At 68.4% G+C, this 56,266-nt stretch carries 54 protein-coding genes, 1 tRNA gene and 1 pseudogene; 23 read left to right on the forward strand and 33 right to left on the reverse strand.

Features of this window, described 5'->3' with window-relative positions; translation table 11 throughout:
• Window position 1 precedes the first annotated feature (1 nt).
• The 7 genes from D8M35_RS02095 to D8M35_RS02125 form a co-directional block, all read right to left on the reverse strand.
• A complete protein-coding gene (locus D8M35_RS02095) occupies window positions 2–1,243 on the reverse strand; it encodes a DUF58 domain-containing protein (RefSeq protein WP_126890327.1) in 1,242 nt (413 codons plus the stop codon).
• A gap of 89 nt (window positions 1,244–1,332) precedes the next feature.
• The gene (locus D8M35_RS02100) at window positions 1,333–2,325 is read right to left on the reverse strand and encodes a MoxR family ATPase (RefSeq protein WP_126890328.1); all 993 of its coding nucleotides are present in this window, start codon (window positions 2,323–2,325) and stop codon (window positions 1,333–1,335) included.
• Between the two features lie 259 nt (window positions 2,326–2,584).
• Window positions 2,585–3,916: a hypothetical protein gene (locus tag D8M35_RS02105; protein WP_126890329.1), complete on the reverse strand. Its 1,332-nt coding sequence runs from the start codon at window positions 3,914–3,916 to the stop codon at window positions 2,585–2,587.
• A gap of 86 nt (window positions 3,917–4,002) precedes the next feature.
• Window positions 4,003–5,010 carry a glycosyl hydrolase family 18 protein gene (locus tag D8M35_RS02110; protein ID WP_126890330.1) on the reverse strand — a complete coding sequence of 336 codons (1,008 nt, stop codon included), beginning with the start codon at window positions 5,008–5,010 and terminating at the stop codon, window positions 4,003–4,005.
• A 116-nt stretch (window positions 5,011–5,126) separates the two neighbouring features.
• Window positions 5,127–5,216: transfer RNA gene (locus tag D8M35_RS02115), tRNA-Ser, on the reverse strand.
• A gap of 344 nt (window positions 5,217–5,560) precedes the next feature.
• Complete coding sequence (locus D8M35_RS02120; RefSeq protein ID WP_126890331.1) at window positions 5,561–6,235, reverse strand: GntR family transcriptional regulator; 675 nt, start codon at window positions 6,233–6,235, stop codon at window positions 5,561–5,563.
• Window positions 6,236–6,384: 149 nt separating this feature from the next.
• Window positions 6,385–7,785, reverse strand: a complete 1,401-nt coding sequence (locus D8M35_RS02125; RefSeq protein WP_174234676.1) for an MFS transporter — start codon at window positions 7,783–7,785, stop codon at window positions 6,385–6,387.
• A 249-nt stretch (window positions 7,786–8,034) separates the two neighbouring features.
• On the opposite strand from D8M35_RS02125, the gene D8M35_RS02130 reads away from it, so the two are divergent.
• From D8M35_RS02130 to D8M35_RS02140, 3 genes are all read left to right on the forward strand, one after another.
• Entirely contained in the window at window positions 8,035–9,234 is a 1,200-nt protein-coding gene (locus D8M35_RS02130) for a cobalamin-independent methionine synthase II family protein (protein ID WP_238638058.1), read from the forward strand.
• 199 nt (window positions 9,235–9,433) lie between these two features.
• A complete protein-coding gene (locus D8M35_RS02135; protein ID WP_126890332.1) occupies window positions 9,434–10,849 on the forward strand; it encodes an AAA family ATPase in 1,416 nt (471 codons plus the stop codon).
• Window positions 10,842–12,878 carry a VWA domain-containing protein gene (locus D8M35_RS02140; RefSeq protein WP_126890333.1) on the forward strand — a complete coding sequence of 679 codons (2,037 nt, stop codon included), beginning with the start codon at window positions 10,842–10,844 and terminating at the stop codon, window positions 12,876–12,878. The genes D8M35_RS02135 and D8M35_RS02140 overlap by 8 nt, the downstream gene beginning before the upstream one ends.
• Before the next feature lie 58 nt (window positions 12,879–12,936).
• Here D8M35_RS02140 and D8M35_RS02145 read toward each other — a convergent pair whose 3' ends face one another.
• From D8M35_RS02145 to D8M35_RS02155, 3 genes are read right to left on the reverse strand one after another with little or no spacing between them, the layout of a single operon-like run.
• Window positions 12,937–13,713 carry an SCO1664 family protein gene (locus D8M35_RS02145; protein WP_126890334.1) on the reverse strand — a complete coding sequence of 259 codons (777 nt, stop codon included), beginning with the start codon at window positions 13,711–13,713 and terminating at the stop codon, window positions 12,937–12,939.
• Window positions 13,714–13,737: 24 nt separating this feature from the next.
• Window positions 13,738–14,265: a DUF3090 domain-containing protein gene (locus tag D8M35_RS02150; protein ID WP_058749661.1), complete on the reverse strand. Its 528-nt coding sequence runs from the start codon at window positions 14,263–14,265 to the stop codon at window positions 13,738–13,740.
• Window positions 14,266–14,298: 33 nt separating this feature from the next.
• Window positions 14,299–15,042 carry an MSMEG_4193 family putative phosphomutase gene (locus D8M35_RS02155; protein ID WP_126890335.1) on the reverse strand — a complete coding sequence of 248 codons (744 nt, stop codon included), beginning with the start codon at window positions 15,040–15,042 and terminating at the stop codon, window positions 14,299–14,301.
• Window positions 15,043–15,133: 91 nt separating this feature from the next.
• Between D8M35_RS02155 and D8M35_RS02160 the strand changes: the two genes are divergently transcribed.
• A complete protein-coding gene (locus D8M35_RS02160; RefSeq protein ID WP_161972564.1) occupies window positions 15,134–15,562 on the forward strand; it encodes a BLUF domain-containing protein in 429 nt (142 codons plus the stop codon).
• 70 nt (window positions 15,563–15,632) lie between these two features.
• Here the strand turns inward: D8M35_RS02160 and D8M35_RS02165 are convergent, their stop codons facing one another.
• From D8M35_RS02165 to D8M35_RS02185, 5 genes are all read right to left on the reverse strand, one after another.
• Window positions 15,633–16,244: a ScbR family autoregulator-binding transcription factor gene (locus D8M35_RS02165; protein WP_161972565.1), complete on the reverse strand. Its 612-nt coding sequence runs from the start codon at window positions 16,242–16,244 to the stop codon at window positions 15,633–15,635.
• A 90-nt stretch (window positions 16,245–16,334) separates the two neighbouring features.
• Complete coding sequence (locus D8M35_RS02170; protein WP_126890338.1) at window positions 16,335–16,805, reverse strand: BLUF domain-containing protein; 471 nt, start codon at window positions 16,803–16,805, stop codon at window positions 16,335–16,337.
• Between the two features lie 136 nt (window positions 16,806–16,941).
• Entirely contained in the window at window positions 16,942–18,315 is a 1,374-nt protein-coding gene (locus tag D8M35_RS02175) for a sugar ABC transporter substrate-binding protein (protein ID WP_126890339.1), read from the reverse strand.
• 13 nt (window positions 18,316–18,328) lie between these two features.
• Window positions 18,329–19,282, reverse strand: coding sequence for a carbohydrate ABC transporter permease (locus D8M35_RS02180; protein WP_126890340.1), 954 nt, complete (start codon window positions 19,280–19,282; stop codon window positions 18,329–18,331).
• Window positions 19,283–19,314: 32 nt separating this feature from the next.
• On the reverse strand, window positions 19,315–20,286 hold the full coding sequence (locus tag D8M35_RS02185; RefSeq protein WP_126890341.1) for a carbohydrate ABC transporter permease: 972 nt from the start codon (window positions 20,284–20,286) through the stop codon (window positions 19,315–19,317).
• Between the two features lie 196 nt (window positions 20,287–20,482).
• Between D8M35_RS02185 and D8M35_RS02190 the strand changes: the two genes are divergently transcribed.
• The 4 genes from D8M35_RS02190 to D8M35_RS02205 all read left to right on the forward strand — a co-directional run bounded on the left by D8M35_RS02190 (window position 20,483) and on the right by D8M35_RS02205 (window position 24,744).
• Window positions 20,483–21,718, forward strand: coding sequence for a Gfo/Idh/MocA family protein (locus tag D8M35_RS02190; protein ID WP_126890383.1), 1,236 nt, complete (start codon window positions 20,483–20,485; stop codon window positions 21,716–21,718).
• A gap of 99 nt (window positions 21,719–21,817) precedes the next feature.
• Entirely contained in the window at window positions 21,818–22,831 is a 1,014-nt protein-coding gene (locus tag D8M35_RS02195; RefSeq protein WP_126890342.1) for a LacI family DNA-binding transcriptional regulator, read from the forward strand.
• 98 nt (window positions 22,832–22,929) lie between these two features.
• Entirely contained in the window at window positions 22,930–24,339 is a 1,410-nt protein-coding gene (locus tag D8M35_RS02200; protein WP_126890343.1) for a PepSY domain-containing protein, read from the forward strand.
• Window positions 24,340–24,348: 9 nt separating this feature from the next.
• Window positions 24,349–24,744: a hypothetical protein gene (locus D8M35_RS02205; RefSeq protein ID WP_126890344.1), complete on the forward strand. Its 396-nt coding sequence runs from the start codon at window positions 24,349–24,351 to the stop codon at window positions 24,742–24,744.
• Window positions 24,745–24,826: 82 nt separating this feature from the next.
• Here D8M35_RS02205 and hxlA read toward each other — a convergent pair whose 3' ends face one another.
• Together hxlA and hxlB are read right to left on the reverse strand one after the other, a co-directional pair.
• Window positions 24,827–25,465: a 3-hexulose-6-phosphate synthase gene (gene hxlA / locus D8M35_RS02210; protein WP_126890384.1), complete on the reverse strand. Its 639-nt coding sequence runs from the start codon at window positions 25,463–25,465 to the stop codon at window positions 24,827–24,829.
• A gap of 67 nt (window positions 25,466–25,532) precedes the next feature.
• Entirely contained in the window at window positions 25,533–26,105 is a 573-nt protein-coding gene (gene hxlB, locus D8M35_RS02215; RefSeq protein ID WP_126890345.1) for a 6-phospho-3-hexuloisomerase, read from the reverse strand.
• 111 nt (window positions 26,106–26,216) lie between these two features.
• Here hxlB and D8M35_RS02220 point away from each other — a divergent pair, with 111 nt between their 5' ends.
• Both D8M35_RS02220 and D8M35_RS02225 read left to right on the forward strand, forming a co-directional pair.
• The gene (locus D8M35_RS02220; RefSeq protein WP_126890346.1) at window positions 26,217–27,044 is read left to right on the forward strand and encodes a LuxR C-terminal-related transcriptional regulator; all 828 of its coding nucleotides are present in this window, start codon (window positions 26,217–26,219) and stop codon (window positions 27,042–27,044) included.
• Window positions 27,045–27,123: 79 nt separating this feature from the next.
• Window positions 27,124–28,323 (forward strand): ATP-binding protein, encoded by a 1,200-nt coding sequence (locus tag D8M35_RS02225; protein WP_126890347.1) that lies wholly within the window; start codon window positions 27,124–27,126, stop codon window positions 28,321–28,323.
• Between the two features lie 22 nt (window positions 28,324–28,345).
• Here the strand turns inward: D8M35_RS02225 and D8M35_RS02230 are convergent, their stop codons facing one another.
• Window positions 28,346–28,876 carry a GNAT family N-acetyltransferase gene (locus D8M35_RS02230; protein ID WP_126890348.1) on the reverse strand — a complete coding sequence of 177 codons (531 nt, stop codon included), beginning with the start codon at window positions 28,874–28,876 and terminating at the stop codon, window positions 28,346–28,348.
• A 700-nt stretch (window positions 28,877–29,576) separates the two neighbouring features.
• Here D8M35_RS02230 and D8M35_RS02235 point away from each other — a divergent pair.
• Window positions 29,577–29,960, forward strand: a complete 384-nt coding sequence (locus D8M35_RS02235) for a hypothetical protein (protein ID WP_126890349.1) — start codon at window positions 29,577–29,579, stop codon at window positions 29,958–29,960.
• 758 nt (window positions 29,961–30,718) lie between these two features.
• On the opposite strand, the gene D8M35_RS02240 is transcribed toward D8M35_RS02235, so the two are convergent.
• Window positions 30,719–31,219 (reverse strand): hypothetical protein, encoded by a 501-nt coding sequence (locus D8M35_RS02240; protein WP_126890350.1) that lies wholly within the window; start codon window positions 31,217–31,219, stop codon window positions 30,719–30,721.
• A 505-nt stretch (window positions 31,220–31,724) separates the two neighbouring features.
• On the opposite strand from D8M35_RS02240, the gene D8M35_RS02245 reads away from it, so the two are divergent.
• From D8M35_RS02245 to D8M35_RS02250, 3 genes are all read left to right on the forward strand, one after another.
• Window positions 31,725–32,831: an acyl-CoA desaturase gene (locus tag D8M35_RS02245; protein WP_126890351.1), complete on the forward strand. Its 1,107-nt coding sequence runs from the start codon at window positions 31,725–31,727 to the stop codon at window positions 32,829–32,831.
• Between the two features lie 27 nt (window positions 32,832–32,858).
• Entirely contained in the window at window positions 32,859–33,026 is a 168-nt protein-coding gene (locus tag D8M35_RS16820) for a hypothetical protein (protein WP_174234674.1), read from the forward strand.
• Between the two features lie 272 nt (window positions 33,027–33,298).
• Window positions 33,299–33,844 (forward strand): hypothetical protein, encoded by a 546-nt coding sequence (locus D8M35_RS02250; RefSeq protein WP_126890352.1) that lies wholly within the window; start codon window positions 33,299–33,301, stop codon window positions 33,842–33,844.
• Between the two features lie 575 nt (window positions 33,845–34,419).
• On the opposite strand, the gene D8M35_RS02255 is transcribed toward D8M35_RS02250, so the two are convergent.
• From D8M35_RS02255 to D8M35_RS17235, 3 genes are all read right to left on the reverse strand, one after another.
• Window positions 34,420–35,094 (reverse strand): GAF and ANTAR domain-containing protein, encoded by a 675-nt coding sequence (locus D8M35_RS02255; protein WP_238638059.1) that lies wholly within the window; start codon window positions 35,092–35,094, stop codon window positions 34,420–34,422.
• Between the two features lie 196 nt (window positions 35,095–35,290).
• The gene (locus D8M35_RS02260; protein ID WP_342342907.1) at window positions 35,291–35,998 is read right to left on the reverse strand and encodes a PDDEXK nuclease domain-containing protein; all 708 of its coding nucleotides are present in this window, start codon (window positions 35,996–35,998) and stop codon (window positions 35,291–35,293) included.
• 6 nt (window positions 35,999–36,004) lie between these two features.
• On the reverse strand, window positions 36,005–36,220 hold the full coding sequence (locus D8M35_RS17235; RefSeq protein WP_342342905.1) for a DUF1016 N-terminal domain-containing protein: 216 nt from the start codon (window positions 36,218–36,220) through the stop codon (window positions 36,005–36,007).
• Between the two features lie 227 nt (window positions 36,221–36,447).
• On the opposite strand from D8M35_RS17235, the gene D8M35_RS02265 reads away from it, so the two are divergent.
• Window positions 36,448–36,792 (forward strand): Lsr2 family protein, encoded by a 345-nt coding sequence (locus D8M35_RS02265; RefSeq protein ID WP_126890354.1) that lies wholly within the window; start codon window positions 36,448–36,450, stop codon window positions 36,790–36,792.
• 123 nt (window positions 36,793–36,915) lie between these two features.
• Here the strand turns inward: D8M35_RS02265 and D8M35_RS02270 are convergent, their stop codons facing one another.
• Entirely contained in the window at window positions 36,916–37,245 is a 330-nt protein-coding gene (locus tag D8M35_RS02270) for a hypothetical protein (RefSeq protein WP_126890355.1), read from the reverse strand.
• Between the two features lie 584 nt (window positions 37,246–37,829).
• Window positions 37,830–38,105 carry a ribbon-helix-helix protein, CopG family gene (locus D8M35_RS02275; protein WP_126890356.1) on the reverse strand — a complete coding sequence of 92 codons (276 nt, stop codon included), beginning with the start codon at window positions 38,103–38,105 and terminating at the stop codon, window positions 37,830–37,832.
• Between the two features lie 458 nt (window positions 38,106–38,563).
• On the opposite strand from D8M35_RS02275, the gene D8M35_RS02280 reads away from it, so the two are divergent.
• Both D8M35_RS02280 and D8M35_RS02285 read left to right on the forward strand, forming a co-directional pair.
• The gene (locus D8M35_RS02280) at window positions 38,564–40,993 is read left to right on the forward strand and encodes a DUF2599 domain-containing protein (RefSeq protein WP_126890357.1); all 2,430 of its coding nucleotides are present in this window, start codon (window positions 38,564–38,566) and stop codon (window positions 40,991–40,993) included.
• A gap of 13 nt (window positions 40,994–41,006) precedes the next feature.
• Complete coding sequence (locus D8M35_RS02285) at window positions 41,007–41,228, forward strand: hypothetical protein (RefSeq protein ID WP_126890358.1); 222 nt, start codon at window positions 41,007–41,009, stop codon at window positions 41,226–41,228.
• 365 nt (window positions 41,229–41,593) lie between these two features.
• Here the strand turns inward: D8M35_RS02285 and D8M35_RS17165 are convergent, their stop codons facing one another.
• Entirely contained in the window at window positions 41,594–41,728 is a 135-nt protein-coding gene (locus D8M35_RS17165; RefSeq protein ID WP_274542760.1) for a hypothetical protein, read from the reverse strand.
• A 553-nt stretch (window positions 41,729–42,281) separates the two neighbouring features.
• On the opposite strand from D8M35_RS17165, the gene D8M35_RS02295 reads away from it, so the two are divergent.
• A complete protein-coding gene (locus D8M35_RS02295) occupies window positions 42,282–43,034 on the forward strand; it encodes a hypothetical protein (protein ID WP_126890359.1) in 753 nt (250 codons plus the stop codon).
• Between the two features lie 91 nt (window positions 43,035–43,125).
• Here D8M35_RS02295 and D8M35_RS02300 read toward each other — a convergent pair whose 3' ends face one another.
• The 4 genes from D8M35_RS02300 to D8M35_RS02315 all read right to left on the reverse strand — a co-directional run bounded on the left by D8M35_RS02300 (window position 43,126) and on the right by D8M35_RS02315 (window position 48,112).
• Window positions 43,126–45,102, reverse strand: coding sequence for a putative Ig domain-containing protein (locus D8M35_RS02300; RefSeq protein ID WP_161972566.1), 1,977 nt, complete (start codon window positions 45,100–45,102; stop codon window positions 43,126–43,128).
• Between the two features lie 546 nt (window positions 45,103–45,648).
• Entirely contained in the window at window positions 45,649–46,881 is a 1,233-nt protein-coding gene (locus tag D8M35_RS02305) for a helix-turn-helix domain-containing protein (protein WP_126890361.1), read from the reverse strand.
• 59 nt (window positions 46,882–46,940) lie between these two features.
• On the reverse strand, window positions 46,941–47,432 hold the full coding sequence (locus D8M35_RS02310) for a hypothetical protein (protein ID WP_126890362.1): 492 nt from the start codon (window positions 47,430–47,432) through the stop codon (window positions 46,941–46,943).
• Window positions 47,432–48,112, reverse strand: a complete 681-nt coding sequence (locus D8M35_RS02315) for a TetR/AcrR family transcriptional regulator (protein WP_202976512.1) — start codon at window positions 48,110–48,112, stop codon at window positions 47,432–47,434. Before D8M35_RS02315 ends, D8M35_RS02310 begins: the two co-directional genes overlap by 1 nt.
• A 75-nt stretch (window positions 48,113–48,187) precedes the next feature.
• Here D8M35_RS02315 and D8M35_RS02320 point away from each other — a divergent pair, with 75 nt between their 5' ends.
• Together D8M35_RS02320 and D8M35_RS02325 are read left to right on the forward strand one after the other, a co-directional pair.
• Window positions 48,188–48,511 (forward strand): putative quinol monooxygenase, encoded by a 324-nt coding sequence (locus D8M35_RS02320; RefSeq protein WP_162604346.1) that lies wholly within the window; start codon window positions 48,188–48,190, stop codon window positions 48,509–48,511.
• A gap of 37 nt (window positions 48,512–48,548) precedes the next feature.
• Window positions 48,549–48,866, forward strand: a complete 318-nt coding sequence (locus D8M35_RS02325) for a putative quinol monooxygenase (protein ID WP_126890364.1) — start codon at window positions 48,549–48,551, stop codon at window positions 48,864–48,866.
• A 104-nt stretch (window positions 48,867–48,970) separates the two neighbouring features.
• Here D8M35_RS02325 and D8M35_RS02330 read toward each other — a convergent pair whose 3' ends face one another.
• The 3 genes and pseudogenes from D8M35_RS02330 to D8M35_RS02340 form a co-directional block, all read right to left on the reverse strand.
• Window positions 48,971–49,543: a GntR family transcriptional regulator gene (locus tag D8M35_RS02330; protein WP_126890365.1), complete on the reverse strand. Its 573-nt coding sequence runs from the start codon at window positions 49,541–49,543 to the stop codon at window positions 48,971–48,973.
• Between the two features lie 194 nt (window positions 49,544–49,737).
• Window positions 49,738–50,899: pseudogene (locus D8M35_RS02335) on the reverse strand (IS3 family transposase).
• A 107-nt stretch (window positions 50,900–51,006) separates the two neighbouring features.
• Window positions 51,007–51,285: a hypothetical protein gene (locus D8M35_RS02340; protein ID WP_126890366.1), complete on the reverse strand. Its 279-nt coding sequence runs from the start codon at window positions 51,283–51,285 to the stop codon at window positions 51,007–51,009.
• A gap of 589 nt (window positions 51,286–51,874) precedes the next feature.
• Here D8M35_RS02340 and D8M35_RS02345 point away from each other — a divergent pair.
• The 3 genes from D8M35_RS02345 to D8M35_RS02355 all read left to right on the forward strand — a co-directional run bounded on the left by D8M35_RS02345 (window position 51,875) and on the right by D8M35_RS02355 (window position 53,915).
• Entirely contained in the window at window positions 51,875–52,120 is a 246-nt protein-coding gene (locus D8M35_RS02345; RefSeq protein WP_126890367.1) for a hypothetical protein, read from the forward strand.
• Between the two features lie 92 nt (window positions 52,121–52,212).
• Entirely contained in the window at window positions 52,213–53,016 is an 804-nt protein-coding gene (locus tag D8M35_RS02350; RefSeq protein WP_161972567.1) for a metallophosphoesterase, read from the forward strand.
• 119 nt (window positions 53,017–53,135) lie between these two features.
• Window positions 53,136–53,915, forward strand: coding sequence for a hypothetical protein (locus D8M35_RS02355; RefSeq protein ID WP_126890369.1), 780 nt, complete (start codon window positions 53,136–53,138; stop codon window positions 53,913–53,915).
• Between the two features lie 270 nt (window positions 53,916–54,185).
• On the opposite strand, the gene D8M35_RS02360 is transcribed toward D8M35_RS02355, so the two are convergent.
• The gene (locus tag D8M35_RS02360) at window positions 54,186–56,012 is read right to left on the reverse strand and encodes a hypothetical protein (RefSeq protein ID WP_126890370.1); all 1,827 of its coding nucleotides are present in this window, start codon (window positions 56,010–56,012) and stop codon (window positions 54,186–54,188) included.
• Between the last annotated feature and the right edge of the window lie 254 nt (window positions 56,013–56,266).

Genomic DNA, 56,266 nt, shown 5'->3' on the forward strand with positions numbered 1-56,266 from the left:
CTCACCGGGCGCTCCCCTGCGACCGGGTACCGGCGACCGGCACGACGAGGGTCCGCCAGCCGGCGCGGTCGAGGATGCCGCGCACCACGGGGTCCGGCGGCACGATCGTGGCGAGGATGCCGCGGCTCGATCCGCTCGTCGCGGCGACGAGCTCGGCGGCCTGCTCGGCGGTGCACCGGCCGGTGACGACGGCGGTCATGCCGTGGACGTCGCGGCCGTGGACCTCGGGCAGGACCTCGGTGACGGGACGGGCGTCCGAGCGGACCCGGACGTCGGCGAGCCCGACCAGCACGTCGGTCAGGCTGCCCACGTCGCCGGTGTGCCGATCGGCCCGCGGGGTGTCGTCGCTCACGAGCACCACGCGCGAGGTCCGCGCACTGAGTGCCCGGGCGACGCTCGCGGCGACGACGACCGCGTGTTCGAACGCGGCGTCGCCACCGAGGTCGCTGAGCTCGGCGAGGTCGTCGCGGCCGAGCGCCTGGTAGGACTCGCGTCGGACGTCGATCGCGATGACGGCCTCCGGCGGTTGCGCCTGGGTGGTCTGGCGGACGTGGAGCTCACCGCGTCGGGCGCTCTGGGCCCAGTGCACGCGACGGATCGGGTCGCCCTGCCGGTAGGGCCGGAGCTCACTGTCGTCGGCGGAGCCGCCCTGGCCGACACGCCCCTCGTCCGCCGACACGGCACCCGCGAGCGCCCCGGTGTCGATCGCGCCGAGCGTGGTGGAGGCGGGCACGACCACGAGCTCCTCGGCGGGGACGACCGGGCGGTCGATGCGCAGCAGCCCGAACGGGTCCTCGACGCGGATGGTCACCGGGCCGACCAGGGTGCGCCCGCGGTGCATCGCCAGGGCCTCGACGTCGAGCACCGCCGGCGGCTCGTTCGGACCGACCAACGCGTACGTCTCGGCGTCGGACACGCTGGCGAGGGCGTCCTCGAGCTGCTCGCGCACGAGCAGCGTCGTCCGCGGGCCGATCGGCAACGAGGTCCCCCGCAGCGTGATCCGTTCACGGTGGACCTCACCGACCTGCACGACCGCACGGGCCGTCGACCGGGTGGCCCGCAGCGGCGCGGCGACGACGAGCGCCATCACGATCCCGAGCACGAGCAGCACGAGCAGCAGGAGCCCGGCGGAGACGGCGATGCTCGTGGTGGCGACGAGACCGCCGCCGACCAGGGCGACGCCCGACCCGAGCACCGTCCACCCCCGGGCGGTCGGCCGCGGGAACGGCGTGCGCCGGAGCATCGCTGCACCGCGTCGGCCGGTCCGGAGCACCCACGACCGAACCGCTCCGGCGCGCAGCGCGGTCGTCGAGGGCCCTCCGCCGTCGGGCATCAGGAGCGGACGGCGGCCGAGGCGAAGGGCACGGCGGTGTCGGACACGATCCGCACGACCACGTCGCGCGCGGTGTCCTCGGCGCCCCCACCGAGTCCGCGGGCGACCGGGACGAGCCGGTGGGACAGGATCAGCGGGGCGAGGTGGGCGACGTCGTCGGGCGTGACGAACGGGCGGCCGAGCAGCGCGGCGTGGGCACGGGCGGCCTGGGCCAGGTGGAGGGTCGCGCGGGGGCTCGCGCCGAGCACGAGGTCCGGGTGCGACCGGGTCGCACGGACGATCGCGACGATGTAGGCCTCGACGTCGGGGGCCAGGTGCACCCCGCGCACCGCGTGCACGATCGCCCGCAGCGTCTGGACGTCGACGATCGGTCGGAGCGACGACAGCGGGTCACGGGTCCCGCGCGCGGCGAGCATCCGGCGCTCGGCGTCGGCGCTCGGGTACCCCATCGCGATGCGGGCCATGAAGCGGTCGCGCTGGGCCTCGGGCAGCGGGTAGGTGCCCTCCATGTCGATCGGGTTCTGCGTGGCCACGATCATGAACGGCGACTCGAGCGGCCGCGTCACGCCGTCGACGGTGACCTGCGCCTCGGCCATCGCCTCGAGCAGGGCCGACTGGGTCTTCGGGCTCGTGCGGTTGATCTCGTCGCCGATGACGACGTTGGCGAACACCGGTCCGGGCGAGAACCGGAAGGTGCCCGACGACTGGTCGTAGATGTTCACGCCGGTGACGTCGGAGGGCAGCATGTCCGACGTGAACTGGATGCGGTTCACCGTCCCGCCGACCGTGGCACCGAGCGCCTTCGCGAGCACGGTCTTGCCCACGCCCGGGACGTCCTCGACGAGCAGGTGCCCCTCGGCGAGCATCACCGTGAAGGCCGTGCGGATCGCGTCGACCTTGCCGTCCACCACGGTGGAGACGGCCGCGACGACATCGTCGCCCACCGCCCGCACGTGCTCGATCGGGAAGGCTCGGTCGGTCTGGTCCGGCACGCAGGCCTCCTCGTCTCGGGACAGGTGTCGTGCATGCTACAACGGCGCGGTGACAGGCACCGGAGGATGCGTCACCGATCATCCGGAAGGCACACACGGGCGCTGTCTCGCGGCGGACGGGAGGCGCGTAGGGGCTCCGTCGGGGATCCCGCTCTCGTCACGCACTGCGCAGGACCCTGACCACCGGCTCCGATCCGGTGCGTTGCGTCGCCACCCGTTGCCCAGGCGCACTCCGCTCCCGCCGCGGCCGCGTTCCCGGTCAGGCGCGCTCGAGAACAAGCGGAAGGATGAGCACGACGCAGTAGACGGCGAGACACGTCCAGGACAGAGCCGCAACGATCCTGAGCCGCATCGGGTGCTCGTCCCCGTCACCACCCGCCTTCGCCACCCTGAGCAGCAGCTGCGGCACGACCGGCAGCCAGAAGAACCAGGCTGCCACCAGCGACGGGGATGCGGTTCTCCGTGGACTGACCTCTCCGAGCGCTTCATCTGCCCGCTCGACTGCGCGATCGAGACGACGAGCAGCGAACACGATGACCACTCCGACCACTCCGTCCCCCTGCCCGCGCACGGAGACGAGCGCGATCAGGGCCGGCGGGCCGAGGAACACGACGATGCATCCGACCAACTGTCCGTACGCATCGCCGAGGTCAGCGGCGTCTCTCGACGTCGCGAGTGCCAACCAGGTCGTCCCGCCGTACACCACGAGGATCAGCACCGGCATGACGATCACCATCACGCCGTCGAGCACCTGTCTGCGGGCCACGGCCACGACCGCGGAGATCGTGGTGAAGAAGCAGCCGATCGTCACGGAGAGTGCGACCAGTGCGAACCCGATGATGAGTCGCGGGCGCTCCTGTCCGGCGACCAGCCACCAGACGAGCCAACACGCCACACTGACCAAGCCGATGAGCAGGACCGCCCGAAGGTATGCCGCACGTTCCCCACCGGAGGGAAGCCGTCCCCGTGCTTCGACCGCCGCTGTCAGGTTCCGCTGCTGGACAGCACGCCGGAGAATCGGGTCGTCTGGGAGCTCGGCAGCGACGAAGGTCTCTGCTGACACGACCGCGAGCACGATGCTCGCGCCTACCGGCCCGAGGATCCGGAGCAGATCGATCTCGTCGCCGGGGCGAGCGAACCACCACAAGCAGAGGTAGCACAGCCAGAACGCGGACATGCCCGCAACGACCGCCAGGAATGCGACGGTCCGCCGACGACCAGCTTCAGCCGCGTCGATCTGCTCGGTGAGATCGCTCTCCTTGTTGAGCGACCGAACACTGACCTGCAACGCGAAGAGCAAACCGCTCAACAGAGCGTATGCGGCCATGACGTTCGCACCCGAGGTCGGTTCGGTCCGCACCGCACCTCCGATCGGACCCTGCGCTGCCCCGGCGCTGAACTCGTTGAAAGCGAGCAGCAGTCCGATGAACAACGCCACGCCGAGCGAGATCACGGCTTGCTTGACCACGACCGATCTGACGCGAGCCGCATGATCGTCCGCACCCCTGACGAGATCGGCTGCGGCGCCGTCTCGGTCAGGGCGTGACCTCTCCGAGCCGAGCAGTCGACGTGCAGTCCCCAGCATGCGCACGGGTCGATGCTAACCGGCTGCCACCGAAGGGGGATGAGACCACGAAGGACCGGCCGCGGGCTCGGCCGTCCGCATCTCCTCCCGACTCACCGAGGGAGTGGCCCCGTCGTCAGCGACCAGAGCGCCACGCCGTGCAGTCCGAGTCGCTGTGCCAGCGTGACGCGCGCCCGGTAGGAGCGCGCGTCCGACCAGTGCAGCTCGCGGCCGTCACCGAGGGTCGCCGACCACTCCCCTGCCTGCTCCGACCACCGCGCGGCACGGCCGGCCAGGGCTCGGGCGTGCGCCGGCGACACCTGCCCGGCGTCCGGTCCGCCCCACAGGTACCCGTACCCGGCGGCGCCGAGGTCGATGCGGTCGGCGTCCAGCCCCTCGTGCTCGGCCGCCTCGACGACCCGCTGTGCCCACGGCAGGGCCCCGATCGTGCCGGGCGCGCTCCAGGGACCGTGCTGGTCGTAGGTCATCAGCACGAACCGGTCGACGTGCTCCGCGAGCCGACCGAGGTCGTACCCGGTGTCCCGGAAGCCCGCCGCCGAGGTGGACGCCATCACCGCCATCGACACCGGGGCTCCGGCGCCGAGCTCGTCGTGCACCGCGTCGTCGAGTGCAGCCGCGAAGGCGACGAGTCCCGCGCGGTCACGGTCGCGCAGCGATTCGAGGTCGATCTGCACGCCGGCGCAGTCGTGGTCGTGCGCCAGCGCCGCCAGCTCCCGGGCGACCCGTTCGCGGGCGACCGGGTCGGCCAGCAGCGCCGAGGCGGTCTCCGGCGAGAAGTCCGCGAGCGTCTCGGAGTAGTTGCTGACGAGGAGCTCCGGTCGAGCACCCCCGCGGGCCGCAGCACGGGCGAGTCGGTCGACGCCGTCGGGCAGTGGTGCGAGACCCTGCCCGTCCGCGGTGAGCGTGACACCGTCGATGCCGATCGTGCCCGCCCGCTCGGCGGCGGCGCGCACCCGCGTGGCGGCCGTCGGCGATCCCGGCTCGACGTACGCCTCGACCGCGGGACCGTGGGCAGCGGACGTGTCGGCGCAGCCGGTGAGCGCGGTGGCGGTCACGACCAGGGCGACGACGACGACGGAGCGGGCGGACGAGCGGAGCACGGGCCAACGGTAACGGGCAGACCGAGACGCCGCCGAGGCACCGCGCTCGCCGGGAGCTCGGGCGCACCGTGCCGGAACGACAGAACCCCCGCCGGTGGCGGGGGTTCTGTGTGGTGCGGAGACGGAGGGATTTGAACCCTCGGTCCCCTCAAAGGGGACTCCACCTTAGCAGGGTGGTGCACTCGGCCGGACTATGCGACGTCTCCGTGCGCTCTCTCGAGCGCGTGTCCCACCATACAGGAGGACGAGCGTCCTCTCGACCTCACGCGACGACACGGTCACGTCGGCTCGATCGCCGGGTCCCCTGAAGTGGGGACAGGTGGGGGTTGTCGGGTCGTACCCCGACGCCTAGCATCGACGGGACGCGGACATCACGTTCCGGGGGCATCACCTCCCCTGTCGCCGCGACACAGCACCAGACACCATCCCCCCTTCTGCCGAGCCCGACGCACTCGATCGCGGCGGCCCGGACGGGGACGGTCGAGGGGCGCGGACCCGGTCCGCGCCCCCGCTCTGGGTGCTCGTCACCGTGTGCTGCCCTCGCCACACCTCAGGCAGCCGAGCGGAACCGGTCCGGCAACGCGATGAGGTCCTCGGCCAACCCCAGGAGCTCGGACGCGCACAGGTCGAGCTGTCCTCGCTCCGCCGCAGCGGCAGCCCGCTCGACCTGCTGCACCCGAGCGCGCCGCCCGACGACGGCGTCGATCCCGTTCGCCACGGCGACGTCGTCGGTGAAGAACGTGTCGAGTACGGCCCGCTGCGCCGCGAGCCAGTCGGCACTGACGATCGCACCACGCCGTCGCAGGTACCAGGCGCCGAGCTCGACGAGCGCCCCGGCCTCGGTCAGGCAGGACCGGAGCACGTGCGCATCGAAGGGCTCGTCGACACCCTGGCACCCGGGCGCGGGATCGGCGATCATCGCCCGAGCGACCCGGAGCCGCTCGACCATCTGACCGACGGACCAAGGCGCGACGACGACCCCGACGTAGCGCTGCACGCTGACGAGCCGCAGCGACTCGAGCGGGACGAGCGCTTCGCGCACAGGTGTCCGCGAGACCTGCATGTCGCGGGCGATGTCGTCGAGCCGGAGCCGCTGCCCCCGCCGGTAGACCCCGCGCAGGACGTTCTCGAGCAGCTTGAGGAAGACGGCGTCCCGCAGCAGGCTGCGCCGGATGCCGTTCGGGTCGGGGACCCGGTCGTTCCCCGAGGACGATGACCGATCCATCGCCCCAGGGTCACGCACGACGACCACCGGGGGTTCCGGGGGTGGGCGACCGGTGGAACGATCCGGTCGGTGTCGGGATGTGGAGGAGTGACATGCCGAGACCCTCCCAGCGGGAGGGTCTCGGCGCTAAACATCACGTATACGAAATCTTACTTCTTGGACTCGCCGGTGAGCACGGACAGCGGTTGGGTGATGTCCTCGAGTCCCTTGCGCGCCGCGTCGACCCCGAAGATCAACGCCACGATCCCGCCGGCGATCATCACCGCCGAACCGAGCAGGTACCCCCAGAAGAGCGGTTCGCGCGACGACCCGTCCCCGATGAACGCGCCGTAGATCGCGGGCGCGACCGCACCGAAGATCTGCGCCAGCGCGAAGAAGTACGAGATCGCCTGCGACCGCAGCTCGAGCGGGAAGATCTCGCTCACGGTGAGGTACGCGCTCGACGCCCCGGCCGAGGCGAAGAAGAAGGAGACGCACCAGAACACGACCTGCACGGTGGCGCTGATCGCATCCGCACGGAACAGGAACGCCGAGGTCGCCAGGACGAGCCCGGACACCAGGTACGTCAGGAAGATCATCTGCCGCCGACCCCAGGTGTCGAAGAAGCGGCCGAGCAGGATCGGCCCCAGCAGGTTGCCGATGGCGAACGGGAAGAAGTAGACGGCCGTCTCGGCGGTCTTCAGGCCGAAGAAGTTCGTGAGCACCAGGGCGTACGTGAAGAAGATCGCGTTGTAGAGGAACGCCTGCGTGATCATCATCGTCGCGCCCACCAGGGTGCGGGTCGGGTACTGCTTGAGCAGCACCTTGGCGATCGTCAGGAACCCGACCTTGTCGAGCGGCGTGACGGTCATGGCCTTCGACTGGTCGACGTCGGGCAGCCGGTGCCCGGTCGACTTCTCGACCGAGGCCTCGATCTCGGAGACCGTGCGCTCGGCCTCCTCCTCGCGCCCGTGCGTCATGAGCCACCGTGGGCTCTCCGGGATGTGCCGCCGCAGGAAGATGATCGCGATGCCGAGCACCGGGCCGAGGAAGAACCCGATGCGCCACCCGATGTTCTCGGCGAAGATCGACGTGTCGAGCAGGTAGATGTTGGCGAAGGCGCCGAGCGCGGCACCACCCCAGTACGTGCCGTTGATCGCGATGTCCACGTGACCGCGGTACTTCGACGGGATGAGCTCGTCGATCGCCGAGTTGATCGCCGCGTACTCACCGCCGATGCCGAGGCCCGCGACGAACCGGAACGCCGCGAGGAACCAGAAGTCCTGCGCCAGGCCCGCGATGCCCGAGCCGATCAGGTAGATCGCCAGTGTGAGGATGAAGAGCTTCCGACGCCCGAGGCGGTCCGACATGCGCCCGAAGACGAGCGCTCCGACGACCTGTCCGACCAGGTAGATGGTCCCGAGCAGGGTGACCTGCTGCGTCGACAGGTCGAGGTCTGCCTGGAAGCCGGCGTTCGACACGATCTGAATCTCGAGTCCGTCGAGGATCCACGAGACCCCCAACCCGACCACGACGCTCCAGTGGAACCGCGTCCACGGCAGTCTGTCCATCCTGGCGGGGACCAGGCTCTTGATCGCCCCGTTCGTCGTACTGCTCACGAGAGCGGACCGTACTCCGGAGATTCCAGGCTGGTTCCCAGTGCCAGCGCAGCTTTACGTCCTCACAGATTCAGGAAGTCGTGCAAGGCGGACGGGAGGCGCGGGACGGGCCCGAACCGCGCCTCCCGTCCGCCCCGTGCCGGGTGACGCGCGGCGTCACGTCCGCACCCGTCGCGCGTCCGCCTCGGTACCGTGGCCGACGTGCCGCTGCAGAACTCGACCGACCGCATCCTGACCACGCACACCGGGTCCCTCCCGCGGACGCCCGAGCTGACCGCGCTGCTCGTCGCCCGCGACCAGGGGAAGCCGTACGACGAACAGGCGCTCCGTGACGAGACCGCCGCCGTCCTCGCGCGGACCGTCGACGCGCAGCTCGACGCCGGGATCGACGTCGTGAACGACGGCGAGGTCCCGCGCGTCGGCTTCTCCACGTACATCCGCGAGCGGCTGTCCGGCTTCGGCGGGTCAGGGCACCGCAAGCCCACGCTCGACAGCGTGAAGTTCCCGGAGTACGCGGCGTTCCAGGCCCGGCAGATCGACGAGGGCGCCGAGTTCGCGCGGGTGTGGGACACCCCGCTCGCCCAGGGCCTGCTCGAGTACGACCAGGAGCGCGCCGGCATCCGCGAGGACCTCGACGGCTTCGAGCGCGAACTCGCCCGCAACGCCGCCGCCGGGCGCATCCCGGCGGGCACCTTCATCTCGGCCGCGACACCCGGCATCGTCGCGACGACCCTGCTGCTCGACGACGAGAACCCGCACTACCGCGACCACCGCGAGTACGTCTTCGCCCTGGCCGAACAGCTCCGCGTCGAGTACGAGGAGATCGTCGCGCGGGGGCACGTCCTGCAGCTCGACGCCCCCGACCTCGCCATGGAGCGGGTCATCCACTTCGGCGACGCGTCGCTCGACGAGTTCCTCGCCGCCGTGGACCTGCACGTCGACGCGCTCAACCACGCGCTGCGGAACATCCCGAAGGAACGGACGCGACTGCACGTCTGCTACGGCAACTGGCAGGGCCCGCACCAGGACGACGTGCCGGTCGACGTGCTGCTCCCCCACCTGTACCGGGCGGAGGTCGGGTCCTTCAGCATCCCGTTCGGCAACCCTCGGCACGCGCACGAGTTCCCGGCGTTCAGCGACCTGCCGCTGCCCGACGGCGCGGTGCTCGTGCCCGGCGTGATCGACGTGACGACGAACTACCTGGAACACCCGCAGCTCGTCGCGAACCGGATCGTCGAGGCCGCGGAGGCCGTCGGCGACCCCACGCGGATCGTCGCGGGGACGGACTGCGGCCTGGCCACGTTCGCGAGCTACGAGTTCGTCGCTTCGGACGTCGCCTGGGCGAAGCTGCGCGTGCTCGCCGAGGGCGCCGAGATCGCGTCGCGCCGCCTGTTCGGCTGACGCTCCCGCCGCCCGTCCCGGCACGTTCGACAGCGAGACGCCGGCGTCGGCACGAGACGCACCCGACGCGGTGAGACGCCGCCGGATCCGGGGGCGTCTCACGTGGTCGAGGGCGTCTCGCAGTACAGGGACGCGGTCGTCAGCTGACACGAGGCGGACGGGAGGCGCGTGGTGGGTCCGTCTCGCGGCTGACGTCCGCATGTCGGTGCGCGGGCGTAGCGTGCGGACCGTGACCCGACCTGACATCCACACGGTCGGCGAGCTCCGCGCTGCTGGGCACGTCCAGAAGTCGGTCCGCGCCGAGATCCGCGACAACCTCCTCCGGGCCCTGCGCGAGGGCCGCGACCCCTGGCCCGGTCTGCACGGGTTCGAGACGACCGTCATCCCCCAGCTCGAACGCGCGCTCATCGCCGGGCACGACGTCGTGCTGCTCGGCGAACGCGGGCAGGGGAAGACCCGTCTGCTCCGCACCCTGCAGGGACTGCTCGACGAGTGGACCCCGGTGATCACCGGGTCCGAGCTCGGCGAGCACCCGTTCGAACCGATCACGACGGCGAGCATCCGTCGTACCGAGGAGCTCGGCGACGCCCTGCCGGTCTCGTGGGTCCACCGCGACGAGCGCTACGTCGAGAAGCTCGCGACCCCGGACACCAGCGTCGCCGACCTGATCGGCGACGTCGACCCGATGAAGGTCGCGGAAGGGCGCAGCCTCGGCGACCCCGAGACCATCCACTTCGGCCTGATCCCCCGCGGCCACCGCGGCATCGTCGCGATCAACGAGCTCCCCGACCTCGCGGAGCGCATCCAGGTCGCGATGCTCAACGTGATGGAGGAGCGCGACGTGCAGATCCGCGGCTACGTGCTGCGCCTGCCCCTCGACGTCCTGGTCGTGGCCAGCGCGAATCCCGAGGACTACACGAACCGTGGCCGGATCATCACGCCGCTGAAGGACCGCTTCGGCGCCGAGATCCGCACGCACTACCCGATCGAGCTCGCGGACGAGGTCGCGGTCATCCGGCAGGAGGCCCAGCTCACCGCGGAGGTCCCCGACGCCCTGATCGAGATCCTCGCCCGCTTCACCCGCGCCCTCCGGCAGTCCAGCGCCGTCGACCAGCGCAGCGGCGTCAGCGCGCGCTTCGCCATCGCCGGGGCCGAGACGATCTCCGCCGCAGCCGTGCACCGCGCGGCGCGGCAGGGCGAGGAGCACCCCGTCGCCCGGCCGATCGACCTCGAGACCGCGGTCGACGTCCTCGGCGGCAAGATCGAGTTCGAGAACGGCGAAGAGGACCGTGCCGACGAGGTCCTCGAGCACCTGCTCCGCACCGCGACCGCCGAGACCGTCCGCTCGCGGTTCCGCGGCATCGACTTCAGCGTCCTCGTCGAGGCGCTCGACGGCGGCACGATGGTGACCACCGGCGAGCAGGTCAGCGCCCGCGCGTTCCTCGAGGGACTGCCCTCGATCGGCGAGTCGGACGTCTACGACCAGGTCTGCGAGCGGCTCGGTGCGACGGACGACGGCGAGCGGGCAGGCGCGATCGAGCTCGCACTCGAGGGGCTCTTCCTCGCTCGACGCATCAGCAAGGAGTCGGGGGGCGGCGAGGCCGTCTATGGCTAGTCGGCAGAACCGCCGCCTGACCCGCGACGCCCGGTACGGGAAGACTGCCTCCTACGGGAAGTACGGGGGCGGGCCGGATCCGCTCGCTCCCCCGGTCGACCTGTCCGAGGCGCTCGACGCCATCGGCGAGGACGTCATGGGCGGCACCTCGCCCGAGCGCGCCCTCCGCGAGTTCCTCCGGCGCGGCGGCCAGACCCAGCGCGGACTCGACGACCTGATGCGTCGCGTCGCCGAACGACGGCGCGAGCTCACCAGCCGGAACAACCTCGACGGCACCCTGCAGCAGGTCAAGGAGCTCCTCGACGAGGCCCTGCTCGCCGAGCGCGGTGAGCTCGCCCGGAACGTCGACCTCGACGACGGCGACCGCGCCCTGGCCGAGATGCAGCTCGACAGCCTGCCGCCGTCGCCCGCGAGCGCCGTGCGGGAGCTGAACGGTTACGAGTGGAAGAGCCCGACCGCCCGGCAGAAGTACGACGAGATCAAGGACCTGCTCGGACGCGAGGTGCTCGACCAGCGGTTCGCCGGCATGAAGCAGGCGCTCGAGAACGCGAGCGACGAGGACCGCGCGGCCGTGTCCGACATGATGCGCGACCTCAACCAGCTGCTCGAGGACCACCGACGGGGTACCGACACGCAGGAGCAGTTCGACGCCTTCATGGCGCAGCACGGGCAGCACTTCCCGTCCGACCCGGAGAACGTCGAGGAGCTGCTCGACGACCTCGCCGCACGAGCCGCTGCCGCCCAGCGGATGCGGAACTCGATGACGCAGGAGCAGCGCGACGAGCTCGATGCCCTGGCACAGCAGGCGTTCGGTTCGCCGGACCTGATGAGCCAGCTCGGGCAGCTCGACGACAACCTCCGTGCGCTCCGTCCCGGCGAGGACTGGGGCGGCTCGGAGCGGATGGACGGCGAGCAGGGCCTCGGGCTCGGCGACGGCACCGGCGTCTTCCAGGACATCGCCGACCTCGATGCCCTGGCCGAGCAGCTCGCGCAGTCCGGTCCGGGATCCGACCTGGCCGACCTCGACCTCGATGCCCTGCAGCGCCAGCTCGGGGACGAGGCAACGGTCGACGCCCGGACCCTGCAGCGGTTGGAGCAGGCCCTCCGGGACTCCGGGGCCCTGAAGCGCGGCTCGGACGGGCAGCTCCGCCTGAGCCCGAAGGCGATGCGGCAGCTCGGCAAGAGCCTGCTCAAGGACGTCGCCGAGCGGATGTCGGGGCGCCAGGGTGCCCGCGACCTCCGTCGGTCCGGCGCGTCCGGTGAGCCCTCCGGTGCGACGCGTCCGTGGGCGTTCGGCGACACCGAACCGTGGGACCTCCCCCGGTCGATCACGAACGCCCTGGTCCGGACGGCGGCCGACGGACGGACCGGCGCGGGCGTCCGCCTGACGATCGACGATGTCGAGGTGCAGGAGACCGAGGCCCGGACGCAGGCCTGTGTCGCGCTGCTCGTCGACACGTCGTTCTCGATGGCGATGGAGGACCGCTGGGTCCCGATGAAGCGCACCGCCCTCGCGCTCCACACCCTCGTCAGCACCCGGTTCCGCGGGGACGACCTGCAGCTCGTCGCCTTCGGTCGCGAAGCCGAGGTGATGGACGTCGACCAGCTCGTCGGCCTGGACGCGCAGTGGGACAAGGGCACGAACCTGCACCACGCCCTGCTGCTGGCGAACCGGCACTTCCGGAAGCACCCGACGGCCCAGCCCGTGCTGCTGGTCGTGACCGACGGCGAGCCGACGTCGCACCTCGAGCCGAACGGGCAGGTCTGGTTCGGCTACCCACCCGACCCGGTGACGATCGCGCTGACCGTCCGCGAGCTCGAGAACGCCGGCCGGCTCGGCGCGCAGACGACGTTCTTCCGGCTCGGTGACGACCCCGGGTTGGCGCGGTTCGTCGACGCGATGGCTCGGCGGGTGGACGGCTCGGTCGTCGCACCGGAGAACGACGACCTCGGGGCCGCCGTGGTCGGGTCGTACCTCGGAGCCCGGCGCGGAGGCACGTCCCTGTTCGGCGACGACTGGACGGGCTGAACGCCACCACCCGCCGGACGGGAGGCGCGGTGCCGGCCGGTGCCGCGCCTCCCGTCCGTCAGAAGAGCGGCCAGGGGACGGCGGGGCCGTTCCCGGGCGGCGGCGGGAACATCCCGACCGCGCGCAGCGCCGCGCAACGGGCCCGCAGGTTGTCGATCTCCCCGCGGGTCAGGTGCTCGGCCAGCGCGACGCCGAGGTCGCCCCGGAGCGCCTCGGACACGCGGTCGAGCCCCTCGAGCTCGTCCGGGTCGAGCGGTTCCCCGATCCAGCCCCACAGGACCGTGCGGAGCTTGTGGTCCACGTGGAAGGTCAGCCCGTGGTCGACGCCGTAACGGTGCCCGTCGGGCATGGCGAGCACGTGCCCGCCCTTGCGGTCGGCGTTGTTCACCACCACGTCGAACACGGCCATCCGGCGGAGCGCCGCGGTGTCCTCGTGCACGAGCGTGACCGGCTGGTCGTGCTCGTCGATCGCCTCGAGCACGGGCAGCCACGGGGTGCCCTCGGCGTCGGCCTCGTCGGTCGGCACCAGGTCGACGGCGTCCTGCTCCGGGTCGACGTCCTGCCAGCGCTGGACCATGCCGAGGCCGAACGGGCCGTCGCCCAGCCACGTGGGCGGCACGACGCCCCACCCGAAGGCCTCCGAGACCAGGTGTGCGGCCACCTCACGGCCGGCGAGGGTGCCGTCGGGGAAGTCCCACAGCGGACGCTCCCCCTCGATCGGCTTGTACACGACGGACTCACCGTCGAGCTCGGCGAGGAAGGTGGCGTTCGACGCCTCGCGGATGCGCGCCCGGATCGTCAGCGGGCCGTCGTACCGGGGTGCAGCGTCGCTCATGCGGCGGGGCTCATTCCTCGGGGCTCACGCGTCGCCGGGGCGTCGACCTGCCGCGACGACCTCGCGCGTGCGTTCGACGAAGGCCCGGGCGCTGCCGACGGGGATCTTCACCTGGAAGACCTCGGCTGGCTCGGGCATCTCGACGACGGCCTCGACCTCGTCACCGTCCTCGTTCGTCTCGGTGACGATCTCGAGTTCGTCCTCGATCGGGTACGCCTCGATGACCACCTGCGCGGTCGCCGGGTCGAACCCCAGGCTCAGGGCACCCGCACGGAACTCGGGCTCCACCGGCTGGTCGAGCGGGGCGGCGTCGCGGAGCTCGGACGGCGCCGCCGGCGGGACGCTGAAGCGGTTGTCCTCGACCGTCGCGACCTCGTCGAGGAGCTCGGCGACCTTGTCCGCGAGCACCGCCGACTGCTCCTTCTCGAGGGCGACGCTGGTCACCCGCTTGCCGTCGCGCGCCTGCAGGTAGAAGGCGCGCTCGCCCGGGCGGCCGACCGTCCCGACGACGAGACGTTCCGGCCAGTCGAAGCCGTGCACGATGGTGGGCATGACCCGATTGTAGGAGCGTGCGGCTCCGTCCGTTCAGGGTCGAGCAGTCCCCGGCCGACCGTCGCCCGCCCCGTCGGACGAGCGCGTCCCGTCGTGCCCGGCTCCGCCGCCGACCGCGGTGTCGCCCGAGGGGGCCGGCGCCGCAGCGAGCCACGACAGGTCGCCCGAGTCGGTGTTCGTCGCGACGACCTCGGGCCGGTGCTCGCCGTAGCGGACGACCGACACCGACGCCGGGCCGACGGCGATCCGCTGGAACAGGTCGAGGTGCATGCCGAGGGCGTCGGCGAGGACGGACTTCACGATGTCGCCGTGGCTCACCGCGACCCAGACGGCGGTCGGACCGTGCTCGGCCTCGACCTCGGCGTCGATGCGGCGGATCGCGGCGACGGCACGGGACTGCATGGTCTGCATGGACTCGCCACCGGGGAACACCACGGCGCTCGGGTTCGCCTGGACCGTTCGCCACAGCGGCTCCTTCGCCAGGTCCGTGAGCTTGCGGCCCTGCCAGTCGCCGTAGTCGGCCTCCGTGATCGCCCGTTCGACGCGCACGTCGGGGCTGCCCTGCTGGCGGGCGAGCAGGGCACGGGCGGTCTGCCGGCAGCGCTCGAGCGGGCTCGTGACCAGCGCGGCGAGGGGGATCGGTGCGATGCGCTCGGCGGCACGGTCGGCCTGCTCGCGGCCGACCCGGTCGAGGACGACCCCGGCGGTGCGACCCGCCAGGACGCCGGTCGCGTTCGCGGTGGTGCGTCCGTGCCGGACGAGGAGGACGGTCGCCATGCGGTCGATCCTAGGCACCCGGGCCGACGGTGCGCGAAGCGGATGGCGGACAGTGGTCGGCGCCACGCCGGTCATGCACGAAGATGGTCCGGTGCTCGTCTCCATCGTCTACATGAGCCGCTCCGCGGTGCCCTTCGACGACGATGCACTCGCCGAGCTCCTGCGCGAGTCACGGCTGCGGAACGAGGCGCTCGGGGTGTCCGGGCTGCTCGTGGCGAAGGGCGGGCGGTTCATGCAGCTGCTCGAGGGCCCGGCGTGGAGCGTGGACGACCGCTTCGGTGCGATCGCGCGCGACCCCCGTCACGACGGCGTCAAGTCGCTGGTCCGCGAGGACATCGAGCGCCGACGGTTCGACGGCTGGTCGATGGCCTACCGGTCGCTCGACGACACCGACGTCGCGACCGAGGACGGCTTCAGCCCGTTCCTGTCCGGCACGATGGACTTCACCCCCGAGTTCGACGGCACGAGCGCCGCGTGGCTGCTCAAGTGGTTCCGCGACCGCGAGCTCACCGACCGCTGACGCCGCCCGCCGACGCCGGACGCCGACTCCGACCGCTGACGCCGGCCGCCCGCCCGGCGGCTGACCCGGTTCAGACCGTCGTGACGAACGTGTCCGCGACCACCCCGAGCAACCGCGCCCGGTGCGCCGGGGCGGCGGTCGCCTGCACGACCACCCGCCACATCACCGCGACGGCGGGGTCGAGGTCCGCGCGGCCGCTCCGCACCTCGGCGACCAGCTGCACGCCGGTGAAGTACGGCACGACCGATCCGCCGAGCTCCTCCGGGGTGAGGTCGGTCTCCAGCTCCCCGCTGCCGATCGCGAACCGGAACACGTCGACGATCCCGCCGATCCACTGCTCGTAGAACGACGACGTCGCGCCGGAGAACTCGCCGCGTTCGAGCGACAGCCGGATGCCGGCGCGGACGATCGGGTCGGTGCGGAGCAGGTCCGCGATCTGCTTCGACGCACCGATCAGCGCGGCCGTCGGCGAGGTGGCGTCGTGGCTCACCTCGGCGAAGGTCCGCGCGTTCTGCTCGTCGATCACGCCGAGGGCGAGTGCGAGCTTCGTGGGGAAGTGGAAGTGCAGCGTCCCCTGCGCGACGCCGGCGCGCCGTGCGACGGCGGCGATCGACGTGGCGGCGAAGCCGACACGGTCGAACTCCTCCGCCGTGGCCACCAAGATCTGCTCACGTTTCCCCACGTGACCAGTGTCACGGACGGGAGGCACGGTGCGGGCCTGCACCGTGCCTCCAGTCCGAGGGTGGTCGCGCTGGGGCGTCGGGAACGACGACTAGGCGGCGTGACGGGCCAGGGTCATCCGCTCCTCGGGCACGTCCTGCAGGTCGCGCCCGCGGAACCAGCGGAGCAGCCAGTCGGCCGGCGAGCCGGCCAGGTCGGCCGGCAGGCCGGAGCGCTCGGTGAGGAAGGTGTTGAAGCCGGGCTCGTCGCGGACCTCGAGGTCCGAGGGGTTGCCGAAGGCCATCGACCAGCCGTCGAAGCGGCGGGTGTCGATGTCCTCGCGGGAGAGCGACTTGACGTCGTGGTGGCGGGTGTCGCGCTCGATCGCGGCGAAGCGGTCCTCGACGCTCCAGGACGGACCCTCGAGCACCTGCATGAAGCGGCCGCCCTTCGCGAGCAGGAGCCCGGAGACACCGAGCGCGTCGTTGCGCAGGCGGGCTTCACGGAGCATGGCGACCAGCTGGTCGTCGGTCATCTCGTCGACGGCGACGGACATGTACACGAGTGAGGTGAGTTGCGTCATCGGCGCCAGTCTGTGTCCTGCTCGGGCGGAGGGTCAACGCGGTCGTCCGCACACCGCAGTCGGGTGCGGTGTGCGGACGACCGCGTCGGTGGGCGGCAGGGCACGCCGGTGTGCGGCGCACGGCCGGAGCCACCGCTCAGGTCAGCGCGAGGAGCGTGTTGACCTGCTCGTTCACGCCGGTCAGCGTCGAGACGGGCCTGCCGTTCGCGTAGATGCCGTCGAACGCAGGCTGCACGAGCGCCTGCACGTCGGCGGGGTTCCGGGTGACGGGGAACAGGAACGTCGTGCCGTCCGCCACCTGCTCGGTGAACGCGGAGACGTCGAGCCCGCGCTCCCGGAACGCGGCGACCGCGGCGTCGGTGCCCGACCGGCGGGCCGGGAAGACGATGCCTGCGCGGCCGACGATCTCCTGCGCCGCGGCGCTGCCGAGGAACGCCACCCACTTCGCTGCGGCCTCGGGGTTCCTGGCCTGCTTGGTGATCGAGTCACCCAGGCCGTTGAACATCGACGCGCGGTGCCCGATCGGCCCCTTCGGTGTCGGTGCGATGGCGACGTCGACGCCCTGCAGGTTGGCGTAGGCGCCGATCATCCACGACCCGTTGAACGACAGCGCGACCTTCTTCGACCCGAGCTGCACGTCCGGACCGGTCGTCGTGGAGAACACCCCGTACTTCGGCATGTAGCCCTTCTCGGCGAGCCCGAAGTACCAGGAGATCGTCTTCTGGAACGCGGGGTCGTCGTAGCGGAACGCGTTCCCCCAGGGGTTCCTGTTCGTGTAGAACCAATCGATCGAGCCGGTGAACGGCGACCACTGCGTCTGCCCGAACCCGTCGCCACCGCTGCCGTTGGCGCTGATGCCGTAGACCGCCACGTCCGACTTGTCGAACCCGGGCTCGTCGCCGCGGCGCCCCTTGCCGTCGATCGTCAGGTGCGCGACCGCCCGTTCGAAGCTCCCGCCGTCGTCCGGGTTCCACTCGAGGGCGGCGAGGTCCTCGGCGGTGTAGCCGGCCTTCGCGATCACGTTCCGGTCGTAGAACATCGCGACCGTGTCCCAGTCCTTCGGTGACCCGTAGCGGTGCCCGTCCCGACCCTTCCAGAGCTGCGCGAGACCGGACTGGTAGTCGTCGTCGCGGATCGCGCTCGTCGCCTCGAGCTCGTCCAGCTCGTAGAGCACGTCGAGGTCGGCGAACTGCGGGAACTTCGACAGGTGGTCGGTGAAGACGTCGGGCGCGGTACCGGCGATGAACCCGGCGGTGAGCTTCGTCCAGTAGTCGCTCCACCCGAGCTGGGTGATGCGGATCCGGATGTCGGGCTCCTCACGCTCGAAGGCCTTCGCGACGGCCTGGTAGGCGGGGAGCTGGTTCGCGTCCCACAGCCAGTAGGACACCGTGCCGGTCGCGCCGCTGCGCGGGTTCGGGTTGCTCGGTGACGAGCAGGCGGCGAGGGCGCCGAGCGCCAGGGCCGAGGCACCGCCGGCGAACAGTGCGCGTCGGGAGATGGAGTGCGTCATGTGCTGGGGTTCCCTACTTGATCCCGGAGAAGCCGATGGAGTTGACGATGCGCTTGGCGAAGACGCCGAACAGCACGATCATCGGGAGCGCGGCGACCAGGGTCGCCGCCATGAGGCCCGCCCAGTCGGTGCCGGACTGCGGGGTCTGCGACTTGAAGACGCCCAGCGCGACCGTGAGCACCCGGGAGCTGTCCGTGTACGACACCATGAGCGGCCAGAAGTAGTCGTTCCACGCGGTGATGTAGGTGAGGACCGCCAGCGTCGCGATCGGCGCGGAGGCCATCGGCAGGACGAGCCGGAAGAACACCCGGACCTTCCCGGCGCCGTCGATGAGCGCGGCCTCCTCGACCTCGCGGGAGATGCCGAGGAAGAACTGCCGCAGGAAGAACACCGCGAAGGGGGTCATCAGCATCGAGGGCAGCGCGATCCCGAGCAGGGTGTCGACCAGACCGAGTGACTTGATCAGGGTGAAGTTCGGCAGGAGCGTGAAGATCGTGGGGACCATGAGCCCGGCGAGGAACACCCCGAAGACCTTGTCGCGTCCGGGCCACCGCAGCCGGGCGAAGGCGTAGGCGGCGCCGGCGGAGAAGAACACCTGTCCGACCGTGATCATCGTCGCGGTGACGACCGAGTTGAGCAGGTACTGCCAGAAGTTGATCGCCGCGCCGGAGCCGCCCTGCGCCAGGGCCTCCTCGGTGGACTGCAGGCCGAACACCCGCTCGAACCCGCCCAGGCTGAAGCCGGTCGGGAGCAGTGAGGTCGGGTCGGTGGAGATCGCCCCGTTCGACGACAGCGCCGTGCGGAGGATCCAGTAGAAGGGGAACAGGGTCACGGCGATCACGGCGATCATCGCGGTCCAGGCGAGCACCCGTCCGACCGAGGGCTTCGGGCGCGGGGGCTTCGCGCCGCGTGTGGTGAGGGCGCGCGTGGTGGTGGGTTCGACCACCGGGGGCAGGGTGCTGGTCATCGTCGACTCGCTTCCGGTTGCTTCGATGGCCGTCAGTCCAGGTCGCTCTCGCCGGAACGCGAGAGCCGGTACTGGACGACCGTGATGATGCTCAGGACGACGAGGAGTGCCACCGAGACGGCGGACGCGTACCCGAACTGGAACCGGCCGAAGGCCAGGTTGTAGATGTAGTTCTGCACGACGTTCGTCGCGTTGGCGGGCCCGCCCTGGGTGGTGATCGCCACCGTGTCGAACACCTGGAACGACCCGATGATCGTGATGATCAGGACGAGCGACAGGATCGGGCGGAGCAGCGGCACTGTGATGCGCCAGAACATCTTCCACTCGCTCGCCCCGTCGATGCGGCCCGCCTCGTAGACGCTCTCGGGCAGTGCCTGCAGGCCGGCGAAGATGAGGAGCGCGGTGTAGCCGACGTTCCGCCAGACGTTGATGAAGGCGATGGTCGGGATGCCCCAGACGTCGCTCTGCAGGAACGGGATGCGACCGACGCCGATCGCCGACAGGACCTCGTTGCCGATGCCGAGCTGCGTGTCGAGGATCCAGAGCCAGATGAGCGCCGCGACGACGTTCGACACGAGGTAGGGCGCCAGCACGATGCCCCGCACGAAGGTCGACTGCGTGAGCCGGTGCATCATGACGGCGATGAAGAGCGCCAGGACCGTCTGGAAGCCGATGTTCAGCACCACGTACTCGACCGTGACGGCCATCGAGTTCCAGAAGATCGAGTCCTGGACCAGGCGCTCGTAGTTCTGCAGGCCCGTGAAGACCGGCGGGGTGAGCAGGTTGTACGTGGTGAAGCTGAGCCAGATCCCCCGGATCGTCGGCCAGAGCAGGAAGACCGCGAAGCCGATCGACGCCGGGGCGATGAACACGAGCGCGAGCCACAGGTCGTTCCGTCGGCGGCGGCGTGGCGTGGTGGTCCGGGCACGTGCCGGGTCGGCGCTCCGTCCGGTCCGTGGTGGTGCCGTCACCAGGGGTGGTGACAAGGGGCTCTCGGTGGCCATCGCGACTCCTTCGTCTGCGGTGGACTGACGTCGGCAGTCCGTGGCCGGGAATCTACACGTGGGGACTCCCCCTCACAAGCATGGAGTCTTTGCGCGCTCCAAGGGGTTGTCACGTGTAGAACGCTGTGCCATGCTGGGCCGCGATCGTGACGGAGCGGCCTGCTCGGCGACACGTCCCCCCCACCTCGGAAGGTCACTGATGATCAGCATCGGAATGGTCGGAGCCGGCCAGTTCGCGCCCCAGTTCGCCAAGCTCTTCAAGATCCACCCGGACGTCGACCGGGTGTTCGTCACCGACGTCGTCGAGGGGCGTGCCGAGGACCTCGTCGCCGCCCAGCACCTCGACGGCACGCTCGAGGACTTCGATGCCGTCCTCGCCTCGGACGTCGACGCCGTCGCGATCTTCACGCAGCGCTGGACGCACGGCCCGCTCGTCGTCCGCGCACTCCGGGCCGGCAAGCACGTCTACTCCGCCGTGCCGATGGCGATCACGGAGGACGAGATCGCCGCGATCATCGAGGCCGTCCGCGAGACCGGGCTGACCTACATGATGGGTGAGACGAGCCACTACAACCCGGCCACCGTCTTCGCGCGGAAGCGGGTCGCCGAGGGCGCCTTCGGCCGGGTGTTCTACGCCGAGGGCGACTACGTCCACGACATGGACCTCGGCTTCTACGCCGCCTACCAGTACAGCGGCGGCGAGCAGTGGAAGCGCACCGCGAGCTACCCGCCCATGCTCTACCCGACGCACTCGGTCGGTGGTGTCCTCGGCGCGATCCCCGGGCACGCGGTCAGCGTCAGCTGCATCGGCGTCAAGGACGACCGCGACGACGGGGTCTTCGACAAGGAGGTCAGCCAGTTCGACAACGACTTCTCGAACGCGACCGCCCTCTTCGAGCTCGACAACGGCGGCGTCGTCCGGATCAACGAGATGCGCCGGGTCGGCTACCCGTCGCACCTCCGCGAGTCCCGCTTCCGGTACTTCGGCACCGAGGCCAGCTTCGAGCAGCTCGCCACCGTCAGCGTGTGGCAGGACAAGGAGGCCGTGCACGACGTCAGCGACCAGATCGACACCCGCCCGACGATGGAGCTCGACGACCCGCGTCTCGCCGACGTCGATCCGGCCCTCCGCGACGCGTTCGTGTCCGGCTACGCCCCCGTGCACGACGTCGACCGGCTGCCGGACGAGTTCGACGGGGTGCCGACCGGACACGAGGGCAGTCACCACTTCCTGGTCGACGACTTCGTCCGCGCGGTCGTCGACGGGACGCTGCCCCCGGTGAACGCCTGGGTCGCCGCGCGGTACACGCTGCCCGGCATCGTCGCGCACCGCTCGGCCCTGCAGGGCGGCGTCCGGCTCCCGGTGCCGGACCACGGGGACGCACCCGAACCCGTCACCAGCACCGTCTCGTCTAGGATCGCGAGCGAGTAACCCGCCTCGTGCGGCCCGGCCCGGCCCCGTCCCGCGACGGAGCCGGGCCGCTCCTGTCGGCCGCGAGCGGTCGACCGACCGACCGACGAAGGTGATCCAGTGAGCCTGCCGACCAACCCGAGGGCGGTCACCCGCGCGGACGTCGCCCGGTACGCGGGCGTGAGCACCTCGGTCGTCAGCTACGTCGTGCACGACGGGCCGCGCCCGGTCGCTGCCGCGACGGCTGCACGGGTGCGCGAGGCGATCCGGGTCCTCGGCTACCGACCGAACGCGAGCGCTCAGGCGCTCCGGACCGGCTCGTCGAAGATGCTCGGCCTGATCGTGCCCGAGCTCGACAACCCCTTCTGGTCGGAGCTCGCGGTGGCCGTCACGCACGCCGCGGCCGCCCGGGGGTACGACCTCCTGATCGCGAACAGCGACGGCGACGCCCAGCAGGAGCGGGAGCGACTCCGCACCCTGTCCGCCCGCCAGGTCGACGGCATCATCGTGACGAGCATCATGACGCACCCGGACCTGTCGTCGACGACCGACCCCGGCATCCCGATGGTGCTGCTCAACACCTTCTTCGAGGTGCCCGAGTACGCGAGCATCGGCGTGGACGCCCTGCGCGGCGCCCGCGAGGGCACGCAGCACCTCATCGACCACGGCTACCGGGAGATCGGGCTCGTCATGGGGCACACCGGCTCGATGGAACTCCGCGAGCAGGGGTGGATGCAGGCCCTCCGAGCCGCCGGGCTGCCGGACGGTCCGATCGTCCGCTGCTCGTTCGACCGTGCCGGCGGCTACGAGGCCGGCCTGCGGATGTTCGACGGCGGCACCGGACCACGGGCGGTGTTCGTCAGCTCCGACCTCCAGGCCGTCGGGCTCCTGCGCGCCCTGTACGAACTCGGGCTCCGCGCCCCCGACGACGTGGCCGTGGTGTCGTTCGACGGCGTGGCCGAGGCGGACTACACGAACCCGCAGCTCACCGTCGTGCGGCAGCCCGTCGAGACGATGGCCGCGGCCGCGGTCGACCGGGTGCTCGCGCGGGAGGACCCCGACGACCACCACCTCGACCTGGTGCCGGCGGAACTCGTGCTCGGCGCGAGCTGCGGCTGCGACGTGCGCCGCTGACGCTCTACGTCTTGTAGAGTGAGCGCTCGTGCGGCGCCGTGCCGCACTCCCGCCCGACAGCCCGCCAGCCCGCCAGCCCGACAGGACCCCGCGCTCCGATGCCCGTCACCGCCCCGCCCCCGTCCCGCGGCTGGTTCGCCCAGCTCCTCCTCCGTCTGCACTTCACCGCCGGGCTCTTCGTCGGCCCCTTCGTCCTGGTGGCCGCGCTCTCCGGTGCCGTCTACGCCCTCGCACCGTCGATCGAGCAGGGCGCGTACCGACAGGAGCTCACGGCGCCGTCGACGGCGGCGGCGCTCCCCCTCGCCGACCAGGTCGCCGCCGCCGAGCGGTACGTCGCCCGCCACCACCCGGACGACACCGTCGCCGAGGTCCGACCGGCCCCGGAGCCCGGCACCACCACGCGCGTGATGTTCACCGAGGAGGGCCTGCTCGAGTCCCAGACCCGCGCGGTGTTCGTCGACCCCGGTGACGCCGCGGTGCGCGGAGACCTCCCGGTGTACGGCACGTCGGGCTCGCTCCCCTTCCGCACCTGGATCAGCACCCTGCACCGCAGCCTGTTCCTCGGCGACGTCGGGCGGCTCTACAGCGAGACCGCGGCGTCGTGGCTCGGCATCGTGTCGCTCGCCGGCATCGGCCTCTGGGCGTTCCGCATCCGCCGAGCCCGTCGGAAGCGCGACCTCGTGCTGCCGGACAACCGGGTGACCGGGTACCGACGGACGTTCTCGTGGCACGCGGCGACGGGCGCATGGGTGCTCCTCGGCGCACTGTTCCTGTCGGCCACGGGCATCACCTGGTCGCACTTCGCGGGCGACAACGTCAGCACGCTCCGCTCGGCGCTCAGCTGGCAGGCACCGACGGTCGACACCGCGCTCGGCGGCCCGTCGTCGGCAGCGTCGGCTCCGGGCGGCGAGCACGCCGGACACCACGGCGGCGGTGCGATGTCGATGCGCTCGACGACGACCACGCCCGAGCAGTTCGACGAGGTGCTCGCGGTGGCCCGCGACTCCGGCGTCCGGGCAGCCGAGGTCCGGATCCGCCCGCCGGCGACGGCCGGCACCGCGTGGACGGTCGAGGAGATCAAGCTCAGCTGGCCGGTGGCGATGAACGCGGTCGCCGTGGACCCGAGCACGATGACGGCGGTGTCCGAGGTCACCTGGGCCGACTACCCGCTCATGGCGAAGGCCGCGAAGCTCGGCATCAACACGCACATGGGGGCGCTGTTCGGGCTGGCGAACCAGGTCGTGCTGCTCCTGGCGGCACTCGGGATCGCAGCGATGGTCGTGTTCGGGTACGTCATGTGGTGGCAGCGCCGGCCCGCGGGTGCGCGGGTCGGTCGCGCCCCGGCCGCGGGAGCGCTGGCCCGGGCCCCGTGGTGGGGCACCGCCGCGGTGGTCGTCGTCGCCGTCGGCCTCGCACTGCTGCTGCCGGTCGTCGGGGTCACCCTGCTCGGGTTCCTGCTGGTCGACGCCCTCCTCGTCACCTCCGGTCGGCGCAGGGCCCGGCGGTAGCCTGACGGGGTGACCGGGGCGAGCACACAGGATCAGCGGGGCTGGCGATCGACGGGTCGGGCAGCCGTGTACTGGGTCCTGGCGGGACTCGGGGTGCTGGGCGGTGCGGCCACCTGGCTGTTCCTCTACCTCATGACGGAGGAAGCGACGCGCGGTGCGACCCCGGACCGCTCCGGCCCGAACCCGAACACCGGCCTCGCGTTCGGCGGCCTCCTGGTGGGGCACGTCGTCGGACTCGTCGTGCTCGTCCTCGCAGCGCAGTGGGCCCGGCGCGACCCGCGGTCCGCGGCGCGGTTCGCCGCCGTCGCGTTCCTCGCCGACTCACTGCTCGGGCTCGTGCTGTCGCTCCTGACGACGGGAGGCGCGCTCGTGGCCCCGTGGCCGCAGCGGCCGTACCAGCCCTGAGGACGGTCCGGTCAGGACCGGTGACGGACGGGAGGCCCGTGGCGGTGTCGCCACGGGCCTCCCGTCCGTCAGGTGGTGCGGATCAGGCGGAAGCGGGCTCCGAGATCGCGTCGCGCAGCGCGGACGCGGCGGCAGCCACGTCGTCGGCGCTGTAGATCGCGCTGCCGGCGACCGCGATGCGGGCGCCGGACGCCTGCACGGCCTCGATCGTGTCGGTGGTGATGCCGCCGGCGACCGAGAACGAGACGCCCGAGGCCTCGCCGTCGCGCAGCAGGGTCTCGAAGGTGAAGCCCTCCTCGGCCTGCTCGTCGAGGCCGGCGTGCATCTCGACGAACTCGGCACCGAGCGCGACGACCTCCTTCGCGCGGGCGGCCTTGTCCGGCACACCGATCAGGTCGACGACGATGCCCTTGCCGTGCGCCTTCGCGGCCTTGACGGCACCGGCGATGGTGGAGTCGCCCGCGACACCGAGCACGGTGACCAGGTCGGCCCCGGCCGAGAAGGCGATGTCGGCCTCGAGCTCGCCGGCGTCCATCGTCTTGAGGTCGGCGAAGACGACCTTGTCCGGGTGCGCCTCCTTGATCGCGGTGATCGCGGAGAGGCCGGCGCTCTTGATCAGCGGGGTGCCGAGCTCGATGACGTCGACGTAGGGCGCGGCCTTGCCGGCGAGGTCGAGGGCGGCCTCGGTGGTGAGGGTGTCCATGGCGAACTGGAGCTGCATGGTGGTGTCCTTCCGGTGGTGGTTCGTGGGGGTGTCGACGGCGCGCTCGGGTGGCGTCACGCTCGATTCACTCGAGGTTGGCGTGCCGCGGCCACAGGTCGTCGGCGGAGTGCCCGCTGCGCTGCCAGAGCGCGTGGAACAGGGCGTCCCCGAGCAGCGCGACGCCCTGCTCGAACAGGCTGCCGGCGTACTGCGCCGAGGCCGTGCCCGAGCGGTCGGTCTTCGTCGCCGCGGGGAGCACGAGCGTGGCGTCCGCGACCTCGGACAGCGGCGAGTCGTCCGTCGTGCTCACGGCGAGCACCCGCGCGCCGACGTCCGACGCGGTCCGTGCCGCCTGCACGATGCCACCCGTCGTGCCCGAGCCGCTCGCGACGAGCAGCAGGTCGCCCTGCCGGATCGCGGGCGTCGTGACCTCGCCGACCACGTGCACGTCGAGCCCGAGGTGCATCAGGCGCATCGCGGTCATCCGCAGCGCCAGGCCCGAGCGGCCGGCACCGTGGACGAAGACGCGCTCGGTGCCCGTCAGCAGGTCGAGGGCGCGCTCGAACGGCGCCTGGTCGGCACCGCGGACGGCGGCGATCAGGTCCTGGAGCTCGTCGCCGATCAGCCCGAGGGCGTCGGCGGTCGTCGTGGTGGCCATGGCTCCGATGCTCCTCGCGCGGGGTCGATCGCGCCGCTGCCCGGGCAGGCGGTCTGCCCACCCGATCGGGTGGGACCGTCCGTCCGGGTGGGACGGGTAGGTTCGGTCCTCGTGGAGACGGGACCGGACGCACCAGCCAGCCGGATCGCGGCGTCGGAGCACGCGCGGACGGTCGCGGAGCAGGCCGACCGCCACGCGCTGACCCTCGAGTCGGTCCTCGCCGCCCTGCGCGCGAACCGCCTGTCCGACGCCGCTGCCCGCGCCGAGGCAGTCGAGATCGCCTCGGCTGCACTCGTCGAACTCCGGACCGTGACCGACCGGCAGCGGAGCACGCTGCTCGAGCCCGTCACCGGCGCGTTCTCACGGTTGCGGGCCGACCTCCGCCCGCTCGTCCGGTTCGGGGACCTCGACGTGCAGTTCGTCGAGCCGCCGGCGACCGGCAGGGCCCTGCCCGGGGACGTCGCACACAGCGCCCGGGCCATCGTCCGGACGGCCGTGCTCGCCCTGGTCGACGACGGGGTCGCCCGACGGGTCCGCATCCAGTGGGACTGCGACGGGCGCAACCTGCTCATGCAGCTGCGGGACGACGGCGCCGGCACGCTCGACACCCACGACGACGCCGTCCGGCCGATCGCCGAGCGGGTCGTCGCCCTCGACGGCACGATGCACGTCGACTCCACGCCGGGATGGGGCTCGACGCTCGACATCTCACTCCCCCTCGATCCCGCACCCGGGGCGGTGGACCTGCCCGACGACAGCGGGCTGACCGACCGGGAGCGCGACGTGCTGCGCCTCGTGGTGACCGGCGTCGGGAACCGGGAGATCGCCGAGGGGCTCGGGATCAGCCCGAACACGGTGAAGTACCACGTGGCGAACCTGCTCCGGAAGCACGGCGCCCGCACCCGAGCGGAGCTCGCCGCCCTCGGCGCCCGGCTCTGAGCCGGGCCGCTGTCGGGGACTCTGAGCGACGATCAGGGCGTGTAAGGAAATGCTTTATACGTCCTGATACTCTCCGATCATGCCGGAGCCGATCGTCGTCAACCCGTTCAAGCCCGGAGCTGGCCGAGTCCCGCCGGTGCTCGCCGGTCGCGACGCGCTCCTGAAGAGCATCGAGCGGACGCTCGCCGAGACCCTCGTCACCGGCGAGGGCGGTCGGCCCGTCGTGATCTCGGGCCTCCGTGGGGTCGGCAAGACCGTTCTCCTCAACGAGATCGGCCGACGTGCCTCAGAGACGCGGCGGTGGTCCGTCGTCAAGCTCGAAGCGTCACGGAACCGCAGCCTCCAGCAGGGGTTGGTCCGTCAACTGCACGCAGCACTCAGGGGAACCCTCTCCCTCGGTGCGACGGTGGTCGAGCACTTCCGTGCTGCGCTCGGCGCCTTCCGCTCCTTCCAGGTGACCGTGGACCCGACCGGTACGTACAACTTCGGGATCAGCGTCGAGCCTTCGCCTGGTGTCGCCGACAGCGGCGACCTCGAGCGGGACCTCGAAGACCTCCTGCGCGAGGTCGGGATGGCCTTCCGGGCGATCGGCCACGGCTTGGCGATCACGGTCGATGAACTGCAGGAGGCGCCGAAGCACGATCTCAACGCCCTCAACCTCGCGCTGCACGCGCTCGGCCAGGACACGCTTCCTGTCCCGGTGTACTTCGTCGGCACCGGATTGCCGTCGCTCCCAGCAGTCCTCGCAGACGCGACGAGCTACGCGGAACGGCTGTACGACTACCGACGCCTCGACCTGCTCACCGACGACGAGACGCGCTTCGCGCTCACGGACCCGACCGAACGCGCTGGCGTGTACTGGGACCCGACCGCCCTCGAGCTCGCAGTGCGGTCGATCCAGGGCTACCCGTACTTCGCTCAAGCGTGCGGGAAGCACGTCTGGGACGCGCGCGCCGTCGAGGACTCCATCGATGCTCTCTCCGCGGAGACCGGGGTCCTCGCCGCGCGGGACGAGGTCGACCAGGGCCTGTACCAGTCGAGGTGGGACCGGGCCACACCGAAACAACGCGAGTTGATGCAGGCCATGGCAGCCGACGGCGAAGGACCTTCGGCGATCCAGGACCTGGTGGCCCGTACGGGCAAGACCCGCACCAGTGACCTCTCCGTCTCGCGGAACGAACTGATCAAGAACGGGCACATCTACGCGCCCGACCGCGGCTACCTCGCGTTCACCGTGCCGGGCATGGCTGACTTCATCCACCGGAAGGCCAGGGGTTGACCTGCAGCAGCCCGTTCGTCACTCACGCGTCCGGCGCGAGCACCTGGAACATGACGTGGTCGCGCCACTCCCCCGCGATGCGGATGTACTCCGGTGCGAACCCGTACCGCTCGAAGCCGTTCCGCTCGAGCGCCCGCTGCGACGCCGTGTTCTCCGGCAGCGTCTCGGCCTGCACCCGGTGCAGCCCGAGCTCCCCGAATGCGTGGTCCACCGCGAGTCCGACCGCACGGGTCGCGTGCCCCTGCCGGGTGCGGTCGGCGCGGACCCAGTACCCGAGCGCACACGACTGCAGGGCTCCGCGGGTCACTCCGCTCAGGGTGATCCGTCCGAGCAACTCGTCGTCGTCTCCCACGATCACGAAGGGCACCGAGCCGCCCTTCTGCGCGGCGGCGAGCAGGACACCGATGGTCGCGCGCTGCCCTGTTTCGGTGAAGTAGCTGTGCGGACGCGTCGGCTCGAACGGTCGCAGGTGATCGGCGCTCGCGCGGACGATCCCGGCGAGCTCGGCCGCATCGGACAGCTCGATCGGTCGGAGGCGGGTCCCGGTGCTCATGTGGGGGGTTTGCGGTTTTTGATACTGCCGCTCAGGTGCTGGCCTCTGCTCGAGCGCAGCGGAAGCTTTGCATACCGCGATGGGGTGCTCTTGCATACGGCCAGGCTAGTGAGCGACCATTCCGCGACGACGGTACCTCCCGCGAGTGCAATGGCCGACCTCTTTCGGGCTTCGGTGGGGGCCGGGGTGTCGGTGTCGCGGTTGGGGCTCCCGCGCAACGAGGGTGTCTGCGATCCTTCGACGATGGGAACGCACGCTTGGACCAACTGGAACGCTCATGCCGCAGGTGACGTCGAGCAGGAGTGGATGGAGGATGACCTGTACTTAGACCGCTACTTCGTTGGCGGCCCGACGCAGCACGGCCCCTACGCGCTTACCAACGTCGTGGGTTTCGAGCAGGAGAACGCTCCGAGCGTTCGCCTAGCCTTGAAGCTCAGGTCTGGTGCTCACGCTGATCTCACACCGCGACTCGTCGTGGATGGCGAGTTAGCCCCCTCCGACTCGAAGTCGTACCACGGCGGGACTCCCAGTGACGAGATAGCGGCACTCGTTGCGCTGACGTTGGGCGTCCGGCTAAGAGCAGCTGGGACGAGTCGGCTTTCCGGCTTCCATAAACCAGGCGTTGCGCCCGCCGATACTGCTGGAGGTTCCCGCGCTGGCTACACCGGGACGTTCCGGAAAGGAGTTCATCCCGGCCACGATGTCAAGAACGGTCGATCTCAGCCTGTTGGAGCGCCTGTCGAGCTTCCCGCGTATTGGCGATGAGGACCAGGTTGAGCTTGTTCGCGCAGCGCGAGCGTACGCGAGCGGCCTTTGGTGGTCGAATGAGGATCCAAACCAGTCCTGGCTGTACCTTCTGACGGCGGTAGAAATCGCGGCCAACCACCGTCAGAAGATCTCAGCTTTTCCGGAGGAACTTATCGAGTTCCTGTGGCCGGAGCTGTGGGCGGTTTTGGCTTCCCTCGAATCGGCGCGGAGGGCGGAGGCGTCAAAGCTGATGGCGTCACAGATCCGGGCGACGAAGAAGTTCGTCGACAGATTCGAGAGTCTGGTCCGCCGAAGCCCAAGGTTCCCAGGCTCGTAGGCGCGACAGCTCGTTGAGGGTCAGGCTATGCATCACTTCGACCGTCGAACCCTCACGCAGAGCGCGGCCGTATCCATCGCCGAGGGCATGAGGCAAACGCATAAAATGACGTTACTGCAACTCCACACTCCGAGCCGAGGAACGACTCCTGTGACGGGCTGCCCGGTCGCCAACCCTCGTCAGCGTCCGATAGCCGATCCGCTACCGGTCGGACGGGACACCGTCGAGCGCCGCCGGCACGCGCACCTTCGCGAAACCAAGTGTCATGTCAGCCGCAAGGAGGACCCGACCGAGTGAGTTGCTTTGGGCGACAAGCCAGACGGCGCCAACGGTCAAAAACAACGCCAGGAGCACCAGCGCTAGTGAGATCGCCGCCCAAGGCATGCTCCGGAGTGTACGAGAAGTGCGTGCTCTTCAACTGAGCGGGGCTGCTTCTGGCGGTTGTAGGAGCGTGTATTGGTAGCCGTTGCGCGCCATCGGTCGGTGCAGGCGATGATGCGTGGCTGCCCAGAGCCGCCCGTTGTACTGCAACCTTTCCGGGGCGGTTCCCCGCAGGGTCAGGGTGATATCAGGACCGGCGGGCTCTTGGAGGACGAGGGTCCGCAGCACTCCTGCGGGGTCGAGCGTGATGTGGGTTACTGAGTCCGACATGGTGTTTTTCTCGATCTCTGCGGTCAGCCGGTTGATGCCAGCGCGCGAGGACGAAGGCAAGTCGACCGGTCGGCGTGCCGTGCTGTGTCGGCGGTGAGCATGACTCCTTACGGCGCCTCAGACCGGCGTTCTGTGACGCTGTCTGGTACGCCGGCCGTCGCATCGTCGGAGGTGTCCGGGGTGAAGTGAATTCTTTCGGCGGCGCGGGTGATGTCTTGGGCGCGAGCTATCTGAGCATCTTGCGCGGTCTGCGCGTCAGCACGTGACTGGCGCATGGCCGTCAGGGCGTCGGTGCTGATCTCGTGGACGATGTTTGCGATGGCGGTGGCGAGACCGCGTTCGAGCTGGCCGAGGTTGGTGTTGCCGATGATCAAGCGCCGGTCGTGGACGGCCAGGGTCACATCCCGGTAGCCGGCACGCTGCAGCGAGTGGTGACTCGCTGAGCCTTCCAGTGCCGCAATCTCCTGCGGGTTGGGTCGCCGATTGAAGACGGCGGGAACGTCGTAGAATCGCTCGGCTGTGTCGGTGCCAAGAGACGTCGGAAGGCCGGACGCAACGACGCTCGTCAGTGCGAGGTGCTGGTCAGCAGTGGTGGATGAGCCGGTCATGGTGACTGCTTCCGTCGACGGTGGTGACCGCCAGAGTGCGTGCGCCGCTGCGAGCATCGTGGTCGGAACCGTCTGAAGGAAGTCTCCTCCTCGCCGCTGGTGACGGCGTGCAGCTTCCAAACAGCCGTGACTAGGGACCCCTTCGTTGCTCATCATCCGGGGACGAGGAGGGTGGTGACATGAGGACACGACTGCAAGCCCGCGGGCAATGGGGCTGGCCCGTCGTCGCTCTCGAGGGGCACTCGATCGGTCGGATTCGGCCGCAGCGCGACGGGTTCCGAGCGCTGGCGCACCAGCAGGACGGTGTCGTCCGTGTGCTCGGCCTGTTCGATAGCAGGAGCCGCGCGCTCCTCGCCGTGGAAGCGGCGGACAGCGACCGCACGGCATTCGAAGCCAGATGTTCACGGGTGGAACGCATCCGTAGGCCGTAGCGTTGCATCAAGCGCGGATGCGTCAACTCTCCGGATCGGTCGAAGGATCGCTCACCACAGAAGGTCGGTCCTCGATGACGACCACCCCGCTCGCCCCCGGTTTCACCCGGACCCGTCCCGGTCCCGGCAGCCGCAACGGCACGTCGACCTACTCCGCGCTGCTGGCGCAGGTGAAGGAGAACGGCCTGCTCCGACGGCGCACCTGCTTCTACTGGTCCCTGTTCGGCAGCCTGGTCGCCGGCCTCGCACTCGCCTGGGTGGCGTTCGCGTTCCTCGGTGACTCGTGGCTCCAGCTGATCGTGGCGGGAGCGCTCGGCGTGATCTTCACGCAGTTCGCGTTCCTGTCGCACGAGGCTGCGCACCGTCAGGTCTTCGCGTCGCAGAAGTGGAACGACCATGCCGGCCGGTGGCTCGGGACGTTCCTGGTGGGCTTGAGCTACTCGTGGTGGATGAACAAGCACACCCGCCACCACGGCAACCCGAACACCGTCGGAAAGGACCCCGACATCGCATCAGGTGTCCTCCGCTTCACCCCCGAGGACGCCGCCAACGCACCCCGCGGCCTGCACAGCTTCACGGGGCACCAGGGCTGGTTGTTCTTCCCCCTCCTCACGCTCGAGGGCCTCAATCTGCACTGGAACGCCGCCCGAGCCATTGCCGTCGGGGCGAACACGAAGGCCGATCGTCGCGGCCGCACCGTCGAGGGGACGCTGCTCGTCGCTCGCTTCGGCATCTACCTGACGGTGGTGTTCTGGTTCCTGCCGTTCGGGATGGCGTGCGCGTTCCTCGGCGTGCAGCTGGCGGTGTTCGGCGTGATGATGGGTGCGTCGTTCGCGCCGAACCACAAGGGCATGCCGACGATCGCGCACGATGCGAAGGTCGACTTCTTCTCGCGGCAGGTGCGGACCTCGCGCAACATCCGGGGCGGCTGGTGGGTGTCCTTCCTGATGGGTGGGCTGAACTACCAGGTGGAGCACCACCTGTTCCCGTCGATGCCGCGTCCGGCGCTGAAGCAGGCCCGCCTGCTGGTGCGGGACCACTGCGACACCCTCGACGTGCCGTACACCGAGACGACGCTGCTGCGGTCGTACGGGATCGTCGTGCGGTACCTCAACCGGGTCGGGCTCGCCGCCCGCGACCCCTTCGCCTGCCCGCTCGTCACCGAGCTCCGGATCCACTGACCACCACCCGTGACAGGAAGTACCTCCATGAAGACCGTCATCGTCCTCCTCACCCTCTGGGTCATCCTCGCGATCGTGGGCTTCGCGCTGAAGGGGCTGCTCTGGCTCGCGATCATCGGCATCGTCCTGTTCGTCGGAACCGTGGTCTTCGGGGCCGTCCGACGCTCCGGACGCAAGGCCAGGCGCGTCAACTGAGCCCGGCAGCCCCCTCACACGCATCGGTTCGCACGGTCGCGGTCGTCCTCAACCCAACTAAAACCGACCAACACCGACTGCAGGGAGCATCCGGCGCGGCTGCCGTCCGGTACGGGTGGAGATCGATGCGCTGGTACCCGACAGCAGCTAACGACGGCGGCCGCGCCGCCGCACGAGCAGCCGCTGACAACGCCCCGGACGTCATCCTCGCTCGTGCGTTCCACTCAGCCCAAACGGGTGCACTGACGAGCGTCGTCGCATCCGGACTCCCCGTGGACCTCGGAGAGTCGACGACCGATCGGTTCTACGACGTCCCAGCAGTGTTCGACCGCCGCCCCCGCAACATGGAGGTGGACGCGCTACGCGGCTCCTCCGGGCATCGACGGCTCATGGAGTACGGCTACTCCGAGGTCACGATGAACGTCAGCGACCGCCGGCTCATCATCGGCCACACCAGCCTCGGCCAACTCGAGCGCGGCCTGGCGACCGTGATCGCCACGATCGTCGACAACACCAGCCGTGAGTCCCTCGCGGAGAACGAGCGACTGCGGCAGCTTGCCCGCAGCGACCATGACCAGCGAGCCGACCGCGCGCACGACGTCGCGATCGCGGCCGAACGCATCCGTTTCATCCCCATGCGCGGCGCGGTACCGGCTTCGACACCCGAATCGGTGTCCAAGCGGCACAGCCTGTCGCGGCCGGCTGGACACGCAGTGAAGCCACCAAGCTGGGATAACGCCACTCGCGTCCAGGGCCCGAACAGTCCAAGTGGAAGCGGTGAAGTGGGTGCGGGCGACGGCGCAACGGCACGCCGATGAGCCCGGGTTTCCCCGCCATGAGCTTCTCCATCCCAGAATGTTTCAATTTGGTGAACCGGTAGCGCACAGATCACTGGCGGGGTATGGTTACTCTCAAGTGACCCCGAACCCTGGCCGCTGGATTGAAATCTTCGTCCCGCCATCGCAGGAGTCCTCATCGAGAAGCGAATGATTCGGCGAGCCCGCCGCGACGCTTCCGGAAAACGCGCTGGTTGGACGAGCAAGGCCGCGAAACCTTGGACATTGCTAGCGCTTTCCGATCAGGGTTTCGCGTGGCGGAGCGTGCCGTGCAGGGGTGGATGCGCGGCGCGTTCATGGCCGGTGGGACTTTGACCCGAACAGAGTCTCACCGGCCTTTGTCAGAGCGTCTGCTCCTGGCAACTTCTCCGCATGCGGCCGTCTGATGTGGGAGAATTTCCCCGGCAAAGCGCGACAATCTCAAAGTCTACGTTCAGACGCCCCGGAAGAGTAAGGTCGTTATCACTTCGGTTTCCGTTCGGGTCGGAACCGAAGAGGGATGCATGTGGTCCCCGCGAGCCGGGCTGCCCACAGCACCCGGCTCGTGCCACACCAGGTCAGGGATGTGCTTCCAGAAGCGTCATCACGGGAATCTCTCCCCGCACGACAGCGTCGCCGATGTCCACCAAACGGCGTTGTGTGCTGCGCGCATGGCGTCTGAGCAGCTCCCGCGCGGTCTCGATGTCGACCTCGAGCGCGCGGGCAACGAACCCTTTGGCCTGCTCGATCGCGGCTCGGCTAGCCAGAGCGCGCTGCATCTGGTCCGCGGCGGACAGCGCTGTCGTGATCGTGCGCTGTTGCAAAACGCTGATTGTCGCCACGTCGGCCAACGCCTGCGCCCCTCTTGCGTCAGTGGCGTTCAAGGCGCCCTCGGTTTCCCGGAACAGGTTCAACGAGCCGATGACCTCCGCGCGCAGCCGCAGGGGAATCGCGTGCACTCCGGCGTAGCCGTGCTCCCGCGAAGCTTCTCCGAATCGCGGCCAGCGTCGTCGAAGCGCTTCGGCAGATTCAGATGTAACCAACTTGCCGCTCGTGACGGCATCGATGCAAGGCCCCTCGCCCGCGTCGAGTTGCAGCAGGCCGATAAAACCGCTTCGATCACTTGTCGAGGCGACCACTCGGAGCGCGCCGGACTCATCGAGGAGATGGATCGCGCCGGCTTCGGCATCGAACAGTTCGACCGCGCTATCGACAAGGGTCTGCAAGACTTCTACGACGTCGTAGTCCGCCACCAGACTGTCGGTGAGCGTAACGAACGTCTCGACGAGGCGCCTTTCTCGTGCCCGATTCATCAAATTCCCCTCCCAATTTCTCTTCAACCATATTGCATCGAGTGATCCACCTGAAGCATGATGACGCCGAGACAGCGGTCAGCAAAGCGCCGCGGTGATCCGCGTTACCTGCCGTGCCCAGCTCTCCCATGCTGGATCAGCCATGGGCGTTGCTGGCGCCGTCTCGATCGTCGTGGAGCGCGCTGGCGAGGTCCGCTTCTGACGGCAGCGCTGCCCGTACCGCAGGGGGCAGAAGGTCGTAGCTCGCCACCCCTATCGGGTTTTGCTGGCCTGAGAGGGAGTACCGCACGACCGCGTCGTTCTTGTCCGCGACCAGGAGCAGGCCAACAGTGTCGACATGCTGAGTGCGGCGGAGGCGGTCGTCGACGAGGGACACGTAGGAGCCGAGCTGACCGAGGTACTCCGGCTTGAACTTCCCGGTTTTGAGTTCGAAGACGACGTAGCGCAGCTGCTCGACGTGGAAGAAGAGCAAGTCAACGCAGAAGTCGTCGCCGTCGACATCGAAGTGCACCTGCCGGCCCACGAACGCGAATCCTTCTCCGAGTTCGCGGAGCGTGTCGATGATCCGGTCGACCAGTGCCTGCTCGAGGTGGCGTTCCTTCGCGTCCCCGTCGAGGGCGAGGAAGTCCAGCACGTACGGGTCCTTGGTCAGCTGCTGCGCAAGGTCAGAGTCTCCCGCCGGTAGCGCCGCCGGGAAGTTCGAGAGTGCCGCTTTTAGCCGGGTGTGGGCATTGGTCTTGATCTGGTGCTTGAGGACGTTCCGCGACCAGCCATGAGTAGCTGCTTCGTGGGCAGACCAGTCGCGGAGGTGGTGATCATCCAGCCAGTCAAGGAGCGCGGTGATGTGCCCTCAGGGCAGTTGTCCAACAGCCTGTTGAACGATCGCGCCCGCTGGCCACTCCCCCGCCAGGCGGCGCATGTAGAACAGGTTCGCCCGAGAGAAGCCCTTCATGTCGGGGAACTCGGCCCGCAGGTCCGTCGCGAGCCAACCGATGACGTCACTTCCCCAGCCTTCTGCCTCCTGGCGCTGCAGGATGGTGGCCCCGTTTCCCCAGTACAACCGCACGAGTTCTTAGTTCACGCGTCGTCACGCGGCGAAGCGTGCATTCCTCACCTGCTGCTTGAGCTCGGCAAGGGCTGCGGCATAGCCGGACGGGATCGGCGTGGTCTCGGTCATCGCTCCCATTCTGCCCCGCAGGGCCTTCTTCGACCGCTGCCGTCATGACGCAGAGTTCGGAGCAATTTGTATGCCACAGTAGAAACGCAACCCCTCGAATGAAAGGCGGCTTTCCTATGGCGCAGAGAGTCACCACCCACTTGGTCGATGACCTGACCGGCGACACCATCGACGAGGGCAAGGGCCGCACCGTGTCCTTCTCGTTCGACGGCAACCACTACGAAATTGACCTCTCGGACGACAACGCCGATGCGCTCCGCGGGGCGTTCTCCGACTACGTCGCCGCCGCCCGCAAGGTCAGCGGCCGCCAGAACCGCACCAGCGGTGGCACCGCCGCGAAGCGCGGCAACTCGGACGAGCTCGCCAAGATCCGCGAATGGGCGAACGCGAACGGCCACGAGGTCTCCAGCCGCGGACGTATCAGCCAAGCCGTCCGCGACGCGTACGACGCCGCACAATGACACTCCCTCACCACGGCAACGGCCGGCACCCCTTGTGGGCGCCGGCCGTTGTCGTTCTCGCCGATAGGGGCCTCTTATGTCAGAAGATCGGCCTTAGGCGTGAACACGTCTCCCAACTCACACTTATTCGACAAAGCGTCCACCAAGATAGCTTGAAGCCGTATCAACCCGATCTAGCGCTTTGATGAACAAGTCATCCCAAAGCTTGGTTCCCGGAGCTTGATCACTTACCTCCACCAGCTTTTCGACTGCTTCCTTGAGGGCGTTGACAACCATGTCAATAACTTGCGAATGTGCGGTACTTTCACGGACCCGCGGAATGAAATTATTGATGCGCACAATTACTGCATAGACGGCATCTCTCACGTCCCGCGGCTCTTCACTGGACGCTGCAAGGGACTGAAGGTGATGCATGTCCGCTACGACATCATCCAGCTCGGTGACCTGACTCATGCCGCTACGGTACCGTGGATGAGCACTTGAGACGCTTTGACACCGCGAAAGACAGCAGGATGCCTAGTGCAATCGGGTGCTGCTACCAGCATTACCGTCTCGGCGATGCCAGCGAACGCATTGGCCGTTCCGGCCGGAGCGGCCGTATCTGAGAGCGCCGATGTGCCTAAGTTCGAAACTGTTTACGAGCCCGCCTGCTGCGCGCCAGCGCAGACCTGAGCCCCCGCTGCCGCGAACCGACTGCTCGCCGAGGCCGGGGCGAGGGACCTTCAACTCACCCTGACGTACCCAAATATTCAAGCGTCGACAACCAGCGACGCGCTCAAGTCGCAGTTCGCGGACGTCGACATCACGCCGAGGGTCCAGCGCGTTGACTTCGCTACGTGACTGTTTCAGGTATTCGAAAAGCACGACTTCGTCCTGTCGTCGACCCCGGCTTTCACGGGAGCGACCATCGCCAAACCCGCCGGCTGATGCTTGTCGCCTGAGCGCCGCGGCCAGCCAAGGGATGTCCTAGGTCTGGTGATGGCAAGCAAAAGCGGGGGTCAAGCAGAACGCTCGACCCCCGCTTGTCGTGTTCGTGCCTACATCAGGACCAGTTCACGGACCTGGTTCCGCTCCGGGTCCACCGTCTGAATCCGGTGGCCCTCCTGCGTCTCATCGTCGATGAACTTGTAGACAGAGATCGCGCGTCGGACTGCTTCCGTGAAGGAGATGCCACGCTGTTCAGCGATCTCCTTCAGTGCTTCGGCAGTCTCAGCGTTGAGATTGACGTTGAGGCGAACGATCTGCTCGTTTGAGCCCTTGGGGCGAGCCTTACGACGTGCCGCGGCGGTAGGTGTGGACGTTTCGGAACCCATTGCCTAGTCCCTCTCCAGGCGGGGTGTTCTCATCGTGTGGTGGATTCGAGCTTTCGGGTAGCCCGGCGGGTGGGGCTCCTAGGACAGCCCCGTGCTCGGCAAGTTGGGCAGGTGTCCATACCCTGACCGGTGTGCCGATGTCCCCGTCGGCGGGGGCCGACGGTTCCCTACGGTCGAACGAAGGGAATATCCCCAAAGCTGATGGAACTTCAGCTCAAGCGGCTGCCGTCCAATCTGCCGCTATACGACGACCGCTTCCCTGAGCAAACATTAAGCCCGCGGCGGTACTACCGTCCCTGATCTGCTGTTTTGCTCGATGCCCCCGAACAGGGGTCAAGCAGCCCCGGTCGGCGTTCTCCTATGCTGCGCTAGCTGACAGCAATTCGTGCTGTCGACATGACATAGGGGGATTCGTGCGCTCGTCGCTGCACGCTCCGCGCACGAGGAAGCGCAGCCTCATGGCTGGCACTCTCGGTGCGTTGGCACTGATTGGTTCTCTGCTGGTTGCAACACCAGCACAAGCACTCAACGACACCGGCACCGGTGGCGTGTTCGTCCCGTCTACCGGCCGCATCCTCGATACGAAGGTCGGCACGGGCGGATTTAGCACTCCCATGGAGGCTGGGAAGTACCGGACGATCAAGGTGACCGGCCTCGCCGGCTTGCCCGACGATGGCTCGGTGGGCGCTGTCTCGCTGAACGCGACGGTCGGTGCTTCGACGGGCGCTGGCACGCTCTTCGGCCGTCCGAACACTGACACCGGCCGCACCACGATGCTGATTTACAGCGGCGTTTCCGGGCAGTACTCGTCTAACACCGGCACAGTCGCGGTCGGCGCCGACGGAACAATCCAGGTCATGACGGAGACCGCCTCCCGACTAATCCTTGACGTGCAGGGCTACTACACGGTCAACACCGACGGCACCGCCGCCGGGGGATTCGTCCCGGTCGCGAAGCGCATCGTCGACACCCGCTCGGGCCTCGGCGCCCCGAAGGCAGCAGTTGCGCCAGGGAAAAGCATCGACGTGCAGATCACGGGTGCGAACGGCATCCCTGCCGGAGCATCTGCGGTCGTTGTCAACCTCATTGCCATTAACGGCACAGACGCTGACGGATATCTCACCCCGTATGCGACCGGTGGCACAAAGCCGGCGAACGCGCTGCACTATGCCCCGTCCGAATCAACGTCGATCCAAGCGCAGGTGCCGCTGTCAGCGGACGGCAAGATCACGATCGCGAATGGCTCGACGACCGCAAACGTGCTGGTCGACCTGCAGGGCTATTTCACCGCCGCAGGCAAGGGCGGCGCTGTCTTCACCCCCGCCTACGGCCGCGCGTATGACTCACGCGCGACTGGCAACACGGCGCTGGCAGAGAACGAGACTCGTTCGATTCAGATCGCCGGTACCGCCGGCGTGCCTGTCATGGGTTCCGGTGTCACGGCTGTCGTGCTCACCCTGATCGTCGCGCACGGTGGGAGCAACGGCTACGCGGACGCCTGGGCCGACGGCACGACCAAGCCGAACACAAGCGCAATCAACTTCCAGACCAGCGAGATCCAGACCAACACCATCACGGTGCCGCTCGGCGCAAACGGGAAGATCTCCCTGCGCAACGCCGCAAAGGCCACCAATTACGTTGTGGACGTACAGGGCTGGTACATCAACCCTGTAGCGCCGAAGATCTCCTGCCCGAAGGCGTATGCGGCAGGCACCTGGACCAACGTCCTGCCATCGTCGGACATCACGTGCACGGTGTCGATGCCTGCAACTGGTGACGGATCGGGGACGTTGGCCGCGGACGTCAATGGTCACGACACCGTCGAGCAGGACATGTCCGCAACCGGAGCATCGACCCTTGCATTCGTCGTGCACCCGGCACCCGGCTGGTACGACATCAGCGCAACGTCCAGCTACTCCGGCGGCATTGGCGGTGAAACCCACTACGCGTTCGGTCTCAACAATGGAGAGCCGAGCGGCCTTGTGAAGGCCGTTCAAACGGCAAATCCGGAAGGATTTGAGGACCTCGCCAACGACTCGACCACCAGAGCGGGCGTAGCTGCAAGCACCCCAACCTCTTCCACCACCGAAGACTCAGCAGTCATTTCGACCGCGCCGAGCGAAGGCGTAACCCTTTCCGCCCCCGCGCAGTCGACCACTGACCCCGAGACAGGCAGCGTATCTACTGTTCCTGCTTCAACGGTCGCGCTGAGCCTTCCCTTCGCCGCACAAGCAACGGCCGGATTCGTCGAATCCGCCGGTGTCGTTTCCTACGACAACGGCAACCGATCGTCGACCGTCGCTGTACTGAAGTCAGACAGTTCCGTGCAGGTGAACACGGTAATGGCTGACGCTACCGCACCAACCAGGTACGCGTATCCGCTCGCGGTGCCCCAGGGAGCGACAGTGGCCCAGCAGTCCGATGGTTCGGTTGCAGTCACCGATGCAAACGGCTACCCGCTGGGCGGTATCGCGGCGGCATGGGCGAAAGATGCCGCCGGGCTGGACGTTCCTACGCACTACGAGCTCGACGGAAGCCTCCTGACCCAGGTGATCACTCCGGACGCTGCAACCACGTTCCCGGTGGTGGCCGACCCCTATCTGGGCATCAATGTCATTGATAAAGTCAAGTGGGTCAGCCGCGACAAGCGAGGAAAGACGCTCTACGTCTACCCCACGGTTTGGGGTCGCTCGATGGCAGGTTTGAAGTACGCAGACAAGGCCGGCTGGGCAGAGGTGGTGAAAAAGGCACCAAGTGCGAACACCACTAACATGTGGTGGCAGTACAAGTGCCATGCGCAAGTTGCCTACTGGAAGCCGTCATGGAACTTGGATTCCTTCCTGCGCCGTTCCAGCTACGAAGCTTATACTTCCCATCTTTGCAACTAGATCGGAGCTGACAATGAAGGTCGCATACCGTATCAGTTTGGCGGCGCTGATCGCTAGCGGCGTTGGTTTCCTGGCTGGGATTGCAATCTTCGTCATTGCTTTCGACGAGGCGGATGCGCACCCCAAAAATCAGGGTGCAGCTGGCGCGATAGTCGTACTAGCAGTGAGTACTGCGTTCGGAGTGCTCGCTTTAATTAGCACTATCGTCACCGCGCTCAACAGGCGCGACAACTAACGCACTCACTAATGGAGGGGGAGCGGGCAGCGACAGCTGCCGCTCCCCCTCCATTATGTTTGGTGCTGCCGAAGCTCGGGTGTCTCGGTTGATCTTGAGGCGCGGTCACCCTTTTATCTTTGCAATCGATGCGTAGTGCGGGAAGAATGAAGACTCCGCAGGGTCGGCGTCGGTCTGCCGCACACGAGCAGTTGTGACACCAGTAGCAGTCGCGTCGAGCTTGTATCCCGTCGACTCGTGCTTGGCGCACGGAATCGCGGCGCAGCTCGGCAGCATGCTGTTGTAGCGCACGGGCCTCTTGCTCCGCGAGTCGTGCGCGAGGGGCGGACCCCTCGCCCGCCCGCTTGCGGACGTCTGGGCGGTTTTCATCGCGCGGTGACGGTGGAACTGGTGACATCTACCTGGTCGTGGTCGTGGTCGCACTCCCAGAAGTTCGAGGGCACATCGGCCGCGATGCGGTCGGCGTCGACACCGGTTGCAGCCGTCTCAGGAAACGTCACGGTCCCTGTGACGGTGTGCACGGGCTCAGGAGAGGACGGACCGTAACCGGCCCCTCCGTGCTCGTACTGCCAGGCGAACACGACCGCGCCCGCGGGGCCGCATGCGCCGCGAGCAGCACGGCATTGAGGACTCAAGGCACGCCGACCTGGGCTGGGTCGACGGCTACCAGTACGCGATGCTCGACCGCGAGTGGACCGCCGCCCGGACCGTCCGATAGCCGATTGGCTGCCGAGACCTGCTTCGTCGCGCTCACGCTCGAATGGGGACTACCCGCGGGAGGGAGACCACATCATGATCGAGGTGCGGCGTAGAGGCGCTGCATCCGACGAGGAGGAACTCTTGGCAGGCCGAGCACGATCGGGGCGACCGAGCGCGCCGCTGGCATTCATCCTGGCCGGGCCGGCAATCAGGGGGTGGGAACCCGGACGCGGCCTGATGAAGGTCCTCAATCCGTTGCATTGAGAGCGGGCAGGGCTCAAATTTGAGCTGTCGATCGACGGTGCGACGCTGCGCTCACGCTGGGTCGGACGTCGAGAGTTGGAGTACGCCTCGATGGACGTCGTCACCGGGATCGAGACAGTTGGCCCTGAGCTCCCGAGGCACATCGAGCCGTTCCACGGCATCGGTAACCAGGAACTTTGGGTAGAGCACAAGGCCGGGCCCAGCGGTTGGCCTGCCGAGACGACCTACCGCATCCGCCTCCGCCCAGGAGACCCGGTGCCGTCATTTCGGGACCCCGACGTGGTCGTGAAAGACGGCTGGATAACACTCCCCACGCGAGACCTGCTGAGCCGCAGTCTTGACGGTCAGATGCTCCAGTACTCCGCAGACGGACGCCATGTCGTCATCAGCCAGTACTGGCCGCGCAACCCCGTTGGTCGCGCCGTCGTCGTGAATATTGACACCGGCACCTGGGATTCGCTGCTGTTCGGATTCACCATCGCCGGGTCAGCGGTGTGGAGCCCCGACAACCGGTACCTGCTCGGCCACCAGGTCAACCTCGGGAGCCGGTACACCGGAAGCCACCGAACCGCCGTCTACGACCTCTTAAACGACGAGATCGTGCCCGTCCCCGTCGCTCCGGAGATCGAAGACGCCATCTGCGCGGGCTGGTACACGAGCAAGCAGATCCTGATGTACACCGAGCGAAAACGCGTCCTCACGTTCCATGCCATCAACATCACCACTGGCGAACGACACAAAGTGAACGCCATCCACCTGCCCGCGGCACCTGGATTCCAAGCCCGGGTGCGCCTTGCCGCCGGCGTCCTTACATCACGCGCAGACGCCATCACCCCGGTCTAGCTCTCACCGCCCAGCACCCCGGCCTTTTCAGGCCACGCGATGAGGCGTCTCAATACCGATCGGCTACCGGACATGGAGGTCTTGGCTTGGGTCAGCGTCGTCGTGCGGCCCGCCGGCGCCGGATCATCACCAAGCCCGCGCCGACGGCGGCTAGGAGCGCTGCGATCGAGGCCACTACCTGCAGGCCGGCCCCGTTGACGCCCGTGAACGCGAGCTCGCCGGCGCCGGGTCGGGCCGATGCGATCGGTGAACGCGTCGCGGACGGCGACACACCGACGGGCGTCGAGGCGGATGCGGCGACGGTGAACGTCCGCACCGTCGACGGCGCCGACGTGTTCGTGACAGCCCCGGCGGCGTCACGGGCGAATGCCACAGCGAAGACGCTCGTCTCTCCCGGGTCAAGGGTCCGCGTGACCGTCCAGTTCCCGTCTGCTCCCACCCGAACCGGGTCGGTCGCTGCGAACGCTTCGTCGACGGGCTGCGAGGACTGCGGCGGCGTTCCCGCGGGGTAAGCGATTAGCGCGATGAAGTCACCCGGTGTCCCGGTTCCGGTGAAGGTCACCGGGTTCGTGATCTGCTCGCCCGCGGTCGGCGACGTGAGGGTCGGCGTCTCCAGCGGCTGAACTGCCGGCTGGACGGTGATCGTGATCGGGTCGGTGGTCGTCGTGCCCGCGGTGTTCGATGCGACCACACGGAACGTGATGGTTCCGGTGGTGGTCGGTGTGCCCGAGAGCTCCCCGGACGCAGCATCCAGGGTCAGACCCGCCGGCAACGCATCACCGGACGCGAGCGCGAAGCTCGGCGTAGGCACCCCCGAGGCGGTGAACGTGTACGAGTACGCGGAACCGACCGTGGCCGACGCGGCCGGCGACGATGCCGTGAACACCGGCGCCACCGGCGCCGGCTGGACGGTGATCGTGATCGGGTCCGTCGTCGCGCTTCCGTATGTGTTCGCCGCGACGAGGCGGAAGCGCGTCGTGCCGGGTGTGGTCGGGGTACCCGAGAGCATCCCGGTCGTGGCGTCCAGGGTGAGGCCGGCGGGGAGCGTGTCCCCGGGCGCAAGGGTGAACCGTGCTGTCGTGCGGACGGACGTGTTCGGACCGGCGGTGAACGTGTACGAGTACGCCGACCCCACCGTCGCGGTGCTCGGAGGTGTCGCTGCGGTGAACTCGGGCGATCGTGGGGTGAAGGCGGCGGGGGCGAGACGTGTCACCGTGTCGTCGCGGTTCGCCGTGTACACGGTGCCGTCGCCCGTGACGGCCACGTCGATCGGGGAGGAGGTGACGGCCGCCGCTGTCACGACTCGTGAGTTCGAAGCAGGGTTCGTGATCCGCAGGACTTCGTTCAGACTGCTCGCCTGGTAGAGGGAGCCGTCGAGGCCGGCAGTGAGCGAGTAGGACACATTGGTCGTCCGGAACGTCGAGATGGTCGGCGCGGCCGATGTCGGGTCGGAGACCTGGATGAGGCCGGCCTGTGTCTGGTAGGTCAGGAAGACCGTCCCCTCCGGTGTCACCGCGATCGCCGGGAGCGAGGGCACGCGGTTGACGAGGCGCGTGTCGATCACCGTCACACGCTGGTCCGGCGTCCCGGAGCCCGTGAGTCGAACGATCTTGGCGGTGCCTCCGTAGTCGCAAGGTGCCGCGTAGACGGTGCCGTCCGAGCCCACTGCGATCGCGCAGAGGCGCCCAGCGACTGTCGCGGCCGTGACCGTAGACACGCTCTGGTTCGGTGTCCCAGGAGCCGCGATCCGGGTGATCGTGTTGTTCCCGTTGGCGGTGTAGACGGTTCCGTCGGGCGCGACCGCGATCGCGACCGGAGTCTGTCCCAGCGGGATGCTGGTCATGCTCTGGTCTGCGGCGCCGGGGTCGCCGATCTGTGTCACCGTGTTGTCAGAGTTCGCCGTGTAGATCGTGCCGTCCGGTGCGACTGCTACCGATCTGGGTGCGCGCCCCACGGGGATGGAGGTGACGGTCTGCGCGCTCGTTCCGGCGCCGGTGATCCGCGTCACCGCGTTGCCGGCGTCCGCCGTGTAGACAGTACCGTCCGGCGCAGCCGCGATCGCGTACACGTCCGCACCAATCGGGATGCTGCTCGATGTCCCATCGGCGGCACCGGCCATCGACGGAGATGCGAGCGCACCGACGACGACCGCGAGCGTCGCGGCAACCGACAGAACGACGCTTCGGACGCTCCGAGATCGAGCCGCCGACTGTCCCTGAAGGACATGCTCGAGCGAGGCCTGGTGGACGTTGCGCATCGGTGACTCCGGGGCATGCGTTCGCAGAGCACCCCGACGGCTCGAGCGTTGACGGACCAGCAACCAGATCGATGCGGCGGCCTTCGGGTCGCCACCACATCACCAGTGGCAACACTTGCGCCGCCTGCAACAGCCTAGGCGACACGGACGTCGTTCCCGGCTCGATCGGCGTCAGATTGAGTCGACCACGTCAGCGGTGGCGGCCGCGGCGTCCCAGTCGATGTGCGTGTCGGTGGCGGCTGCGTGGAAGCTCACGCGCCCCCGGACGGCTCGCTCGGTCGCGGCATACAGGGCGTTGCCCTGGGCCTCGACGAGGGCACTACCGACCGTTGGCGAGCGGACGCACGGTACCTCGTCTCATTCCCCCAAGATCGCCTGCAGGTACGACACCCCACCCTGGTTGATGCAGTCCAGCGCTAGGTCACGCATCTGGCTCCGAAACGCGTCCTCGTCCGCGCCCGCGTCGATGGTGACCTCCACGGGCACGTAGCGATGCACTGGAGTCGAAACACCGTCGTACGTCTGCCCGAAGCCGTCCCTGGTCAGGATCTCCAGAGGACCGGTACCGGCCCACTCAATACCGACCATCACGTCGTACTCGGACCCGTTCCCACGCTTGGCGAGCACACGAACAAGCGCGAGGAGGTCAGCCACTGCATTCTCGATCGCGGTCGATTCGACCTGCGTCGGCTCGAAGTAGCCGTCGATGGACTTTCGGTGCCCACCGACCGCGCACGCCAACCCGGCAGCGCCAGACCGATAAACACTCGCCCAGGTCTCATTCCATGCTTGCGCGCCCTGGCCGCGATTCGGCGCTATCCAGCTACGCAGGCCCGGCCGAGGGTTGTACCACTCAACGGCCGTCAGCGGGCGCACGCCGATCCCGTTCGTCCAGCCCTGCGCGAGGGTGAATGCCGCCTCGAAGACGTCGCGAGCGTCATCACGGTCCATCCCGAATGTCACGTTCGGAACACGTGGCGACGCCACCGCATAGAGCCATGCATGCGGAACCGTCGCCCGCCGATCACTCACCTGTGCATACAGGTTGGTCAAGGCTTCTCGAGCGTGCCGCTGCTCATCAAAACGAGCACGGTAGGCGTTCGCGACCTCGCGCTCCTTCATCCAGACCGTATCGGCGTCGTTCCGCGCAGGTGCGCCGAAGTAGTCATTGCGGTAGATCAAGTGCGGCCCATCGACGCTCGCCGGCACCTCGACGACCACTGCCAGTGCGTCGTCGCCAACAAGGACATGCACGCCCAACGCGAATACCGGTGGGGAAATCGCCGTTACCGCCGCACTGCGCAGGGCTCGCTCGTACCCCTCATCGAACTCGACGATGTGCACGCGCTCGGTGGCGGCCTTCTGCGCCTCGCGCACCCCGTACACGATCACGCCGCCGCCGCTGTTGGCCATCGCAGCGACGTCTTTCGGGAAGTCTGTCTGTGTGATGTTCTTACGCGGCGGTAGCTCTGACTTCCAGTCAAGGTCCCGTGTCTCACGAACTCCCGCGGCGACGGCATCGTTCAGCAGCTCGTCAGTGATGGGCCCAGGGGCAGCACCCGTCGTTCGGTGCAGCGCGGTGAAACTCATCTCGCCAGCCTAATTTGGCCGCGCCGCCCCTCTACGAAGCTGTCTCGATAGACGATCGGTCAGCGAGACCGCCGCTCGGTATCAGCGGGACCCGTTTTCCGGGACCAGCGGCTGGCTTGCCAGACAGTGTTCCCGCCCACGAGTGCGAGCATGACGACGAGGACCAGGACGAACACGGCGGGGTGCCACTCGTTATGCTCCGCGAGTTCCCACGTCTCCTTGATCGCGATGAACGAGCCGCCGACTGCGACGACGAACCAACCAGTTGCCTTACGGATGAACCGTTCACTGTGCTCACACTGCTGCGGTGTCAGCACCGCGAGGATCGTGCGGTGGTAGGCGACGCTCCGGCGGCGTCGGAGGACCAGCATCACCGGGGGCAGCAACCACCACCACGGCGACGGCGGTGGTGGTGGTGCGATCGGCGACGCCGGGTCGGCTCCGGTCTGATCGACGTCTTCCTCACGGAGTTCGAGGACGCATTGGTAGAGCGGGCCGGCGACCAGGAGCCACGCCCCCAGGAAGCCGCTCCATGCGATCAGCGTTTCCATCAGGACCCCTCCCCGCGAAGCGCGGCGATGCCGGTGAGGATGATCTCGATCCCTGCGTGGAACTGCTGGCGGTCGTCGTGCTCGACGAGCTGCTGCTCGATCCGCACCAGGAACGGGTACCGGCTACTGTCCGGCGTGACCAGCGGTGATGCCGAGGACTCAATGAACCCCGGTCGGTCAGCCTCGGCCTGGTCGAGGTGCTGGCCGGCGTCGTACTGGCTCGCAACGCCGAGGATGTGGTGCACAAGCGCGGAGGCGGAGTCGAACTGCGCCGCTTCGGGCACGCCGAGCGCGGTGACCTCGGAGCCGATGCGGTCGAAGAGTTGCAGCACCGCGGGCTGCCAGGGTGCTGCGACCAGCTGCGACCCCAACCACGGGTGCGTGGTGATGGCGTCGAAGACGCCGGTGGTCACCGCGCGGATGCTCGCGGCCGGGTCCGCGTGTCCAGCGTTGGCGAGGACCGCCGTCATCATCTCGGCCGCTGCGGCCGAGAGCAGCTCACCCTTGTTCGCGACGTGGTGGTAGAGCGCGCCGGCGCCGGTCGATAGGTCGGCGGCGAGAGCGCGGAAGGTCAGCGCGTCTGCCCCGCCGGCGTCGAGGATCGCGATCGCCGCATCGACGATCCGGGCCTTGGTCAGCGCATCGGACCTGCGCTCGGGTCTCGGTCCTAGATCAGTCACAGAACCATCCTCACACATATTGGAACAGTGTTCCATACTTCTGGAACACGGTTCCAACAACGGAAGGAAGCCCTTATGGCCTTCAAGGACCAGCCCTCGTACATCATCAAGATGCGCGCCAAGCCCGGCATGGCAGATCGCCTGTTCCACCTCGCGACGGTCGGTATGGAGAAGTCCGGCTCCTCGGACCGGTTCATCATGCTGCGCGAAGACAACGACCCCGACGTGCTGTGGAACATCGAGGTCTTCCGGTCCGTCGAGGCCAAAAACGGCTACGAGAACAGCCCGATGGCCGACGAGCTCCGGGACGAGATCATCGACCTCCTCGCCGAGCCGCCGGTGCGCATCGAAGCGCACCCCTACTCCGCGATCCCCGCCCTGCCCGGCGACGCCGAGTAGCCACCCCACCCCCGCCGCGCTCGAAAGAAGACCTGTCATGCCGCTCAACCCCAGCCAGCCCGGCACGGTGCTGAAGTTCACGGCCAAGCCCGGCAAGGGTGACCGTCTGTTCCAGCTCACGAACGACCTGCACTTCACCGGCGACCCCGACGGCCCCACCGACTGGGTGCTCTGCCGCGACGATGAGGACCCCGACACGCTCTGGGCGTTCGAGTTCTACAAGGACGACGCTTCCTTCGAGCGGCACTTCGCGAACCCGGTCATCGACGCCAACCACGACGAGGTGATCGACCTGCTCGCCGAGCAGCCGATGCGCGTCACCGTCCGCCCCATCTTCTCCGGGTTCTCGAGCTGACGCACCGATCACACACCACCCACGACGCGGCCCCGGCATCTACCCGGGGCCGCGTCGTCTCGCACCGACACCCGCATCCCGAAGGTGCAGCGCAATTGGTGTGGTCAGATTGCAGCGAGGGCAGCGGCGGTTCTCGCGGCAGCGTCCCAGTCGATGTGAGCGTCAGCCGCGGCAGCGTGGAAGATCACGCGGCCTCGCACTGCTCGCTCTGTTGCCGCGTATAGGGCGTTCCCTTGTGCGGCTATGAGCGCACCGACCGTGTCAAGCAAGGTCCGGTAGGCAGCAAGGTCGTGCGCTGCGAGCGAGTCCGCTACCTCGCCACCGGCCGTAGCCGCGACCTTCCGCGTGTGTGCCGAAGCTGTGTCAGCGCGTGCAATCGCCGACGAGTGCAATGCGTCAAGGAGGTCGGCGGCTTCGTCGTGCGCGGCACCGGAGAGGCCCGCGACACGGGTGTACCGGTTGGCGGCCATCTCGACGAGCCCCTCCGACTCGAGCCGTGCAATCGCTTCCCGGACGGGCGTCCGCGACACACCGAGCCATGCGGTGAGCTGGTCATCGTTCAGCCGCTCACCGGGCTCAAGCGTGCCGTCCTGGATGGCGTCGAGCATCTTGGCGTACACGACGTCGCGCAGGAGCGCACGAGGAGACGCGGTTATAGCAGGCTTCGGGACTGGCATGCATACATAGTATTACAGTTTTGCCCGGTCGTCAAGTTGCAGACCTAGAGAGCGTTGTGTAAAACAGTGTACTCGATACATCACACAACTCACACTGATAATGGAAGGACGCTCGTGCCGCACTCACCTACCCACTGCCGCGTTGACCCTGCTGACATGCACGGGACTGCTGCAGGTTCGGTTGACTCGTTCGTTTAGGCCGCGAGTGCGACCGTTGGGTTGATGATCGTCTCGTACTCGATAGGGGTCAACTTCCCCAGACCTCGTTGCCGTCGTTTCCGGTGATAGGTCGCCTCGATCCAGGTAATGATCGCCAGCCGGAGCTCTTCCCGGGTCGCCCAACGTTTCCGGTTCAGGACGTTCTTCTGCAGGAGCGCGAAGAACGATTCCATCGCCGCGTTGTCCGCGCACGCACCGACGCGGCCCATCGATCCGAGCAGCCCGGCGTCGCTGAGCGCGCGGACGAACTTCTTCGACCGGAACTGGCTGCCCCGGTCCGAGTGCACAACAGTCCCGGCCGGGTTCCGGCGGTGCACCGCCATATGCAGGGCCGCGACGGCGAGCGAGGACCGCATCGGTCACTGATCGAGTAGCCGACGATGCGCCGCGAGCAGGCGCCCTTGACCGCGCAGAGGTAAAGCTTGCCCTCGCCGGTCGGGTGCTCGGTGATGTCCGTCAGCCACAGCCGGTCCAGGTCTGGTGCCGTGAATGCCCGTCGGACCCGGTCGTCGTGCACCGGTGGCCCGGCCTTGTGGTTCAGGCCGCGCTTCTTCGCATGCAACGACCAGAGCCGCTGCTGTGAGCACAGCCGCCACACCCGCCGTTCCGAAACCCGGAGGCCGGCCGCGTGGAGGTCGTCGGCGATAAACCGATACCCGAACGTCGGGTCGTCGCGGTGCGCGTCGATCGCTGCGTTGGTCAGGTGCGCGTCGTCCCAGTCCCGCTTTGACACAGGGCTGGCACGCCACCGATAGAACGCCTGCTTCGTGAAGCCCAGCACCCGGCAGGCCACCGCGACCGGGATCCGGTCTGCGGCGAGTTCGAGGACCAGCGGGTAGATCATTTTGGGAGCTGGGACTGGGCGAAGTACGCCGCTGCCCGGCGGAGGATCTCGTTCTCCTGCTCGAGCAGCCGGATCCGTTTCTGCGCGTCCCGCAGCTCCACTTGCTCCATCGCTTTCGCCGACGGCGCCGCTCCAACACTGATGCCGTCGTCGCGGTCCGCGAGCCGCAACCAGCGGGCCAGGCAGGACTCGGAGACGCCGAAGTCCTTCGCGACCTGCCGCACCGACGTCTCGCCCTTCCGGGCGACCGCGATCACGTCACGGCGGAACTCTTCCGGATACGCCTTCACCATGGCGCACATCCTTCCAGCAGGAGCCAACGCCCTACCTGTCAGGAGTCAACCGAACCTGCAGCAGTCCCAAACGGTCGTCCGGCCGCCACGACGGCTTGAAGCGGCAGCTAGATACGCGACTGCGTCGAACTCGAAGAGTTGCCTTCGAATTCTGCCTCGCGCGCGCGTTTGATCCACAACGCGACGGATGAGGGGTTCTCGTCGATCAGCTCGGCAATCTGGCGGATCGAGAGGCCGAACTCCGTCGCCGCGACCATGAGATGGCGGCGATCAACCTCGCTCCTCCGGTACGTCTCGTTCGTCGATTGCAGCCGACGTACCACGTCATCGCGCGCGGCACGAGCGCGCGTTCGAATCTCGAGTGCCTCACGGTGTGGATTGGCCATGACGATCCTTCCAAAGTGACGACAGGCGCAGTTGAACGCGCGACCGACGTCGTGCGAAGATTGCTCCGCCGTCCTTTCATTGGAAGGGTGGCCACATCTCATATCAGCGCTACCGTTGCGATCATTCGGCCACTTTCCAGGGCTGCCGACGACCGCGCGGATCGAGCCGGACGCAATCGCGCTCCGGCTCGCGCTGTTCTGGCACAGCGTACCGTCGCCTGGCGCACCAGCGCGCGACGCTGAAAAAGTTCACGACGAATATTGTGACGGCGCGGACGCAGGCTTCTTGCGCCAATCGCAAGCTGCTTCAGTCAGCTGCCGCGCCCCCGTCCGGCCTGCTAACGACATATGAGACAAATGCGCGAACAGCAGTTACTGTAAGCAATTCTCCGGCCGGTCGTCTGACTATTGCGCAGTCGGAGGATCGCGTGTTGAGTTCGTCCACGCAATGGACAGAACGACGGGCCGGGAGGCTGAGATGACGACACCGCCGAGGCTGGACGAGCCTGCCGCTCAACGCGTGCAAGAGGACCGTGCCGCTCAACGGCGGCGAATCCGTGCTGCAGCTGCGGCGCTCCGCATGGATCCCATGTCATTCGCCTGCTGGATGCTCAACCATGCGCACCAGCAGCAGGCTCCGTCCGAGTATCGGCCCAAGCCGTGGCTCATCAGCGTGATCTCGGCGACGCGGCTGCACCGTGACGAGCAGGTCGTTGTCCGGCTCCGTCAAGGCTGGCGTTTCATCCTCACCTTCCACGGCAAGCCCTTCGCCATGATCGTCCCGCTCGAAGCGCCAACGAAGCCAACCTCGACGTCGAACGTCGGGCCGGAATGATGCCGGCGGAGGGCCCCGGACGCCAGCACGGCATGGACCGGCTCCGACTCAACGGTGCCGAGCGCCGACGGTGGCCGACCGGGACCGGCCGCATGGGCGACGACTTCACCATCCACGGTGAGACCTCCGTCGCCGTCTCCGGCGACTGGGAATCCCGGGGGGAAGCCGTGTTCCCGCTGATCCGCCGCCTCGCTCGGCAGCACCCGTCGGTGCGCACCATGCTTCACCTCGGCGACCTGCGATGGGTGCCCGCGCGCCGCGTGGGAAAGCAGCGGCTGCATCTCTACGACGGATTCCTGCCGAAACTCGACGCGGAACTAGGCCGCGCTCGGCTACGGCTCCTCCTCACACCCGGCAACCACGACGACTGGTCGTCGCTTCAACCGGCGTTCCTTGCGCATCCCGAGCGGCCGCGACGACTCACTCCCCACATCTGGGCGTTGCCGCGAGGGCTCCGGTTTCACATCGGCGGTCGAACGTTCCTGTCGTTCGGCGGTGCCGTCTCACTGGACGCGGACCGCGGCACGGCGGAGATTCCCACGGACGACGACATGCGACGGGCCGCGGCCGGGGGCCGCGTCGACGTCCTGCTAACTCACGAGCCGCCGAACGCCGGTATCGCAGCTGTCGAGAGGACCCTCGAGGCGCACCAGCGGTGGAACGCGGATCGTCTGAACCTCTCGGCTTCGAGTCGAAGCCGCATCGATCACCTCGTGGACCAGGTCCAGCCGAGTCTCAGCTTCCACGGCCACATGCACGTGGGCGGCCGCGTCGACTCGGGGGGTCGGAGGACCGTGGCGCTATCTGTGATCGGCATGCCCGGGAACACGGTGATCCTGCGACTCGGGACGCTCGAGGTCGACGCTCTTAAAACGGCCGAGACCGAGTCGAACTAATGAGGGTCCGCTCCGCGGAGAACAGCCGCAGTGGACGATCCTGGCGAAACGAGACACTCGAACCAGTCGACCGCATCCGGAAGCGCGTCATCGAGCTTGCCGTCAGCCAGGGCGGACTGGTGACGCTGCCGCAGATCGCCCCTGCACGCGCTGCGCGGGAGGGGCGACGAGCCATGGCGACGTTATCTCGTATGGGCGAGGTCGAACGCGTCGGAACGGACGTGTGGGTGCATCGCGTGGCCGACCGGTCGGCCTTCGACTCCGCGCTGCGCGCGGAAGCGGCCTGGGTCCTCCTCGACCCCACCCGTCCCGCATGGGCGCGTGCACGACGAGCGCGTGCCGGCGGACAATCCGTTGCCGTGATCGGCGGCGGGGCCGCTTATCAGCGGTGGGGGTTCGGTCCGACCACATGGCCTGCCGAACTGCACACCCCGGACGGCAACGCTGTCCGCTTCGCAAGCCTGGACGTCGAGGTGCGCCGGAAGGAAGTCGAGCCCGACGACATCGTCTGGTTCGGCCCGTTCCCCTACCTCGGCGTTGAGGCGACCCTCGCCGGATCGTTCGCGTGGGACGGCGACCTCGACTCCGTCGCCGCCAATCTCGCTGACGCCCTGTGGCGCTTGCATCCCGTCGACGGAGGACGACTGCGAAAACATCTGGCGACCCTCCACCGGACCGATGACGAGCGGGCAGCAACCGTCGAAGCCGACAATCGGTGGGACGAGTTGCTTCGTCGAACGGGGCGACGGCACCCTCAACCTGTCGGCGGTGCAGGATCCGCGTGGCGGCAGAACCGCCCGCCCTCGGACGCGGCAATTGCACGCTACCGCGCAGCACTCGACCCGGAACGGCGCGCGCAGCTCTGGACGAGCGTCGTGCAAGAGTTCCACGGGTCCTGAACGTCGACCTCGAGCGGTCCGATGCTCCGGCTATCGCTGGGCCGCGGGGCCTCACCCTCTTGAGCGCAGTGGGGGCCACGCTGCGGCGCGGTTGGGGATGTCGACGACGTTCCCGTCCCCAACCGCGCCGATGCAGCAGAATCTATAATCTCTATAATCGGCCGTCTGGTGGGCACCGGACTGTTGCCGACCGACGCTGGGAAGGCTCGGCAGGGTGTGATCCCCCGATTCGCCCCGACGACGCTCTCCTCGCTGCAGGCGATCGTGCTGTCACCGGGTGCCTTCGTGCTGCGACGGCACGTATCCGCTCTTGCGCGGCGGCCGGGTCTTGGGTCCCTTCTGCCGGTGCGCAGGGGTTGGGCGCTGCGAGCGGCGGCGCTTCCCGACGGAAACGGTGCGGACGTCGGTTGATGTGAGGGTGACCTCGTCGCCGTACGCAGAGTGTCGCAGAGCGGTGTTGATGGCGATGCACCGGATGGCGAAGAGGACGGCGTTGGCGGTGGTACCCGTGACGGTGCTGCTGGCCCGTCGCATCGTGCCGAAGTTCTTCTTCAGGTCGGCCATCTTCGCCTCGCTGGCGTTACGCATCCCGTAGAAGGCCAGCCACTTGCTGGTGCCGTAGATGTACTTCTGCCGGATACGAATGTGTTCGTCAGCTTCGAGTGTCGGCGTCTTGTCGCACCAGCAGCCCCCGCCGGGCACACAGTTTGTGGGTGGGGCGCCGCGCTGTATTGCACGGTGGGGATCGACGTTGGGGCAGTCGATGTGGCCGAGGTAGGCGGGGCCGCGGTATTGCCACTTGCCGTCGGGCTTGGGGTCACCGTTTGGCACGAACGCGTACTTGGCACGTGCGTCGTACTTGGCGGTCAGCTCACCGCGTTCGGCTTTGGACATGCCTGGGTGGTAAGCGGGCAGCTCGCGGAGCGCCTGCGGCAGCGCTTTTGTGAACAGCGTCCCGTCAATGATCACGACATGCTTGAACATCTTGTGCTTCATCAGCCCTCGCTCGGTCCGTTGGTTGGGATGCAGATCGTGGACCCAGGTGATGCGCCGTCGGAGGAGCGGCAGGGCCCAGCGGTATGCCACGGAGTAGCTGTATCCCCGGTCTGAGCACAACGTGTCGACGGCGAAACGGTCGTCGATGCTGTCTAGGAGCGCGATTCCGGCGTCGCCCTTGTGCGATCCGGCAGGTCGGAGCACCATGCCTCGGATGAATTGCACGTAGTGCTCGGCGCCGTACCATCCGGCATCGACTAGGACGTGGGCGTCCCAGCCGACGAAGTTGGTGGACCGGTTGCCATTGACGACGGTGCGATATCCGCAGCGGGCGTCGATGTCGTCGCTGAGGATGAAGCGTCCGTCGGTGCCTCTGAGGAGCTGGCCGATCGGCAGACCCCACTTTTTTTCGTCCTTGGCGTGGTCGGGTACGTATTCGTCGTCGCCGTCGGGGCGCGCCAGTTGGGCACGGAGAGCAGCTGAGGTTTCGATGTCTGTGGAGTCCATCGCCGCGACTTTCGTCGCAGGGCACGAGTCGGGGATCGATGCTGCGATCAGCGTATTCAGGATCCTGTCGCGGGTGCTCAGCTCGGGGATGCGTTCCCGGATGACTCCGGCCTGGGCGACGCGGTGCGGGGAGTCTTCGTCGTCGATTAGTTCGACGAAGCCGTGGAACGCGCCGATCATCTTGTAGTAGTGCCACTTTTCGTGTGTCAGGCCCGCGCGGATGCGGTCCTGGTTACTCAGCTCCCAGAGCGCCCACTTCGCCAGGTCGAGGAACACCATGTCCCGGTCGGGCCGCTGCACCTGGTACGCGATCATGAGGATCAGCATGGTGCGAAGCGTGACGTGCCGTTTGGGGCCGGGTCGACGCTCGTCCCACCAGAGGACGCTTCGTTGGATGTCGGATCGGTCAATGATCTTGATCGCGAGAGTGATCGCGCGGCGGCAGCTCAGCGGCCTGGCGGCCGAGGCGGTGGTGGGGAGTCGGCCGTCCGCGGTGAGCCACGCGACGGCGTATCGGAGCCGGTCGAGGGTGCTCGTGCGGGTCAGCTCGCCATCGCCGTGGCTGGCGATACGGCCGAGCTTGCTGGCGTTCACGCGGCGTCTTCGGCGTCGTGGTCGGCGAGCAGCATGCCAGTTGGGTCGAACATGTCCAACCACTGTGGCTGAGATCGGGCTTTAGATGCGATCGACCCTCCGAAGTCCTGCGTTGTCAAGACGATGGAGGCCGTCGCGCCGCATCCGACGATGCGGCGCCGTCGGCGGGTGCGATCGAGGGCGTGCGCACCGCCGGCGAGCCAGCGACCGCGCAAACGAGGATGGGGGCGAGACCCGCTAGGGGTGGGAGTGGT

It is taken from the genome of Curtobacterium sp. HSID17257 (assembly GCF_003989515.1).
Lineage (GTDB): Bacteria > Actinomycetota > Actinomycetes > Actinomycetales > Microbacteriaceae > Curtobacterium.

Excerpts from the sequence above, each read along its gene's own strand:
- D8M35_RS02095 (WP_126890327.1), bottom strand. The coding sequence starts at position 1,243 with ATGCTCCGGCGCACGCCGTTCCCGCGGCCGACCGCCCGGGGGTGGACG.
- D8M35_RS02120 (WP_126890331.1), bottom strand. The coding sequence starts at position 6,235 with ATGGATCGGTCATCGTCCTCGGGGAACGACCGGGTCCCCGACCCGAAC.
- D8M35_RS02125 (WP_174234676.1), bottom strand. The coding sequence starts at position 7,785 with ATGGACAGACTGCCGTGGACGCGGTTCCACTGGAGCGTCGTGGTCGGG.
- D8M35_RS02135 (WP_126890332.1), top strand. The coding sequence starts at position 9,434 with ATGTCGGTGCGCGGGCGTAGCGTGCGGACCGTGACCCGACCTGACATC.
- D8M35_RS02140 (WP_126890333.1), top strand. The coding sequence starts at position 10,842 with ATGGCTAGTCGGCAGAACCGCCGCCTGACCCGCGACGCCCGGTACGGG.
- D8M35_RS02145 (WP_126890334.1), bottom strand. The coding sequence starts at position 13,713 with ATGAGCGACGCTGCACCCCGGTACGACGGCCCGCTGACGATCCGGGCG.
- D8M35_RS02150 (WP_058749661.1), bottom strand. The coding sequence starts at position 14,265 with ATGCCCACCATCGTGCACGGCTTCGACTGGCCGGAACGTCTCGTCGTC.
- D8M35_RS02155 (WP_126890335.1), bottom strand. The coding sequence starts at position 15,042 with ATGGCGACCGTCCTCCTCGTCCGGCACGGACGCACCACCGCGAACGCG.
- D8M35_RS02170 (WP_126890338.1), bottom strand. The coding sequence starts at position 16,805 with ATGACGCAACTCACCTCACTCGTGTACATGTCCGTCGCCGTCGACGAG.
- D8M35_RS02175 (WP_126890339.1), bottom strand. The coding sequence starts at position 18,315 with ATGACGCACTCCATCTCCCGACGCGCACTGTTCGCCGGCGGTGCCTCG.
- D8M35_RS02180 (WP_126890340.1), bottom strand. The coding sequence starts at position 19,282 with ATGACCAGCACCCTGCCCCCGGTGGTCGAACCCACCACCACGCGCGCC.
- D8M35_RS02185 (WP_126890341.1), bottom strand. The coding sequence starts at position 20,286 with ATGGCCACCGAGAGCCCCTTGTCACCACCCCTGGTGACGGCACCACCA.
- D8M35_RS02200 (WP_126890343.1), top strand. The coding sequence starts at position 22,930 with ATGCCCGTCACCGCCCCGCCCCCGTCCCGCGGCTGGTTCGCCCAGCTC.
- hxlA (WP_126890384.1), bottom strand. The coding sequence starts at position 25,465 with ATGCAGCTCCAGTTCGCCATGGACACCCTCACCACCGAGGCCGCCCTC.
- hxlB (WP_126890345.1), bottom strand. The coding sequence starts at position 26,105 with ATGGCCACCACGACGACCGCCGACGCCCTCGGGCTGATCGGCGACGAG.
- D8M35_RS02225 (WP_126890347.1), top strand. The coding sequence starts at position 27,124 with ATGCCGGAGCCGATCGTCGTCAACCCGTTCAAGCCCGGAGCTGGCCGA.
- D8M35_RS02230 (WP_126890348.1), bottom strand. The coding sequence starts at position 28,876 with ATGAGCACCGGGACCCGCCTCCGACCGATCGAGCTGTCCGATGCGGCC.
- D8M35_RS02235 (WP_126890349.1), top strand. The coding sequence starts at position 29,577 with ATGTCAAGAACGGTCGATCTCAGCCTGTTGGAGCGCCTGTCGAGCTTC.
- D8M35_RS02240 (WP_126890350.1), bottom strand. The coding sequence starts at position 31,219 with ATGACCGGCTCATCCACCACTGCTGACCAGCACCTCGCACTGACGAGC.
- D8M35_RS02245 (WP_126890351.1), top strand. The coding sequence starts at position 31,725 with ATGACGACCACCCCGCTCGCCCCCGGTTTCACCCGGACCCGTCCCGGT.
- D8M35_RS16820 (WP_174234674.1), top strand. The coding sequence starts at position 32,859 with ATGAAGACCGTCATCGTCCTCCTCACCCTCTGGGTCATCCTCGCGATC.
- D8M35_RS02265 (WP_126890354.1), top strand. The coding sequence starts at position 36,448 with ATGGCGCAGAGAGTCACCACCCACTTGGTCGATGACCTGACCGGCGAC.
- D8M35_RS02270 (WP_126890355.1), bottom strand. The coding sequence starts at position 37,245 with ATGAGTCAGGTCACCGAGCTGGATGATGTCGTAGCGGACATGCATCAC.
- D8M35_RS02275 (WP_126890356.1), bottom strand. The coding sequence starts at position 38,105 with ATGGGTTCCGAAACGTCCACACCTACCGCCGCGGCACGTCGTAAGGCT.
- D8M35_RS02280 (WP_126890357.1), top strand. The coding sequence starts at position 38,564 with ATGGCTGGCACTCTCGGTGCGTTGGCACTGATTGGTTCTCTGCTGGTT.
- D8M35_RS02285 (WP_126890358.1), top strand. The coding sequence starts at position 41,007 with ATGAAGGTCGCATACCGTATCAGTTTGGCGGCGCTGATCGCTAGCGGC.
- D8M35_RS02295 (WP_126890359.1), top strand. The coding sequence starts at position 42,282 with ATGGACGTCGTCACCGGGATCGAGACAGTTGGCCCTGAGCTCCCGAGG.
- D8M35_RS02305 (WP_126890361.1), bottom strand. The coding sequence starts at position 46,881 with ATGAGTTTCACCGCGCTGCACCGAACGACGGGTGCTGCCCCTGGGCCC.
- D8M35_RS02310 (WP_126890362.1), bottom strand. The coding sequence starts at position 47,432 with ATGGAAACGCTGATCGCATGGAGCGGCTTCCTGGGGGCGTGGCTCCTG.
- D8M35_RS02320 (WP_162604346.1), top strand. The coding sequence starts at position 48,188 with ATGGCCTTCAAGGACCAGCCCTCGTACATCATCAAGATGCGCGCCAAG.
- D8M35_RS02325 (WP_126890364.1), top strand. The coding sequence starts at position 48,549 with ATGCCGCTCAACCCCAGCCAGCCCGGCACGGTGCTGAAGTTCACGGCC.
- D8M35_RS02330 (WP_126890365.1), bottom strand. The coding sequence starts at position 49,543 with ATGCCAGTCCCGAAGCCTGCTATAACCGCGTCTCCTCGTGCGCTCCTG.
- D8M35_RS02340 (WP_126890366.1), bottom strand. The coding sequence starts at position 51,285 with ATGGCCAATCCACACCGTGAGGCACTCGAGATTCGAACGCGCGCTCGT.
- D8M35_RS02345 (WP_126890367.1), top strand. The coding sequence starts at position 51,875 with ATGTCATTCGCCTGCTGGATGCTCAACCATGCGCACCAGCAGCAGGCT.
- D8M35_RS02350 (WP_161972567.1), top strand. The coding sequence starts at position 52,213 with ATGGGCGACGACTTCACCATCCACGGTGAGACCTCCGTCGCCGTCTCC.